Genomic DNA, 57,671 nt, shown 5'->3' with positions numbered 1-57,671 from the left:
AGTCTGAAAACGCCCAAGGACCTGACGCGCCACTGCTTGTTGCACGACGACCAGGACGGCAAGACCTGGACTGCATGGCTGACCCGCCACGCCGGCGATCAGCGCCCGGAGCGTCAGCTGTATTTCGCCCATGCCGGGTTGGCGCTGGAGGCCGCCGCGCAAGGGCAGGGCGTGGCGATGGGCGACAACCTCACCGCGCAGGAAGACTTGCAGAGTGGCCGACTGGTGCGTCCCTTCACATCGAGCATGACGGCTCTGGGCCAATACGCGCTGGTTTGCGAGCGCTTGCGGCTAGAGCGTCCGGCCGTGGCGCAGATGGTGGAATGGTTCAACGATCAACTGGCCGATTGATGAGTTGAATTCAACTGTTCCGAAATAATCATCGTTGGCGGGCCAACGCCCTGCGACCTTAGCCTGTGGTCATTCCCATCCCGAAGACGAGGTTTGACCATGGCACGTTTGCTCGACTCCACCCCCAAACACGACGGCTTCCGTCTGCCTGGCGAATTCGAAGCCAAGTCCGGCTGCTGGCTCGGCTGGCCGGAACGCACCGATGTCTGGCGCAACGGCGCCAAGCCTGCGCAGAAAGTCTGGGTGCAGATCGTCACCGCCATCTCCCACAGCGAACCGGTCACCGTGTGTGCCAGCGCCGCGCAATTCGCCACCGCCCGCCGCCAGTTGCCACCCCAGGTGCGCGTGGTCGAGATGACCTGCAACGACACCTGGTTCCGCGACAGTGGCCCGTGCTTTGTGGTCAATGATCAGAGCGGCGAAGTGCGTGGCGTCGATTTCGAATTCAATGCCTATGGCGGACTCGACGGCGGGCTGTATTACCCGTGGGACAAGGACGACCAGATCGCCAGCAAGATCCTTGAGATCGAGCGTTTCGACCGCTATCGCGCGCCGTTGATTGCCGAGCTCGGCGGGATTCAGAGCGACGGCCAGGGCAGCATCCTCACCACCGAACAGTGCCTGCTCAACCGCAATCGCAACCTGCATATGGGCAAGGACGAAGTCACCCGGCGCCTGACCGATTACCTCGGTGCCGAACAGGTGATCTGGCTGCCACGCGGATGCAAGTTCGATGAAACCGATGGCCATGTCGACGACCTCGCCTGTTTCGTTCGTCCCGGCGAAGTGGTCTTGCAGTGGACCGACAACCGTGATGATCCGCAGTGGGAAATCTACCAGGAAGCCTACGACATCCTGCGCAGCACCCGCGACAGTCGTGGCCGTGAGTTGATCGTGCACAAACTGCCGCAACCGGACGCGCTCGAATGGACCGCCGAAGAGGCCGAAGGTCTCGATCAGCAGGACAGTACCCACACCCGTCAGGCCGGCACGAAAATCTGTGCTTCGTACATCAACTATTACGCCGGCAATAGTTCGATCGTGGTGCCGCTGTTTGGTGATCGTCAGGACAAAGTCGCGCTGGCGACGCTGGCCCAATTGTTCCCGCAGCACAAGATCGTCGGCATCGAAAACTCCCGGGAAATCCTCCTCGGCGGCGGCAACGTCGCGTGCATCACCATGCCGCAATACGCCGGCCTGAAAAAAGGAGCCTGAGCATGGGCCTGCACAAACTGACTCAAGCGTTAATGCTGGTGCTTGCACCCCTGTGTGTGCAGGCCGCCGACACCGACAAACCGGTGGTCAATCTGTACATCTGGGGCGAATACCTGGCCCCGGATACGTTGAAGAATTTTGAGGCGAAAACCGGCATTCGTGTGGTGGCCGATCACTTTGATTCGCTGGAAACCGTCGAAACCAAACTGCTCACCGGGCGCAGCGGTTATGACCTGGTGCTGACCGCCGGCCAGCACTTGTCGCGGGCCATCCAGAGCGGCGCGATTCAACCGCTGGACAAGGCCCGCGTGCCGCATTTCGCCGGGGTGGGTGAGGAGTTTCGCCAGCACATGGCGGTGTTCGATCCGGGCAATCGTTATGCTGGGATCTACGCCTGGGGCACCACCGGTGTGGGTTATCAGCAAGAGGCGATCAAACAGCGTCTGCCCGATGCGCCAACAGACAGTTGGGCCATGCTGTTCGATCCTGCGGTGGTGTCGAAATTCGCCGATTGCGGGGTCAGTCTGCTCAACGATCCCAACGAAGTGTTCGCCGCCGTCATGAAGTACATGGGGCTGGACATCAACCGGCAGAATCTCGATGACTTGAAATTGGCCGAGCAGCAACTGGCGAAGATCCGCCCGTACATCCGCTACTTCGACAATGACCTGAACATCAGCGATCTGGCCAATGGCAACACCTGTGTGGCGATGTCATGGAACGGCAACGTCGCCATCGCCGCGGGGCAGGCGCAGGCAGCCAACAAGCCGTTCACGCTCAGCTACCGGATACCGAAACAGGGCACGCTGATCTGGTTCGACGCCATGGTCATTCCCAAGGATGCGCCGCATCCGCAGGCCGGGCTCGCGTTGATGGACTACCTGATGACCCCCGAGGTGATTGCGCCGATCACCGACACCATTCACTACGCCAATGCGATTACCGCGGCCGATGGGTTGGTCGATGCGGCGATTCGTCATGATCCGGGGACGTATCCCTCTGCACAGGTCAGGGCTTCGCTGTACAGCAAGAATGACAATGGCAAGGCGTTCAATCGGGCGTTGATTCGGGCATTCAGCCGGTTGAAGGCTGGCCTGTAAATGGGCGTTAAATCGACTGATGTCTTCGCGAGCAGGCTCGCACCCACAGGAAACTGCATTACAAATGTGGGAGCAGGCTTGCTCGCCAAGAACGATAACGCCGTCTACGACTTGGGCACCCGCCACAAATACCACGCGGCCACCGTCCGAAACGGACGCCAGTGCACCCCGATCTCAACCATCTGCTTGCGCGTCGGCTGCTCCTCCAGCCCCTTCAAACGCCGGTAGCCTTCACGCACGCCAAAGTCGTCCGCCGGCAAAATGTCCATCCGTTCCAGGCTGTAGATCAGTAGCATCTCCACCGTCCAGCGCCCGATTCCGCGCAGGCTGACGAGCCGCTCGATCAGCGCCTCATCATCCATCGCCAACGCCGTGGCGTAATCTGGCACCACGCCGTCCAGCGTGGCTTGGGCGATGCCCTGAATCGTCGCAATCTTGCCTGCGGAAAACCCGCAGCCACGGATGCGATCAACATCGGTCGCCAGCATCTGCTCCGGCCGAGGAAACGATTGCCCGGGAAACAACCCGACCAATCGCCCGACAATTGCATCCCCGGCCTTGGCATGCAGTTGCTGATAGGCAATCGAGCGCACCAGCGACTCGTAGGGATCCCGCGCTGGATAAGGTTGATGCAGGCAAGGGCCAACAGTGGCGACGAGCCGCTGCCAATCGGTATCGATTGAGGCCAAAAACGCACTGGCTGTGCGATAAACATTCGCCATGCTAATTCAGCAAGTCATCGATTTCAGGAGTGTTCATCGAGATTCCTTGTGCTGGCTGAGTCCAATCGTTAGAAAAGCCAAGGCTGCGTGAGTTGTCGCGCCGCGTTTTCGAGCCTCAGCAGAAAGGCCTTGCGTGGTTGTCCTCCACCATACCCGGTGAGCGAGCCATCCGCGCCGATCACCCGATGGCAAGGCACCACAATGGCCAGACGGTTGTGCCCGTTGGCCAGGCCGACAGCGCGACTGGCGCCGGGTTTGCCCAAACCGGCAGCAATCGCGCCGTAGGTGGTGGTGTGGCCGTAGGGGATTTGCAGCAGTGCCGACCAGACCTGGCGGGCGAACTCGCTGCCGGGCAGGTGCAACGGTACGCTGAACGTGCTGAGGTTGCCTGCAAAGTAGTCGGCCAGTTGTTGTTCGATTTGCTGTAGCGGCGCGTTGTGCCCCGGTGCGACCGCATAGCCATATCGGCTCTGCAACTCTTCGACTTCCCGTGTCAGCGCTGGCCGATCAAGAAACTCCAGCAACACCAGCCCACGGCGCTCAGCCATGGCAATCATCGGCCCCAGCGGTGTGGTCAGCCGGGTAAACAGCAGCGGTTCACTGTTGGCTGCGCGACCGGGCGTGATGTGGAACGACTTCTGAAACGCATCACGAAAACCGCTCAGCGATTCATAGCCGGAATCGAACGCCGCGTGGTCGATGGAGGTGCCTTGCTTGATTCCGCCCAGCGCCATACCGAGTCGGCGGGTGCGCAACCAGGCATGGAAGGTCATGCCGAAATGCTGCTTGAACCAGCGCCGCAATTTCAGCGGCTCGACGCCTTCGGCGAGCAGTTGCGCATCGCTCCAGCGCACCTCCGGATCGGCATCCACGGCTTTGAGCACGCTTTGTACCCAGTCCGGCGCAATGGCCGCCGCGTCCAGCGGTTTGCAGCGCAGACAGGCGCGATAACCGGCGGACATGCACTCGTCGGCATGGGCGAAGAATTCGACGTTCTCAGGTTTCGGCTTGCGCGCCGTGCAACTGGGGCGGCAGAAGATCCCGGTGGTTTTCACGGCCGTGAAGAACACGCCTTCATAAGCAGTGTCGCGTTCGAGCATGGCGCGAACCATCTCGGCGTGGGGCGGCAGGACAGTGGTTTGTATGTTCATGGCGTGAGAGTAAAACCAGTTTGTCGATGGCTCCACCGAAAAATCGACAGTGAATTTTTTTATATTTGCAGCACAATCACCGGGTCGCTGAATGTGAGGAATCAAACCCATGCACCCGTTCGTCATCCAACACATCGATCACATCGTCCTGCGCGTTGCGAACCTGCAACGCAGCATCGAGTTCTACGGCCAGGTGTTCGGCGCCGAAGTGGTCAAGCGTAACGAGCCGTTGGGGCTGGTGCACTTGCGTGCCGGCACCTCAATGATCGACCTCGTCGACCTGCAGGGCGAACTTGGCCGCAAGGGCGGCGGGGCGGCCGGGGCCGAGCGGCGCAACGTCGATCACTTCTGCCTGCGCATCGAACCGTTCAATGAGGACGCGCTGACTGCGCATTTGCAGTCTTTCGGGCTGACCGTGGGAAAAGCCGCCAACCGCTTCGGTGCCGAGGGCTACGGCCTGTCCCTGTACTGCTTTGATCCGGACGGCAATCAGGTCGAACTCAAAGGCCCGTGTGAGATTTAAGCGCGTTTCGCCTTCAACAGCGCCGAAGTCGCCCTCGACAACTGCCTGCGCAACAACGGTTACAGGGCCTGGCGAACTATTGGCCCATCGCCGTCGTGGTACCACGGGCAGGGGCGTTGGTCAGTCCGGTCGAACTTTCCGGATACCGAACCGCTCAGAAACAATCTGAGGCGTCCCTTTTGGCGAAAAAATTGATCCTTGCGGTCAGAAAAGGCGATTGGCGTGTAAGATTTCGCCCAATGTCTCTCCAAACCCCGCCTGGCCCCAAGTGGCCCCACCAAGAGCGATCTACATGCAAGCAAAGCCCCGTGAGGTTTATGTGCCACCGGTGTTGCAAGACCTACGAGCCGGGACTGCCGAGTTGCATATCGCGCTGGAAAAGCGTCTGCCTTTTTTCTCCGACGCCCTTGATGTGCCCGCCTTTAAGCGGCTGATCCAGGCCTATTACGGCTTTTATTTACCGCTGGAAAGCGCATTGCGGGACAGCGATGCGATTCCCGCCGATTTCGATCTGTCACCACGCCTCAAAGCCCAGACACTGCACAGCGACCTGAAAGCCCTGGGGGATTGCGGGGCGGCGATCGACAGCTTGCCGATGTGTCAGCGGTTGCCACTGATCGACTCAAGCGCCGCCATCCTTGGCGTGTTGTACGTGCTTGAAGGCGCGACCCTGGGCGGGCAGATTCTGCGCCGGGAAATCGCCAGCCGTTTGGGCCTTGAAGCGCAAAACGGTGCCGCGTTTCTTGATGTTTACGGCGCCGCCACCGGTCGCCGCTGGCGCGAGTTCATTGAATACCTGGGCAGTCGCCCAATGCCCACCGCCGAACGCGAAGCCGTTGTGCTGGCGGCGCAAAACACATTCAGCTGTTTCGAGCGCTGGCTCGATAGCCGGGAGGTACTGGCATGAGCCCGCAAGACAAAGAAGCTTTTGAAAAACTGTTGGACAACTGTGCCGACGAGCCGATTCGTTTCCCTGGCGCCATCCAGCCCCACGGTTTGTTGCTGACCCTGAGCGAGCCTGCGCTGAACATCATTCAGGTCAGCGCCAACGTCGACACCTTGCTGGCCCGCACACCAGAGGATCTGATCGGCCTGCCGCTTGAGCACCTGATTGGCGACGCGCCAGCCCAGACCGTGCGCCAAGCGTTGCTGCAATCGGCATTCTTCGATGCCCCGCCGCTGCATTTCCAGCTCAATGGCACTGCGTTCGAAGGTCTGCTGCACCGCCATCAGGGCGTGCTGATTCTGGAGCTGGAAATCCACGTCGAAAACTTCCAGCCGCGCAACGTGGCCGGCAGACAGACCCACCTGGGGCGGATGCTTCAGCGCTTGCAAGCCGCCACTACGCTGCAGGCGCTGTACGACATCAGCGTCAAGGAAATCCAGGCCATGACCGGTTACGACCGGGTGCTGATCTACCGTTTCGAGGAGGAAGGGCACGGCCAGGTGATCGCCGAAGCCTCATCGCCGTCGATGGAAGTGTTCAACGGCCTGTTCTTCCCGGCCTCCGACATTCCCGAGCAGGCTCGCGAGTTGTACCGCACCAATTGGCTGCGGATCATCCCTGACGCTGACTATCAGCCAGTGCCGCTGGTGCCGAAGCTGCGTCCCGATACGCACACCCCCCTGGACCTGAGCTTTGCCACGCTGCGCAGTGTGTCGCCGATCCACTGCCAGTACATGAAGAACATGGGCGTGCTGTCATCGATGAGCATCTCGTTGCTCAAAGGCGACAAACTGTGGGGCTTGATCAGTTGCGGCAACCGTCAGCCGCTGCACGTTCCACACGACCTGCGCATGGCTTGCCAGACTATCGGTCAGGTTCTGTCACTGCAGATCAGTGCGATGGAAGCGCTGGAACTCAGCCGCCAGCGTGAAGAAAAAGTCGACGCTTTGGCGTTGCTCAATCAGGCGATGATCGACTCGCCGCAAAATGTTTTCGACGGGTTGGCGAACCAGCCGCAAGTGCTCATGGCGCTGACCAACGCTGGTGGTATCGCCATCATTGAAGACAATCAGTTGCACCGTTACGGTCACTGCCCGGAACCGGAAGAAATCCGTGCGCTGCACAAATGGCTGCAAGGCACCGGTGAGCCGGTATTTGCCAGCCATCACCTGGCCAGCGTTTACCCGCCAGCCGCGCACTATCAACAGGTGGCCAGCGGCGTGCTTGCCATGAGCCTGCCAAAACCGGTGGATAACGGCGTGCTGTGGTTCCGTCCGGAGGTTAAAGAAAACATCAACTGGAGCGGCGACCCTCACAAGCCGCTGGATCTGGAAAACTCCGACGCTGGTTTGCGCCTGCGCCCGCGTACCTCGTTCGAAATCTGGAAAGTCGAGATGGCCGGTATCTCCACCAAGTGGAGCCACGGCGATCTGTTCGCCGCCAACGATCTGCGTCGTTCGGCGCTGGAAAATGACTTGGCCCGACAGGTATGCCGCGAACAGGAAGCGGTGCGCGCCCGCGATGAACTGGTCGCAGTGGTGTCGCACGATCTGCGCAATCCGATGACGGTTATCTCGATGCTCTGCGGCATGATGCAGAAGGCTTTCAGCTCCGACGGCCCGCACACTTCGCGCCGAATCTCCACGGCCATCGACACCATGCAACAGGCCGCCGGACGTATGAATACGTTGCTGGAAGACCTGCTCGATACCTCGAAAATCGACGCCGGGCGCTACGTCATCACGCCACAGAAACTCGATGTCGGGCAGATGTTCGAAGAAGCGCAAGCATTGCTCGCACCTTTGGCACTGGACAAGGACATCAGCATTTCCTTCGAGGCAGACCCCGATCTGCGCATCCACGCCGACCCCGAGCGATTGTTTCAAGTGCTGTCGAATCTGGTCGGCAATGCGATCAAGTTCACCCCGCGCTTGGGCACGGTCGGCGTCCATGCCAAATTGGTCGGCAATGAAATTGTCTTCACGGTGCGTGACAGCGGCGAGGGGATTCCCAGTGAAAACCTGCCCCATGTATTCGACCGTTACTGGACAGTGAAAGAGGGCAATCCGACGGGCTCAGGCCTGGGTTTGTACATCACCCAAGGCATCGTCGAGGCGCATGGCGGACGTATCGTTGCCGAGAGTGAGCCAGGGCAGGGCAGTGAGTTCCGCTTTACGGTGCCGCGTCTGGATTGATCGCAGGGGCATTTTCTTCAATACCGTGGTCAGGGCGCTGGTTACCGTGGACGCCTTGTTCCTTGGTTTGAAGCAGGTGTGCGATGAGTCTGATTGTTTCGATGGCGGCGTTTGCCCTGGCCGCGTCCATTACCCCCGGCCCGGTCAACATCGTGGCGCTGAGTTGCGGCGCGCAGTTCGGCTTTCGCGCCAGCCAACGGCATGTCGCCGGAGCTACGTTGGGCTTTGTCTTGTTGCTGGTGCTGATGGGCTTGGGGCTGCATGAAGTGCTCAAACTCTGGCCATTCATGACCCGCGTCGTGCAACTGGCCGGGGTGGCGTTTCTGCTGTTCATGGCCTGGAAGCTGGCGACCGACAACGGGCAGTTGAATGCCGGGGACTCGGGCCGCGCACCTTCGATGCTCTATGGCGCGGTCATGCAGTGGCTCAACCCGAAAGCCTGGCTGGCGTGCGTGGCCGGCATGGGCGCGTTTGTCGCCGATGGCGAGGCGCGGCTGGTCTGGCAGTTCGCGGCGGTGTATCTGGTGATCTGCTATCTGTCGGTGGGCTGCTGGGCGTATGCCGGGACGTTCTTGCGCGGCTACCTGGGCAACCCGGCGGGGATGCGCCTGTTCAACAGGCTGATGGCAGGGTTGTTGGCGGTGTGTGCGATTTATCTGTTGTTGCCTTGAAATCCTCACAGGGGATTGCTGTCAGCCCCGATACTGCCCCGGCGTCGCCGCCAGATGCTGTTTGAACGCCCGTTGAAAGTGCGCTTGATCGGCAAACCCCGCCTCAAGCGCCACATCGGCAATCAACCGTCCACTGCGCAACCGCTCGCGAGCGAACTGGATGCGCTGGTTGATCACAAACGCATGGGGCGTCATGCCGTAATGCTGCTTGAAGGCGCGGATCAGGTACGACGGCGACAACTGCGCCGCGCGGCAAATGTCATCGAGGCTCAGCAGATCGGTGCAGTGTTCGCGGATGTAATCGGCGGCGCGTTCAAGCTTGTAATTCGGCTCGCGCGATGGCTGTTCAGCCGGGTTCAGGCGCAATTGCAGATTCGTGAAAAACTCGACCGCAGCGCTCTGTTTTCGCAGCACATCCTGTTGCCCGTCGACGAGAATTTCGTATAACCCCTTGAGATCGCGGAACAGGCCGGCATCGTTGAGATGGGTGGTCGCAAACCGGCGAAACTCAAGCTCGGCACTGAAGCCCAGTTGATGTTGCAAATCGGTTAGCCATGGCGTTTCGACGTACAGCATCAGGTATGACCACGGCTGATCATTGATCGGATTGCAGGCGTGTACATCACCGGGGTTCATCAACACCACGGTGCCGGCGGCGACTTCGAACTGCGCCTGTTCATGCACATACGTGCTGCGCCCGGCAGTAATCGCCCCGATGGAAAAGTGCGCATGAGAATGCCGCGCGTAGCAAACCTCGCGACCATCAGCGATACCCCGCGCCTCGATAAAGGGCAGAGCCTCGTCGCGCCAGAAACGCGGGGCTTTTTCAGGGTTTTTCGCGGCAGCGTGTTTCATCGACGTCGTTCCCGGCAGGCCAGGGCCCGAGTGTATTAGCTCTGGCCGGCAAAGGCGCGTTCCAGTTGGGCAATGTCGAGTTTTTTCATGGTGAACATGGCCTGCATCGCCCGTTGGGACTTGCGGGTGTCCGCATCCAGCATCATGTGCATGAACGCCACCGGCACGATTTGCCACGACACGCCGAACTTGTCCTTGAGCCAGCCGCATTGCTGCGCTTCAACCGGCCCACCGGCGCCTACCTCTACGATGGCCGCATGCCGATCGCGCTGTTGGTAGTGATGTACGCCATGACCATCATTGGCCCAACCCTGCTGAAAGTGGGCTGTGTGATGCGCCTTTTGGCGCAATACCGCCTCAGTGGCCCGCCGCTGATCCAACAAGCACTGTAAAACCCTGTGGGAGCTGCGTGACTGAAACTAGCGCCGCTCAGCCACCATCAGCAATGACTGCGGCACAGGACTTTGCGGATGCTGCGGTTCTTGCAGTGCGGCCAACTGGAAACCTGCCATGTCGAGCGCATTGATCCAGCTCGACAGCGTGCGGAAATACCACGGCATCGGCTGCCACTGGCCTTCGAACCCGGCGAAGGTCTCTTGCCGCCAACCATCCTGATAATCGCCGGCCGCGACGGCCCATGGGTGCAGCGTCTGGATCACCAGCACACCGCCGGGCACCAGCAAGGCGTTCATCGCCGCGAGCAGCGGGATGATGTCCTGATGCAACAGAGAGAAATTGGCGCAGATCAGGTCGTAGTCCCGCCCGATGTCCACATTCGCTTCAACCAGCGCTTCATAACTGGCGACATACACTTGCGATGCACCGGCCAAACGCGCCGCTTCAACCAATGTCGCGTCGCCATCCACGCCCACTGCAGCAATGCCCCGATCCGCCAGTGCCCGCAATAACCAGCCTTCGCCGCAACCCAGGTCGAGCACGCGCGCAGGTTGCCGGCCCATGATTGCCAGCAGGATCGCCTGATCGGTGACCTGCTGACGGCTTTCAATCGCGCCGCTGCGGACCACTTCGATCCAGACGTGGGCGTTGTCGTGCCAGCTCTGCAAAAGAGTGGATTCAGGGGAGGGCATGTCGTTGTCCGGACCGTTGAGTGGAGGATGCCGTGCGCAAAGATCAGTATGGACGCCGCGTTCAAGATCGCCATGCAGGATGCACTGGCCCTGCATGGCGAACCGTGTGGTACCTACTGCGGCAGGCGCAGTTTATCCAGCAATCGGTTGACCAACAGCTCGTTCAACATGATCACCTGTTGCAGTGCCAGCAGCGGTTTTCGCTCCGGGCCGCCCACCGAGTCGGCGATGTTACCGGCCATGGCATGAGCGTATGACAGCGACTCACAGGCTTCGACGAGCAGGGTTTCTTCATCCAGCGTGGGATCGACGAGAAAGACGGGGCGAAACTTGGGCGAGCTTGGCGGGGCCGACAGTGCTTCGGGTCTGAGGTAGTAGTCGAGGGCGCGATCAGTTGCTTCTTTGACCTTTTGCGGGTCAAGGGCGGGGTCGTGTGGGACTGGATCGGTGTGCGGTGGGTTGGGTGTGATTTTGAACATGGATGAAACTCCTATTGCAGATTTCAAGGAACCATCACTTTCGCTACCAAACGAGGGTGGCGGCCATACGCGGGTTGGTAGACCGGCTGCAATAGGAACCCGGCGCTCGCAAAGGAGCCCCACGCATGACCACCATATGAAAGACTGCACAAGGTGTTGCCACACGACTATTACAGACGGGCTACCAAACCCGATCACTGTTTTGCAGTGACAGGGAAACGATACAACCCGCCCCACAGCCGTGTAAGCCGGCGGATTCTGGCGTACGCGTAGGTAACGGCGCAAGGTTTTGTAGCCTGTATGGCGTAACGCGGAGTGTCATTTAAACGCGCTCACGCAATGATGTTTACGCAGGGGGAATGTGGGTTAGCGAGAGTCTGCGACACCCTCACCATTCAGAGCACTCATGCATGACCGGTGGTCGCCGCATCTGGCCTAAAACGCAAATTGCGCTTAGCTCAATGGGATAAGCCCAAGCGTGCGCAGGTTTCGCGGCCGCAGCGACGCCCCTTCAGAACACCGTGAGTCTGAGGAAAATCCCCGATGCTGACCCTGAATATCAATGGCAAGGATCAGGAGCTCGATGTCCCCGCGGACATGCCGTTGCTCTGGGTTCTGCGCGATATCGCGCACCTGACCGGTACCAAATTCGGCTGCGGCATGGCCCAGTGCGGCGCCTGCACCGTGCATGTCGACGGTGCGCCGTTGCGCGCCTGTATCACCCCGGCCACCGCCGTCGCCCATGGGCAGAAAATCCTCACCATCGAAGGCCTGTCCACGGACGGCTCGCACCCGGTGCAGCAAGCCTGGGCAGAACTGGATGTGGTGCAGTGCGGTTATTGTCAGTCCGGGCAGATCATGTCCGCCGCAGCCCTATTGGCGAAAATCCCCAAACCCACCGACAGCGATATCGATCAGGCGCTCTCCGGCAATATCTGCCGTTGCGGCACTTATCCAAGAATTCGCGCCGCGGTCAAACGTGCGTCCGAAATCGGTTGAACCAGAAGGGGAGACAGACCATGAACAGTCCCGTATCGCGTCGGGGTTTTCTCAAAGGCAGTGCCATGTTGGGCGGCGGTCTGGTGGTGGCGTTTGTGGTGCCCGGCGCCCATCGTTTTGCGTTGGCGGCGGAGAATGAGGGCAAGGTCTTTGCGCCCAATGCGTTCCTGCGCATTGCACCGGACAACAGCGTCACCGTGCTGCTTGGGCATTCGGAGATGGGGCAGGGCATCTGGACCGGGCTGACCATGCTGATCGCCGAAGAGCTGGAGGCCGACTGGTCGAAGATTCGCGTCGAACACTCGCCAGCCTCGGCCGCCGATTACGGTCTACCCGGTTTTGGCGGCATGCAGATTACCGGCGGCTCGACCTCGACCTGGATGGAGTTCGACCGCTATCGGCTGGCGGGCGCTACGGCGCGGCAAATGCTGGTTGAGGCGGCGGCCAAGCGTTTTGACGTGGCGCCTTCGACGATTCGCACCGAGTCGGGCGTGGTGATCGCTGGCGATAAACGCGCCACTTACGGCGAGTTGGCGGACGCCGCCGGGCAATTGCCGGTGCCCGATCCGAAATCCATTACATTTAAAGAGGCCAAGGACTGGAAGGTCATCGGCAAACCCACGAAACGCCTCGATACCCCAGAGAAGATCACCGGCCGCGCCAGGTTCGGCATGGACGTGCAGTTTGAAGGGTTGATGACGGCGATGGTTGCCCGAGCGCCGGTATTCGGTGCCCGCGTCAAATCCTTCGAGGGCGCCGAAGCGCTGGCCGTGCCGGGCGTGCATAAAGTGGTGCAAGTGCCGACCGGGGTGGCCGTGATCGCCGAGCATTATTGGGCGGCGAAACTGGGCCGTGATGCGCTGAAAGTCGATTGGGACCTGGGGCCGCACGCAGACCTGAGCAGCGAGAACGTGCTGGAGCGCTTTCGCAAACTGGCCGCCACACCGGGCACGTCGGCCAGTCAGGCCGGGGATGCCATGGGCAACTTCGGTAAAGCGGCGAAAAAGATCGACGTTGAGTACAGCGTGCCATACCTGGCTCACGCGCCGATGGAGCCGCTCAATTGCACGGTGAAGATCAGCGCCCAGAAGTGTGAAATCTGGACCGGTACGCAATTTCAGACGCTGGACCAAATGATTGCCGGCAAGATCACCGGACTTAAACCCGAGCAGGTCGAAATCCACACCGAATTCCTTGGCGGCGGTTTTGGTCGTCGGGCCAATCCAACCTCCGATTTTGTGGCCGAAGCGGTGGAGGTGGCGAAAGCGGCGGGCATGCCGGTGAAAACCGTATGGTCGCGGGAGGATGACATTCGCGGCGGTTATTACCGTTCGATGTTCCTGCATCAGGCGCGTATAGGGCTGGGAGCCGATGGCATGCCGTTGAGCTGGCAGCATGTGCTGGTCGGGCAATCGATCATGACCGGTACGCTGATGGAGGCGACCATGGTCAAGAACGGCATTGACCCGACGTCGGTTGAGGGCGTGGCCGACAGCCCTTACGTCAAAGGTCTGGCCCATCATCAGGTTGAACTGCATTCGCCGCAGACCGGGATCAATGTGCTGTGGTTACGCTCAGTGGGGCACAGCCACACCGGGTTTGTCATGGAGTCGTTGATCGACGAAATGGCCGCTTCGGCAGGCAAGGATCCGGTCGACTACCGCCGCACGTTGCTCAAGGCGCATCCACGGCATCTTGGCGTGCTGAATCTGGCGGTGGAGAAGGCCAACTGGTCGGCGCCGCTGCCGGACGGGCATGCCTTGGGCGTGGCGGTGCACGAATCGTTTGGCAGCTATGTGGCGCAAGTGGCCGAGGTTTCTCAGGACAATCTGGCCATTCGTGTGCATCGCGTAGTGTGCGCGGTGGATTGCGGGATCGCGGTCAATCCGCAGAGCATCGCGGCGCAGATGGAGTCGTGCATTACCTTCGGTCTGGGCATGGCGCTGCACAGCAAACTCACGCTCAAGGACGGCATGGTCACGCAGTCCAACTATCACGACTATCAGGTGCTGCGGCTCAACGAAATGCCGGTGGTTGAGGTGCATATCGTGCCCAGCCACGATAAACCCGGCGGCATCGGCGAGGCGGGTGTGCCGCCGACCGCACCGGCGGTGGCCAACGCCGTGTTTGCTTTGACCGGGCAGCGACTGCGCCAATTGCCGCTGCAATTGTCGGGGGTGTGAGATGAAACGACATCTGCTGTTGGGCGCACTGGTTCTGATGGGTGCAGGTGGATACACCTCGCAACTGTTCGCCGATGATCAGCAAGCCTTGAAGGCGTTCGACACCATTCAGAAAGTATTCCAGAGCCCGCGTTGCCAGAACTGCCACATTCCCGGGGATTCACCCTTGCAATTCGATGCCGGCACGCCCCACGCGATGAACGTGGTGCGGGGCATGGACGGCAAGGGCGCCGCCGGTTTGCCGTGCGCAACGTGTCACGCCCAAAGCAATCCGCCCGCCAGTTACGGCCCCCATGCGCCTCCCGGTGCGCCGCACTGGAGCCTCCCGCCGGCGGCGCACAAAATGGCCTGGATTGGCCTGCCAGCGGACAAACTCTGCGCGATGATCAAGGACCGTTCGAGCAACGGTGATCGCGATTTTGCCGCGCTGATCAAACACGTCAGCGAGGACAAACTGGTGCTATGGGGCTGGAACCCCGGGGCAGGGCGTGCGCCGGTGCCGGTGCCCCACGACCTATTCGTGAACCAGTTCAAGCTCTGGGCCGATGCCGGCGGGCCGTGTCCGGTGGCGGGGGGATGAGAATCTGAGCCGTTGCTGAATTAGCGCTACGCTGAAGTGTATGGATGCCAATGGAGTGTGCGAATGCTGGTCCCAGGAAAAACCGCCAATGAAGACGCGCGCATTCAAGCGCTGCACGGACTCAACCTTCTCGATTCTGCTCCGGAGGAGCGTTTCGATCGACTGACGCGACTGGCCAGGCGCCTGTTCAATGTGCCGATTGCCCTGGTGACACTGGTCGACAAGGATCGGCAGTGGTTCAAGTCTTGTGTCGGGCTGGACGTCACGCAAACACCCAGGGACGTCTCATTCTGCGGTCATGTGATTCTCAAGGACGATTTGTTGCTGGTGCCCGACGCCCGCCAGGACGAGCGTTTCCATGACAACCCACTGGTCACCGGCGAACCGAACGTTCGCTTCTACGCCGGCTACCCGTTGACCGTGCCCAATGGCAACAAGATGGGCACGCTTTGCCTGATCGACACCAAACCCCGTGAACTCGATGACGAAGAACGTGCGCTACTGCGTGACCTGGCTGGTATGGCCGAGCAGGAGTTGATGGCGGTACAGATCGCGAGCATGGACGAGTTGACGCTGTTGTCCAATCGCCGTGGGTTCATGCAGTTGGCCCAGCACGCGCTGGATGCTTGCGCACGGCTGAACAGGCCGGCGACGCTGCTTTTCTTCGACCTCAATGACTTCAAGCAGATCAACGATCTCTATGGTCATGCCGAGGGTGACAGTGCGCTCAAGACCTTTGCCGACGTGCTGCGCATTGCCTTTCGTGAGAGCGACGTGGTCGGGCGATTGGGCGGCGATGAATTTGTCGCCTTGCTGACAGGCTCCAGTCACGTCGAAACCACGGCGATCATGGCGCGACTCAACGAGATTCTCCAGGAGCGCAACGCCATGTTGCAGCGTGGTTATGCGATTCGCTTCAGCGTCGGCCAGATCGAGTACGACGCCAAGCGCCATGACACTGTGGATCGGCTGCTGGCGGATGCGGATGGCGCGATGTATGCGCATAAGCAGGCGTTGAAGCGTGTCTGATTCAGATTAGTCATGCATTTGGGAATGGATTGTGTCGTCAATGTTCGGCGCAATGGTTTCGTTTACTCCGATGACTAATATATGATCCGTATACATTTCGTATCGGATTTTGCCATGGGCATCGTAAAGATTTCAGAAGACATGCACGAGAATCTGCGCATCTCCAGTAACGCCCTCAGCCGCTCGATCAACGCGCAGGCCGAGCACTGGATGCGCATCGGCATGCTCGCCGAGTTGCACCCCAACCTCGATCACAGCGCCATTTGCCGCTTGCTCATCCGCGCCGAGCAGAACGGTGGGCTGGATTTGCAAACACTGACTCAGGAAGCCGTCACCGCATGAGAAACCAGATCAAGATCAATACCCGGGCCGAGATCGCTCAATCGCGCGTCGCCGGCAAGCTCGCCGCCGAAGTGCTGGCGATGCTGGTGCCGCACGTCAAGGCTGGCGTGACCACGGATGAACTGGATCGGCTGTGCAATGACTACATCGTCAACGTACAGAAAGCGGTTCCGGCCAATGTCGGTTATCACGGCTTTCCAAAAACGGTCTGCGCCTCGGTCAACGACGCGGTGTGCCACGGCATTCCATCGGGCACACCGTTGAAGGATGGCGACATCGTCAACCTCGACATCGCGGTGATCAAGGACGGTTGGTTCGGCGATACCAGCCGCATGTATGTGGTGGGTGAAGCGACGCCGCAGGCGCAGCACTTGATCAAGACCACTTACGACGCCATGTGCGCCGGCATTCGCACGGTGCGTCCGGGTGCGACCCTGGGTGATATCGGCCATGCGATCCAGAGCCTGGCGGAGAAGGAAGGCTTCAGTGTGGTGCGCGAGTATTGCGGGCACGGAATCGGCAAGGTCTACCACGATGAGCCGCAGATCCTGCATTACGGTTTTCCCAATCAAGGCATGAAGCTCAAGGCCGGGATGATTTTCACCATCGAACCGATGCTGAACGCGGGTAAACGTCATGTGAAGAACATGCCGGACGGCTGGACTGTGCTGACCAAGGACGGTTCGTTATCCGCGCAATGGGAGCACATGGTGGCGGTGACGGAAAGCGGGTTTGAAGTGTTGACGCCGTGGCCGGATCAGATTGAGGGTTTTGCCGCGATTAACTGAGGGCCACAAAACCTGTGGCGGCGAGCAAGCCCGCTCCCACAGATTTGATCGGTGATGGACGATTTTTTGGATTCGCCCCACAGGGGGATTTGTAGTGTGTTGATGCGTTTAGTGAGCGCCGGCGGCTTTGTTCAGGTCGCTTTCGCTCCATTCGGTGTAGACGCAGGCATCGGCGGTGGCCCAGCGTACGCGTACCGGATCCCCCGCCTTGAGTGGCATGCCCGCCGCCGACAGCGCTTTGACGGTCATCGACGTCCCGCCCGAGGTCACCACGCTGCAGGTCTGGCTCTCGCCGAGAAACAGCACTTCAACCACCGTCGCTGACACCTCATTCCACCCCCCCATCAACGGCTCATCGCTCGCTTGCTGCACGCTCAGCGCCAAGGCTTTTTCCGGGCGTACCATCAGCAGCACATCTTGATCAGCGTGCAGGCCTGCGGTCAGTCGGATCGACAGCGGCTGCCCTTCAAAACTCGCGGCCGCATTGCCCTGCGCCTTGAGTTTGAGGAAGTTCGAGTTGCCGAGGAACGAGGCGACAAACGCGTTCGGCGGATTCTGATACAGGTCATACCCGCTGCCCAAACCAACGATCTTGCCGTGACTGAAAATCGCAATGCGTTGGGACAACCGCATGGCTTCTTCCTGATCGTGGGTCACGTAAACGATGGTGATGCCCAACCGACGATGCAGTTGGCGCAGTTCGTCTTGCAGGTCTTCGCGCAGTTTTTTGTCCAGCGCACCCAGCGGTTCGTCCATCAGCAGAATGCGTGGCTCATAGACCAGCGCCCGGGCGATGGCGACACGCTGTTGCTGGCCGCCGGACAGTTGCGAAGGGCGGCGATGAGCGAACTGTTCAAGTTGCACCAGTTTGAGCATCGCATCGACACGCTTGTCGCGTTCGGCCGCAGCGAGTTTGCGGATCGCCAGCGGGAAGGCGATGTTGTCGCGCACCGACAGGTGCGGGAACAGCGAGTAACGCTGAAACACCATGCCGATGTCGCGCTTGTGCGGCGGCACATTGACCAGCGACTGGCCGTTGACGAGGATCTCGCCGCTGCTCGGGGTTTCGAAACCGGCGAGCATCGACAGCGTCGTACTTTTTCCGGAACCGCTGGAGCCGAGGAAGGTGAGGAACTCACCGTCCTTGATGTCCAGGGAGATGTTGTCCACGGCGGCAAAGTCGCCGTACTGCTTGTTCAGGTTGCGCAGGCTGACCAGGGGGTTGTCGTTCTGCTGGGATGCGTCTTTGATCACGGCACTCATGTCGTACTCCTGGGCGCTCAGGCGCTGATGTTGTTGCGCCGGCGCAGGGCGGCGGCGATCACCATGACCAATACCGACAGGCCGATCAGCAGCGTCGAAGCGACGGCGATCACCGGTGTCAGGTCCTGACGCAGGGTGGTCCACATTTTCACGGGAAGGGTTTGCAGGGTCGGGCTGGCCATCATCACGCTGAGCACCACTTCATCCCACGAAACGAGGAAGGCGAAGAGGGCGCCGGCGACCATGCCCGGACGTATTGCCGGGAACGTCACCTTGAGCACCGCTTGCAGGCGTGAGACGCCGCAGATCACTGCCGCGTCTTCGATCGACTGATCGAACAGCTTCAGCGAGTTGATGATCGAGATGATGGTGAACGGCAACGCGACGATCACATGGCTGACCACAAAGGCAAACATCGTCCCGGTGTAACCGAGTTTGAGGAACAGCGCGTACACCGCCACGGCGATGATCACCAGCGGCACGATCATCGGCAGAGTGAACAGGCCATAGAGCAGTTCCCGGCCGGGAAAGCGCCCACGTACCAAGGCAAACGCTGTCGGCAGACCGAGGATCACGGCGCAGACGGTCGTCAACACCGCCACCTTGAGGCTGGCGAGTGCCGCATTCATCCAGTCGGGGTTGGAGAAGAACTGGCCGTACCATTTCAGTGTCCACCCCGGTGGCGGGAACACCAGCCATTGGGACGAGCCGAACGACAGCAGGACAATGAACACGATCGGCAACAGCAGAAACAAACCGATCAGCCCGGTGGTGGTGTAGAGCCCGAAACGCATCCGGCGGCTCATGGCATTGGGAGTCAGGAGCATCTCGGCTTACCTCGCGTTACTGGCGCCAACCGGGGATTCCGGCTGAAGCTTCAGGTAGAAGTAAAACAGCACCAGGGTGATGGCGATCAGCAACGCGGCGCCGGCACTGGCCAGGCCCCAGTTGAGGAACGATTGCACCTGCTGAATGATGAACTCCGGCAGCATCATGTTCTGCGCTCCGCCCAGCAGCGCCGGGGTGACGTAGTAACCGAGCGACATCACAAACACCATCAACCCACCGGACGCCAGCCCGGGCCTGCACAGGGGCAGGAACACCCGTAAGAAGTTGGTCCATGGGCTGGCCCCGCAAATCGAGCCGGCCTGCAGGATCATCGGGTCGATGGCCTGCATGGTCGCCTGCAATGGCAGCACGATGAACGGAATCATGATGTAGCTCATGCCGATCACCACGCCGGTCAGGTTATGCACCATTTCCAGCGGCTGATCGATGATGCCCAGCGCCATCAAAGCCTTGTTGATCACCCCTGAGGCTTGCAGCAGCACCAGCCACGAATAGGTGCGGGCGAGGAGGCTGGTCCACATCGACAGCAACACGATGTTGAGGATCCAGCGACCCCAGCCGCGCGGCACCAAGGTGATCGCCCAAGCCAGCGGGAAGCCCAGCAACAGACTGAACAGCGTCACCAGCCCGGCCACTGAAAAGGTGTTGAGCAGCACGCGGGCATACGCCGAGTTGGCGAACAGTTGTTCATAGTTGCCAAGGCCCGGGGTGGGTTCGAGCACACCGCGCAACAGCAAACCAATCAACGGCGCCAGAAAGAACAGGCCGAGGAACAGCAGCGCCGGGACGAGGTTGCCGGCGCCGCGCCAGCGTTGTCTGAGGGAGGGGACTTGCGGCATCGCAATCGCCTTTTGTCCTGCGGCCGAGCCGGCAGCGCTTGCGGTGCTCCCGGTGGCAGTGGAGGGACGGGACGCAGTGGCCGCCATTTTCATTTGACCAGCCATTCGTTCCACCGTGTCGCGATGGCCTGGCCGTTTTTGGCCCAGTACGCGAAGTCGAGAGTGATCTGATCCTTAGCGTAGGCAGTCGGCAGGTTCGGGGCCAGCACCGAATCCAGGCGCGCCACGCTGTCGACGTTGACCGGGGCGTAAGCGGTCAGGTTGGAGAAGTCGGCCTGGCCTTTGGCACTGCTGGCGTTGGCCAGGAACTTCATCGCCGCGTCCTTGTTTTTCGAGCCTTTTGGAATCACCAGAATGTCAGCCATGACCAGATTCTGCTTCCAGCTCACACCCACCGGCGCGCCATCTTCTTGCAGGGCGTGAATGCGGCCGTTCCAGAACTGACCCATGCTGACTTCACCCGAGGCCAACAGTTGCTGCGACTGCGCGCCGCCGCCCCACCAGACGATGTCTTTCTTGATGGTGTCGAGTTTCTTGAAGGCGCGATCCAGGTCCAGCGGGTAGAGCTTGTCGGCGGGTACGCCATCGGCCAGCAGCGCCAGTTCGAGCACGCCGGGGCTTGGCCATTTGTACAGGGCGCGTTTGCCGGGGTAGGTCTTGGTGTCGAACAGCGCCGTCCAGTCTTGCGGCTTGGCAGCGCCGAGCTTGCCTTCGTTGTAGCCGAGGACGAAGGAGAAGAAGAACGAGCCGACGCCGTAATCGCTGACAAAGCGTGGGTCGATCTTGTCGCGCTGGATGACGTTGAAATCGAGGGGTTCGAGCAGCCCTTCAGCGGCGGCGCGCAGGGCGAAATCGGCTTCGACATCGACCACGTCCCATTGCACGTTGCCGCTTTCGACCATGGCTTTGAGTTTGCCGTAGTCGGTCGGACCGTCCTGCACGACAGTGATGCCGCTGGCCCTGCTGAACGGGTCAGCCCAGGCCTGTTTCTGCGCATCCTGGGTGCTTCCGCCCCAACTGACAAAATTCACGCTCTCGGCGGCCATGGCGGCCTGGCCGGTGACGCTCAGCAGTCCGGCAAAAAGGATTGCGGTTGCAGCTTTGTTCAACACCATTTTTACGCCCTCATTGTTGTGTTTTTGAGCGGGCTTGCGTTGTTGCCCGCCTATCGGGGAGCAGTAGATGGACGTTCTTTGGAATGTCCGGTCTATGGAATATCATATTATGGTATTCCAAACTTTGTGCAAGCACTTTGCCTTACCGGTTATCTGGCGAATGTCCTTTTTGGGGCCGTGAGATGACGATCGGGAAATGCAAAACCCTTGTGGGAAGGGGCTTGCTCCCGAACGCGGTCGGTCATTGAACATTGATGTCGACTGATACATCGCCTTCGGGAGCAAGCCCCCTCCCACAGTTGGAATTGTGTTTGGCGTGGATTATTCGGTGAACGGGATGCTCTCGACCACCTCCAGGTCATACCCGGTCAGGCCTGCATATTTCAGTGGCGGGCCGAGATGGCGCAGCTTGCCCACCCCAAGGTTCTGCAGAATCTGAGCCCCGGTTCCCACTTCCGAATAAATCCGCGATTGCGACCGGCTGAACTGTCGGGGCGGTTGAGTCAGTTGCGGTACACGCTCCAGCAAAGCCTGGGACGACTCATGATTGGCCAACACCACGACAACGCCGTGGCCCTCGGCCGCGACCCGCTGCAGCGCCGCCCATAATGTCCAGTTGCTCGGCCCGCTGTACTCGGCGCCGACCAGATCGCGTAGCGGATCGATCACATGCACGCGCACCAGCGTCGGCGCTTCGCGGCGCAAATCGCCCATGACCATCGCCATGTGCACGCCGCCTTCGATACGGTCTTCAAACGTGATCAATCGGAACGTGCCATGGACCGTCGGCAATTCGCGCTCGCCGATGCGTTCGATGGTGTGCTCGGTGCTCAGGCGATAGTGGATCAGGTCGGCGATGGTGCCGATCTTGATCCCGTGCTTGCGCGCGAACACTTCCAGGTCCGGGCGACGGGCCATGGTGCCGTCATCATTCATCACTTCGACGATCACCGAGGCGGGGGTGAACCCGGCCAGGCGCGCCAGGTCGCAACCGGCCTCAGTGTGACCGGCGCGGGTCAGCACGCCTCCTTCCTTGGCGCGCAGCGGGAAGATATGCCCGGGCTGCACAAGGTCTTCGGCGCGAGCATTTTGCGCCACAGCTGCAGCAACGGTGCAGGCGCGATCGGCGGCGGAAATGCCGGTGGTCACGCCGACCGCCGCTTCGATGGAAACCGTGAACGCGGTGCTGAACACGCTGCCGTTGCTCGGCACCATCTGTTCAAGCCCCAGGCGTTGGCAGTGATCGTCGGTCAATGTCAGGCAAATCAGCCCCCGGGCCTCACGGGCCATGAAGCTGATCGCTTCGGGCGTGCAACGGTCGGCGGCCAGCAACAGGTCGCCTTCGTTTTCCCGGTCTTCGTCATCGACCAGCAGGACCATTTTGCCGAGGCGATAATCTTCGATGATTTCTTCGATGCTGTTGAAGGCCATGCTGGACTCTCGATGTGGATGTAATTCGTGGTATACCATAATACAAATTCAACCAAGAGGTCACTATGAAGGCGTACTGGATTGCTCACGTGGACATCACCGATCCCGATCACTACAGCCAATACACCCAACGCGCCCCGAAAGCGTTCGCCGAGTTTGGCGCGAAATTTCTGGCGCGAGGCGGGCGCAGCGAGGCGATGGAAGGACGCAAGACGCCACAGCGCAGTGTGGTGATCGAATTCGATAGCTACGAGCAAGCACTGGCGTGCTACCACTCGGCGGCGTATCAGGAGGCGAAGCGCTACCGCGAGGAATGGGCGAGGGCAGAAATCATCATCGTCGAGGGCGTGGCGCCACTTTGAGAATCACCACAAATCCCCTGTGGGGGCGACGGTGATCGTCAGCGGATGAAATGAATCTTGCCGCTGTCGTCGTTGCCCATGTAGATCCCATACACCCCGGCCTGGCGTTCCTCGATGTAACGCTCGAGGATCTGCCGGATCGCCGGGTAGTAGATCTGCTCCCACGGGATGTCTTCGGGGGCGAAGAACTTGTAGTCCAGGGTCTCGGGGCCGAACTGGCCGGTGATCTCCAGCGCGAGGGCGCGGAAGATGATGTACACCTCGCTGATCTTCGGCACGCTGAAGATCGAATAGGGCGAGACGATTTCCGCGCGCACGCCGCTTTCTTCCCAGACTTCGCGCAGCGCCGCCTCCTCGGTGGTCTCGCCGCTTTCCATGAAGCCCGCTGGCAACGTCCAGGTGCCCGGACGCGGTGGTATCGCTCGTTGGCACAAGAGGTATTTGCCGTCCTGCTCGATGATGCAGCCGGCAATGATCTTCGGATTGACGTAGTGGATGTAGCCGCAGCCGCGGCACATCAGGCGCTCGTGCGTATCACCCGGCGGCATCTGCTGACCGAGGTCAGGGCCACCGCATTTCGGGCAAAAGCTCGGGCTGGACATGTCAGTGACCTATGCGCGGTTCTTTCAGCGCGATGGGCAGGGTGATCGCGGGAGTTGCGCCGGTCTCTTCCTGTTTGCGCTTGAGGTAATCGAGGGCGACCGTCGCGGCAGCGCGGACGTGATCAACGCAGGCCTGATGCGCCAGCAGCGGGTCGCCGCTCTTGATTGCCGCGACCATTTTTTCCATTTCCTGATTACTGGCGCCACGACGGTTTTCCTGGGACACCGACGTCGCCCGCAGGTAGCTGATGCGTGCCTGCAACTGGCGCAATTGCGTGGCCGCAACGTGGTTGCCGGAGCCTTCGAGCAGGACGTCGTAGAAGCCTTGTACCGAGTCGATCACCTGTTGCAGCTCGCCGTCCTTGAGCGCCTTGCGGTTCTCTTCGAGGGCTTTTTCCAGGGCTTTGATGTCCTTGGCTTTGGCGCGCAGGGTGAACAGTTGAACGATCAGGCCTTCCAGCACGCAACGCAGTTCGTAGATATCGACGGCGTCGGCCAGGGTGATGATGGCGACACGCGGGCCCTTGGCGTCAGCGAATTCCACCAGGCCTTCGGATTCAAGGTGACGCAAGGCTTCGCGCACCGACGTGCGGCTCACGCCCAGGCGATCGCACAGATCGCGTTCAACCAGACGATCGCCTGGCATGAGCTGGAAATTCATGATCGCGCTACGCAGTTTATCCAGCACGATTTCGCGCAGGGTAACGGGGTTGCGATTGACCTTGAAGCTGTCGTCGAGTGGCTGGCGTTTCATGGGGTCCGCTCTTTAAGTTGGCTGTCCATGCCAGACGGGCATCTAAACAGCCGAGGGGTTAACTGGAGGCCTCGGCGTCGGCTTCGGCGAAGGCTTCACGGGCGAGCCGGAAACTGTCCACGGCCGCCGGGACGCCGCAATAAATGCCGACCTGAAGCAGAATTTCGCGTATTTGCTCACGACTCAGGCCGTTACGCAAGGCGCCACGTACATGCAGCTTGAGTTCATGCGGGCGGTTAAGCGCCGAGATCATCGCCAGGTTGATCATGCTGCGTTCTTTGAGCGACAGACCTTCGCGACCCCAGACATGACCCCAGCAGTATTCGGTGACCATTTCCTGCAGCGGACGGGTGAAGTCGTCGGCGTTCTCTATTGAGCGTTGCACATAGGCTTCGCCCAAAACCTGAGTGCGGATCTTCAGGCCTTTTTCGTACTTTTCGTGACTCATCATTCCTCCAATCACCCTGTTTCTCCCTGTGGGAGCGGGCTTGCTCGCGAATGCGGTGGATCATTCGACATTGATGTCGGCTGACACGATGCCTTCGCGAGCAAGCCCGCTTCCACATTGGGAACAATGTGTATCCGTCAGGCCAAGGTGGGCAGGGCGCCCAGCTTGCCCTTGTGATAAATCATCGGCGCTACCGGTTGCGCTGGCAGGATCAGATTTTTCACTGCGCCAACGATGATCGCGTGGTCGCCACCGTCGTATTCACGCCACAATTCACACTCGATGATTGCGGTGGCTTTGGCGAGAATCGGATTCCCGAGTTCGCTCAAGTGCCACTCGATGCCTTTGGCTTTGTCCTTGCCTTTACCGGCGAAGGCGTAGGCTTCAGCGGTCTGCTCGGCGGACAGCAAATGGATTGCGAATTTCTTGCTGTCACGCAGCACGGGGTAGGTGTCGCAAGCGTAATTGGGGCAGAACAGCACCAGCGCCGGATCAATCGACAGCGCACTGAAGGCGCTGGCGGTGATGCCGACGATGGCGCCATCCGGATCGAGGGTGGTGACCACCGTGACGCCGGACGGAAACGAGCTCATGACGTCTTTGTAAATGCCGGGTTCGATCATGTCGCAGGACTCCTAGCGCATCACAAACGGATCAGGCATTGGCGCCTGAGAGAGGTTGATCCACACCGTTTTCAGTTCGGTGTAGGCCAGCACCGAGTCGATGCCGCTTTCGCGTCCATAGCCACTGTTCTTGAAGCCGCCGATGGGCGCCATTGCCGACACCGCGCGGTAGGTGTTGACCCAGATAATTCCAGAGCGCACGTCGCGCGCCAGGCGATGGGCGCGGCCCAGATCGCGCGTCCAGATGCCGGCGGCGAGGCCGAATTGCGAGTCGTTGGCGATCGCCAGCGCTTGGGCCTCATCCTTGAAACGGATGACCGACGCCACTGGGCCAAAGACTTCTTCCTGCATGATCTTCATCGAATTGCGGTCGCACTCGAACAGCGTCGGCTCGTAGAACCAACCTTCACCGAGACCGCTCGGACGTTTGCCGCCGGTGCGCAAGCGCGCGCCTTCTGCGATGGCGTCGGCGACCAGCCCTTCGACCACTGCCAGTTGCTGCGCGGTGGCCATTGGGCCCATTTCGCTGCTGTCTTCCTGCGGGTTGCCGATGCGGATGCGTTTGGCCCGTTCGACCAGACGACTGACAAACTCGTCGTAAATCTCGTCCTGCACCAACAATCGCGAACCGGACACACAGCTCTGGCCCGAGGCCGCATAGATCCCGGCAATCGCGCCGTTGATCGCGCTGTCGAGATCGGCGTCGGCAAAAATGATGTTCGGCGACTTGCCGCCCAGTTCCAGCGACAGCTTGGCGAAGTTCTCGGCGCTGCTGCGCACCACATGCCGGGCCGTGGCCGCGCCGCCGGTGAAGGCGATCTTGCGGATCAGCGGATGGCGGGTAAGGGCGGCGCCGGTGCTCGGGCCGTAACCGGTCACAACGTTGACCACGCCTGGCGGAATCCCGGCTTCGAGGGCCAGACGCGCCAGTTCAAGGATGGTCGCCGACGCGTGCTCTGACGGCTTGATTACGATGGTGTTACCGGCGGCGAGCGCCGGCGCCAGTTTGATCGCGGTCAGGTACAGCGGGCTGTTCCAGGGAATGATCGCCGCGACCACGCCCATGGCTTCGTGAACCGTGTAGGCGAACAGGTCGGGCTTGTCCAGCGGCAAGGTGCCGCCTTCGAGCTTGTCAGCCAAACCGGCGGTGTAGTGGAAGAATTCCGGCAGATAACCCACCTGACCCCGGGTTTCACGAATCAGTTTGCCGTTGTCGCGGCTTTCCAGCTGCGCCAGTTGCTCTTTGTTCTCGGCGATCAAGTCACCGAGGCGGCGCAGCAGTTTGCCGCGCGCGGTGGCGGTCAGACCGCGCCAGGCAGGGCTGTCGAACGCGCTTTGCGCTGATTGCACAGCGCGTTCGACGTCGGCCTCATCTGCGTCAGGCAGTTCAGCCCAAGGTTCGGCCAGGGCTGGATTGAGGCTTTGGAAAGTCTTGCCGCTGAGGGCATCGACCCATTCTGCGCCGATGCACATCTGGAAGCGTGCGAGTGTCATGCAACGATCCCCTTTATATGGTTTTGTCGGGAGTGTGCGAATTCGAGAAATTCCAACAGCGTCTGGTTGACCAGACGCGGCGACTCTACGGGCATCATATGCCGTTGTTCCGCCAGCACGGCAACCTTCGCGCCGGGGATGCGGCGGGCCAGTTGCTCGGCCATTTCCGGGGTCGAACCGGGGTCGAGCTCGCCCGTGGCGATCAGCGTCGGCGCCTGAATGCTGCTCAGGTCGTCGGCGCGGTACATGTCCTGCGTTGCGAACAGTTCGTAGGTGGTCAGGTAACCCTGTGGGTCATTGCCGGCCAGGGTCTGGCGGATCGCGGCGATCTGCGCCGGGTTGGCGGCCTGATATTCGCGGCTGAACCAGCGCGACAGCGCGGCTTCGGCATTGGCGTCCGGACCGTGTTCGGCGGCTTGAGCGGTGCGCGCAATGACGCCGGCGCGCTGCTCTTCGCTGCGATTGAACACGCTGTTGAGCACGACCAGGCTTTGCAGGCGCTGCGGGTAATGCAGCGCAAAGGCCCGCGCCACCAGACCGCCCATCGAGAAGCCGATCACCGCTGCTTGCGGCAGGTTGAGGTGATCGAGCAGCTCCAGCAACTGATCGGCGTAACCGAGCAGGTCGGTACCGCTGGCCGGTCGCGGGCTGGCGCCATGGCCAAGCATGTCGTAAGCGACCACCCGATATTGCGTGGCGAGGCCGACGATCTGGCCGCCCCACATTTCTTTGTTCAGGCCCACGCCGTGGATCAAGACCACGGGCTGGCCTTCGCCGGTCGCCAGATAACTGGTGCCAGCCGGGGTGAGTTCAGCGGTGAGCCGAATCATGGAGCGCTCCTGCAATGCCTTTTTATTGTGATTACTGGGCTTTTTCGGCGGCCAGTTCTTCCAGATCGATGTAACGGTTGCCGATGCGCGGGTGCAGGCGGCCACCGTCGGCGCAACCCAGCACCACGACGATTTCGTCGGCGCGCGGTGCGTCTTCGATCTGCATTTCCAGGGTGATGTAGTGCGAACGCAGGCCTTCGTCGTCCTTGTGCATCATCGGAATCTGAATCGAAGTGCCCGGGCCGCCGCGCTTGTTGGTGAAGCTCAGGTAGCTCTTGGCTTTGACCGCTTCGCGGTAGTGGTTGCCGAAGCGCAGGGTGTGGATCACGGCGGAGGCGTGTTCGATTTCGCCGTCAGCACCCACCACGGCAGCCTTGCCGTAGGCCTCGATCTTTTCTGCGCCGCCAATGAGGCCGACCAGACGCTCGACCATCATGGCGCCGAGGTCGGAGCAGTTGGCGCGGATCTGCGGTTTCAGGTCTTCGACAAAGCCGTTACCCACCCAAGGGTTTTTCATCACAACAGCGAGGCCGACCATGGTCACCGGCGTGTCGGTGGCTTTGCCGCCTTCGATGAAGGTTTCTTCGACATAGCTGACGATCTTGCGAATTTCGAAACTCATGAGCTGCTCCGTAGGGGGATTGAGAGTGTCTGTGCGTCTGATGGTATACCATAATACCAATCGTGCAAGTCCCCTCGGTAACTTTTGCCGCATCCATCCGGCGAATGGCCATGCATTCACCTACAGCCACAAATCCCCAAAACACCACTAACCCTGTGCGAGGGAGCTTGCTCGCGAAATCGGCGCATCCACATCGCCTTCGGGAGCAAGCCCCCTCCCACAATGCAAATCACTGGCGACAGGAGCCTGTATCTGGTTAACAAAAGATAACGTGGCGCCGATTGTCAGACGTTTCGAAAGCCCGATAGGATGAGCCAGCTTCCGAAGGGGCTCTGGATGGCGGGTTTCAGGACTATGCTTCTGACCAGTCATCACCGGAGCACCCTTGCGGCGCCCTTGAAGGCCAAACGGCCTAACAATAATAAATAGGGGAAGGTCTATGAGTCGTTGCCGCCCGCCGGCGTTTCGCAACACCGCGTTGCTGGTCACAGCACTCTCCATGCTGGGCTTCGCCAGCGTGTCGGCACCCGTGATCGCCGCCGAGGCGCCAGCCGACGTGGTGTATGCCCTCGAATCAGCCAAAGCCGCAAAAAGCCTGATGCTTGACGTCGTCCATGCCGGCGCCCGATTGGTGGCCGTCGGGGATCGTGGGCACATTCTCTATTCCGATGACCAGGGCAAGTCCTGGACCCAGGCCAAGGTGCCGAGCCGGCAACTGCTGACCGCTGTGTACTTTGTCGACGACAAACATGGCTGGGCCGTCGGCCACGATGCGCAGATTCTCGCCAGCGAGGACGGCGGTCTGACCTGGACCAAACAATTCGAAGACCTCAAACGCGAATCGCCGCTGCTCGACGTCTGGTTCAAGGACGTCAACAGCGGCATCGCCGTAGGTGCCTACGGCGCGCTGCTGGAAACCACCGACGGCGGCAAGCATTGGGAAGACATCAGCGACCGCCTCGACAACGAAGACCAGTTTCACCTCAACGCCATCGCGGCGGTGAAAGACGCCGGGCTGTTCATTGTCGGCGAGTCGGGCAGCATGTTCCGCTCCGCTGATGGGGGGCAGACCTGGGAAAAACTTGAAGGCCCTTATGAAGGCTCGCTGTTCGGCGTGATCGGCACGGCTTCGCCGCAGACGCTGCTCGCTTACGGCTTGCGCGGCAACCTCTACCGCTCCACGGATTTCGGCAGCACCTGGGAACAGGTCGAGCTGAAAGCTGCGCGAGGCTCGCTGGAATTCGGTCTGTCCGGCGCTACGTTGCTCGAGGACGGCTCGATCGTGATCGTCGGCAACGGTGGCTCGGTGATCAGCAGCAGCGACGACGGTGAGACCTTCAGCGTGTTCAATCGCCCGGATCGCATTTCGCTGTCGTCGGTCACCGCCGCCGGCAACGGCAACCTGATTCTGACCGGGCAGGGCGGTGTTCACACCACGCTGCCAAACGGTGCCGAGATCAATAATAAGAAGGCGGGGCTATGACTTCCTTGAGCAATCATCATCAGGACAAGGCGACGTTCCTTGAACGTCTGATTTTCAACAACCGCCCGGTAGTGATCCTGATCTGCCTGGTGGTGAGCATTTTTCTGTTCTGGCAGGCCACGCTGATCCGGCCGTCCACCAGCTTCGAGAAAATGATCCCGCTCAAGCATCCGTTCATCGAGAAGATGATGGAGCACCGCAACGACCTGGCGAACCTGGGCAATACCGTGCGTATTTCGGTGGAAGCCACCGACGGCGACATCTTCTCCAAGGAATACATGGAGACCCTGCGCCAGATCAACGACGAGGTGTTCTACATCTCCGGCGTTGACCGGTCCGGTCTCAAGTCGCTGTGGAGTCCGAGCGTGCGCTGGACCGAAGTGACCGAAGAAGGTTTTGCCGGCGGTGAAGTGATCCCGCAGAGCTACAACGGCTCGCAAGACAGCCTCGATCTGCTGCGCAACAACGTGCTCAAGTCCGGTCAGGTCGGGCGTCTGGTGGCCAACGACTTCAAGTCGAGCATCGTCGACATTCCGCTCTTGGAGTCGTACCCGGACCCGCAGGATCAGGGCAAGTTGCTGGCGCTGGATTACCGCAAGTTCTCCCATGAACTGGAAGAAAAGATCCGCGACAAGTTCGAAGCGCAAAACCCCAACGTCAAAATCCACATCGTCGGTTTCGCCAAGAAAGTGGGCGACCTGATCGACGGTCTGGTGATGGTGGTGCTGTTCTTCGGCATCGCGTTCGTCATCACCCTGATCCTGTTGCTGTGGTTCACCAACTGCGTGCGCAGCACCATTGCCGTGTTGAGCACCACGCTGGTGGCGGTGGTCTGGCAACTGGGGTTGATGCACTTCTTTGGCTTTGGGCTTGATCCGTATTCGATGCTGGTGCCGTTCCTGATCTTCGCCATCGGCATCTCCCACGGTGTGCAGAAGATCAACGGGATCGCCCTGCAATCGAGCGAGGCAGAAAACGCCCTGACCGCCGCACGGCGAACGTTCCGGCAACTGTTCCTGCCGGGGATGATCGCGATTCTCGCGGACGCGGTCGGCTTCATCACGCTGCTGATCATCGACATCGGTGTGATCCGCGAACTGGCTTTCGGCGCGTCCATCGGCGTGGCCGTCATCGTGTTCACCAACCTGATTCTGCTGCCGGTCGCGATCTCTTATGTCGGCATCAGTAAACGCGCCATTGCCAGAAGCAAGAAGGACGCAAACCGCGAACATCCGTTCTGGCGCCTGCTGTCGAACTTCGCCAGCCCGAAAGTCGCACCGGTCTCCGTTGCTCTGGCGCTGATCGCCTTCGGTGGCGGCCTCTGGTACAGCCAGAACCTGAAAATCGGCGACCTCGACCAAGGTGCGCCGGAGTTGCGTCCGGACTCACGCTACAACAAGGACAACAACTTCATCATCAACAACTACTCGACCAGCTCCGACGTGCTGGTGGTGATGGTCAAGACCAAGAAAGAAGGTTGTTCGCGTTACGAAGCCATGGCACCGATCGATGAGCTGATGTGGAAGATGCAGAACACCGAGGGCGTGCAGTCGGCGATCTCGCTGGTGACCGTGTCCAAGCAGATGATCAAGGGCATGAACGAGGGCAACCTGAAATGGGAAACCCTGTCGCGCAACCCAGACGTGCTGAACAGCTCGATTGCACGGGCCGATGGCCTGTACAACAACAGTTGCTCAGTAGCGCCGGTGCTGGTGTTCCTCAACGATCACAAGGCTGAAACCCTTGATCGGGCGGTGCATGCGGTGCAGGAATTTGCCAGGGAGAACAATAAGGAAGGTCTGGAGTTCATCCTGGCGGCGGGTAACGCCGGGATCGAAGCCGCCACCAACGAGGTCATCAAGCAGGCTGAATTGACCATCCTGATTCTGGTGTACATCTGTGTGGCAGTCATGTGCATGATCACCTTCCGCTCGTGGGCGGCGACCTTGTGCATCGTGCTGCCACTGGTGCTGACGTCGGTACTCGGCAACGCACTGATGGCGTTCATGGGCATCGGCGTGAAAGTCGCGACCTTGCCGGTGGTGGCGTTGGGTGTGGGGATCGGCGTGGACTACGGCATCTACATCTACAGCCGTCTGGAGAGTTTCCTGCGTGCCGGTCTGCCGTTGCAGGAAGCCTATTACCAGACCCTGAAATCCACCGGTAAAGCGGTGCTGTTCACCGGCCTGTGCCTGGCCATCGGCGTGTGCACCTGGATCTTCTCGGCGATCAAGTTCCAGGCCGACATGGGCCTGATGCTGACCTTCATGCTGTTGTGGAACATGTTCGGTGCGCTGTGGCTGCTGCCGGCACTGGCCAAGTTCCTGATCAAACCGGAGAAGCTGGCGGGGCAGAAAGGCAATTCGTTGTTTGCCCACTGACCTGAGCGCCTGAAACGACAAAGCCGCAACCTTCGGGTTGCGGCTTTTTTTATATCTCGATATTCACACTAACCCCCTGTGGGAGCGGGCGATCTTCAGTGTTCAGGAGCGTTCGGTACCAAGCACTACGCTCAGCGCACTGCGTGCATCATCCAGTTGCACCAACGTCGCATGCCTTGCACCCAAGGCATCACGGTTCTCGATCGCGGTGAGAATCGCCTTGTGCCGTGGCAACGCCAATTCATGCAGGTTCGGCCGTTGATTCGAATGCTTCAACGCCTCGGCAATCGCCACCGAGAGCATGTTGCACAGATTTGCCAGCAAATCATTGTGAGTCGCATCGGCAATCCGGCTGTGGAAATCCAGGTCCGGTTGCAGCAGGGCTTGCGGTGTCGACGCAGCCTCCATGCGCTGGTAAGCCTCGCCGATGGCGGTGATCTCAGCATCGGTCGCATGCTGGGCGGCGAGGGCGGCGGCGGCCGGTTCGATGATGCTGCGCACGCTGGTCAGGATATTGAAAAATTCATTCTGCGGGCTGCTTTGCATCAGCCAGTGCAGTACGTCCGGGTCGAGCATGTGCCATTCGCGGCGCGCCTTGACCACCGTGCCCACGCGCGGTTTGGAGTACACCAGACCTTTTGCCACCAACACCCGCGTGGCTTCGCGCAACACCGGTCGACTGACCGCGTACTCCTCGCAAAGCAAGGCTTCGGCGGGCAGTTTGTCGTCGGGCAGGAAGCGTCCGGAGACGATCTGCATGCCCAATTCCTGGACGATGCGCGAGTGCATGCTTTTGCGGTCGGAAGGTTTGCGGTAATCCATGGGGAGTGGCGCGATCCTGAGCGATTAAGATGCCGCGCATCATAGCAGGCACGACACAAACGTGAGGCAGACAGACAATCAAATGTGGGAGCGGGCTTGCTCAAGAAAGCCCGCTCTCACAGGGGGATGCATTCCAATGCAGGCGCTGGCGAAGGCTGCGGTTGTTTGTTTTTAATGGGAATGGCGCGGCACTTCAGCTCCACGGCAGCCGACCAGGAAGTCGAAATCGCAGCCCTGATCCGCCTGCAGCACATGGTCGATGTACAACTGACGATAACCGCCCACCAATAATTGCTGCGGCGGTTGCAGGTCAGCCATGCGCGCGGCCAGTTCGGCGTCCGGAATGTCCAGGTGCAGACGCCCGGTGGCGCAGTCGAGTTCGATCCAGTCGCCTTCTTTCACTGTGGCCAGGGGCCCGCCGGCGGCGGCTTCCGGGGCAACGTGCAAAACCACCGTGCCGTAAGCGGTGCCGCTCATCCGTGCGTCAGAGATGCGCACCATGTCCGTCACACCCTCGGCCAGCAGCTTGGCCGGCAGGCCCATGTTGCCGACTTCAGCCATGCCCGGATAACCCTTCGGCCCGCAGTTTTTCATCACCAGAATCGAGTTGGCATCAACATCCAGTTCTGGGTCGTTGATCCGCGCCTTGTACATGTCGAAGTTCTCGAACACCACGGCACGGCCGCGATGCTGCATCAACGCTGGCGTGGCGGCGGACGGTTTGAGCACGGCACCAAGAGGGGCCAGATTGCCGCGCAGTACGCAGATGCCGCCGTCAGCACGGATCGGATTGTCGAGGGTGCGAATGACCTCGTCTTCGCCGTAGATCGGCGCGTCTTTGGTGTTCTCGCCAATGGACTTGCCGTTGACTGTCAGCGCGTTCGGATGGGGGATCAGATTGGCCTCACCGAGACGGCGCAGCACCGCTGGCAATCCCCCGGCGTAATAGAACTCTTCCATCAGAAAACGCCCGGAAGGTTGCAGGTCGACGATGGTCGGCATGCCGCGACCGATGCGCGTCCAGTCGTCCAGTTCCAGTTCGACGCCGATGCGTCCGGCGATGGCTTTCAAATGGATCACGGCGTTGGTCGAACCGCCGATGGCGGCGTTGACGCGAATCGCGTTTTCGAAGGCTTCCTTGGTCAGGATCTTCGACAGTTTCAAATCTTCACGCACCATTTCCACAGCGCGCATGCCGGACATGTGCGCCAACACGTACCGCCGCGCATCTACCGCCGGGATGGCCGCGTTGTGCGGTAAGGAAGTGCCCAGTGCTTCAGCCATGCAAGCCATGGTCGATGCGGTGCCCATGGTGTTGCAGGTGCCCGCCGAACGCGACATGCCGCCCTCGGCTGCGAGGAAGTCGTCCAGGGTGATGGTGCCGGCCTTGACTTGCTCACTGAGCTGCCAGACCACGGTGCCCGAGCCGATGTCCTTGCCTTTGTGTTTGCCGTTGAGCATCGGCCCGCCGGTGACAACGATGGCCGGCACATCGCAACTGGCCGCGCCCATCAGCAGCGCCGGAGTGGTTTTGTCGCAACCGGTCAGCAACACCACGCCGTCAATCGGGTTGCCACGAATGGCTTCTTCGACGTCCATGCTCGCCAGGTTGCGCGTCAGCATGGCGGTGGGACGCAAGTTCGATTCGCCGTTGGAGAACACCGGGAATTCCACCGGGAATCCACCGGCCTCGATCACCCCGCGTTTGACGTGCTCCGCGATCTGGCGGAAATGCGCGTTGCACGGGGTCAGTTCCGACCAGGTATTGCAGATGCCGATGATCGGCTTGCCATGAAACTGGTGGTCGGCGATGCCCTGATTCTTCATCCAGCTGCGGTACATGAAGCCGTTCTTGTCGGCCGTGCCAAACCATTGGGCCGAGCGCAGGGTGGGTTTCTTATCAGACATGATCGATTCTCTTATTGTATGACTATAGTGTTCGAGCTGAGGCTTAACATAAGCGCAATTTAGGCGCTTTGGAAGTGGTTGTTGGGTAATTAGTATTACTATATAGTCGTTTTCGACGGAGGGATGGTCCTGGCGGTTTTCCGTGAGAGGCGTCCCCCGAGGTTCTATAAAAACAACAATCGGAGACCGATCCCATGAGCCAGGAACTGCGGCTTATTCGCCGCATCACGCTGAAACTGATCCCCTTCCTGATCCTGCTGTACCTGATTGCCTATGTGGATCGCTCCGCCGTCGGCTTCGCCAAACTGCACATGGGAGCCGACATCGGCATCGGTGATGCGGCTTATGGCCTCGGTGCTGGGCTGTTCTTCATCGGCTACTTTCTGCTGGAAATCCCCAGCAACCTGATGCTTGAACGTTTCGGCGCGCGGCGCTGGTTCGCGCGGATCATGATCACCTGGGGCGCCATCACTATCGGCATGGCGTTCGTCCAGGGCCCGCACAGTTTCTATGTCATGCGCTTTCTGCTCGGTGCGGCAGAAGCGGGGTTCTTTCCCGGCGTTCTGTACTACATCACCCAATGGTTCCCGGTGCGCCATCGCGGCAAGATTCTTGGCCTGTTCATTCTTTCGCAGCCCATCGCGATGCTGATCACCGGCCCCGTCTCCGGCGGCCTGCTGGGGATGGACGGCGTCCTCGGGCTGCACGGCTGGCAGTGGCTGTTCATCGTCATCGGCACCCCGGCGATCCTGCTGACCTGGCCGGTGCTGCGCTGGTTGCCGGATGGCCCGGAGCAAGTGAAGTGGATGGATCAGGCCGAGAAGGACTGGCTGACCCGTGAGCTGAAAAAAGATCTGGAGGAATACGGCCAGACCCGTCACGGCAATCCGCTGCATGCGCTCAAAGACAAACGCGTCTTGCTGCTGGCGCTGTTCTATCTGCCGGTGACCTTGAGCATTTATGGCCTCGGCTTGTGGCTGCCGACGCTGATCAAACAATTTGGCGGCACTGATCTGGTGACCGGTTTCGTGTCATCGGTGCCGTACATTTTCGGGATCATCGGTTTGCTGATCGTGCCGCGCAGTTCAGACCGTTTGAATGATCGCTACGGCCATCTGGCAGTGCTTTATGTGCTGGGCGCGATAGGTCTTTTTCTCAGTGCCTGGCTGTCGATGCCAGTGGCGCAGTTGGCCGCGCTGTGTCTGGTGGCGTTTGCGCTGTTTTCCTGCACGGCGGTGTTCTGGACCTTGCCGGGGCGCTTCTTTGCCGGCGCGAGTGCAGCGGCAGGGATCGCGTTGATCAACTCGGTGGGCAATCTTGGCGGTTACATCGGGCCGTTCGTGATCGGCGCGTTGAAGGAATACACCGGGAATCTGGCGTCGGGCCTGTATTTCCTCTCGGGGGTGATGATGTTCGGGTTGGTCCTGACCGGTGTTGTGTATCGAGTGCTTGAGCGCAAACACGTACTGCCCGTTGACCAGTTCGCCGCCAGCGCACGCGGCGCTACCCGAACCTGAATCTAAAGAACAGCACAGAACCCATGTGGGAGCGAGCAAGCCCGCTCTCACAGTGGTTCGGCGTGGTTTTCAATATTTGTGCTCTAAAAGGAGAAGAACATGCATCTGGTGCAATTCGAATTGAGTAACGGCGAGCGCCGCGTCGGTGTCGTCGACAAAGGCGTGGTGCGCGAAGTGCAGGATACCCGCACCGTGCGCGATCTGGCGCTGGCGGCCATCGAAGCCGGCGGCACGCTGGAGCAGCAAGTGCAAACCCTTGGCCTGGGTATCAGTCATGACTATGCGCAGTTGCTCAACGAGCTGCGCATCCTGCCGCCACTCGATCACCCGGATCCGGCCCACATGCTGGTCAGCGGCACCGGCCTGACACATCTGGGCAGCGCTTCGGCCCGCGACAAGATGCATCAACAGGCGGGTGACGAAGCCGCCATGACCGACACCATGCGTATCTTCAAATGGGGCGTTGAGGGCGGCAAGCCGGCGGCAGGGCAGGCCGGTGTACAGCCGGAATGGTTTTACAAAGGTGACGGCAGTATCGTCGTGCGCCCGGGCCAGCCATTCCCGTTGCCGCCGTTTGCCGAGGATGCCGGTGAGGAACCGGAAATGGCCGGTCTGTACATCATCGGTCCTGACGGCAAACCCTATCGCCTCGGTTTCGCGGTGGGCAACGAGTTCTCCGACCACGTCATGGAACGCAAGAATTACTTGTATCTGGCGCACTCGAAATTACGCAGTTGCAGTTATGGTCCGGAACTTCGCGTCGGTGAACTACCCCAACACTTGGCAGGCACCACTTGCATCCTGCGTGACGGCGAAGTGTTGTGGCAAAACGAATTCCTCAGCGGCGAGGCCAACATGTGCCACAGCCTGGCCAACCTCGAATACCACCACTTCAAATACAGCCAGTTCTTGCGTCCGGGCGACGTACACATTCACTTCTTCGGCACCGCGACCCTGTCGTTCGCCGATGGCATTCGCACGCAGCCGGGCGACGTGTTCGAGATCAGTCAGGCCGAATTCGGCGCACCGCTGATCAACGGCATCACATCGGTCGCAGCAGCATTTGAACCGGACAGCATCGGCACCCTTTAAGGAGATCCCATGACTCAGATTCTCGGTCACAACTACATCGGCGGTCAGCGTAGCGCGGCCGGTAACGTCAAACTGCACAGCGTTGACGCCAGCAGTGGCGAACAACTGCCCCACGATTTCATTCAGGCCACCGAGCAGGAAGTCGACGCCGCCGCCAAAGCCGCCGCTGCCGCGTACCCTGCTTATCGCAGCCTCAGCGCTGAACGCCGGGCGCAGTTTCTCGATGCCATTGCCGATGAACTCGACGCCCTCGGTGATGATTTCGTCGCCGTGGTTTGCCGCGAAACCGCTTTGCCGGCCGGGCGGATTCAAGGTGAGCGCGCACGCACCAGCGGGCAGATGCGCCTGTTCGCCAAAGTGCTGCGCCGTGGCGATTTCTATGGGGCGCGGATCGACCTGCCGCTGCCGGAGCGCCAGCCAATGCCGCGCCCGGATCTGCGTCAATATCGCATTGGCCTCGGCCCGGTGGCGGTGTTCGGTGCGAGCAATTTTCCGTTGGCGTTTTCCACGGCCGGCGGCGACACCGCTTCGGCTCTGGCCGCCGGTTGCCCCGTGGTGTTCAAGGCCCACAGCGGCCACATGGCCACCGCTGAGCGGGTGGCCGACGCGCTGATTCGCGCGGCGGAAAAAACCGCCATGCCGGCCGGCGTGTTCAACATGATCTACGGGGGTGGCGTTGGCGAATGGCTGGTCAAGCATCCGGCGATTCAGGCAGTGGGATTCACCGGTTCGCTCAAGGGCGGTCGTGCGCTGTGCGACATGGCCGCCGCACGCCCGCAGCCGATCCCTGTGTTCGCCGAGATGTCGAGCATCAACCCGGTGATCGTCTTGCCGCAGGCACTGGCGGCACGCTCGGAGAGCGTGGCGCGTGACCTCACCGCGTCGGTGGTGCAGGGCTGCGGTCAGTTCTGCACCAACCCGGGTCTGGTGATCGGTATTCGCTCGGCGCCATTCACTGCCTTTGTGCAGCAGGTCGCGGGGCTGATCGGCGATCAACCGGCGCAAACCATGCTCAACGCAGGCACCCTTGGCAGCTATGGCAAAGGCTTGCACAAGCTCTTGGCACATCCTGGCATCGAGCATCTGGCCGGTAATCCACAGCAGGGCACTCAAGCGCAGCCGCAATTGTTCAAGGCTGATGCCAGCCTGTTGATCAACGGCGACGAAGTGTTGCAGGAAGAAGTGTTCGGCCCGACCACGGTGATTGTTGAAGTGGCCGATCAAGCGCAGCTCGGCTTTGCGTTGAACGGTCTTCACGGGCAACTCACGGCGACGATCATTGGTGAACCTGCTGACTTCGAGCACTTCCCCGAACTGACGCCGCTACTGGAACAGAAGGTCGGGCGAATCCTGCTCAATGGGTATCCGACCGGTGTCGAGGTGTGTGATTCGATGGTGCACGGCGGGCCGTATCCGGCGACGTCCGATGCGCGTGGCACCTCGGTCGGCACGCTCGCGATTGATCGCTTCCTGCGCCCGGTGTGCTTCCAGAATTATCCGGACAGCTTGCTGCCCGAGCCGCTGAAAAACGCCAATCCGCTGCGTATCCAGCGCCTGGTTGACGGTAAGCCATCGCGCGACGCCCTCTAAACCCACCCCCAATCCCCTGTGAGAGCAGGCTTGCTCGCGAATGCGGTCTATCAGAAACATATGTGTAGACTGACACGCCGCGTTCGCGAGCAAGCCCGCTCCCACAAGGTTCTGCTGCGACAATCAGATATCATTGGCGCTTTCCCCCCTAGAAAGACTGTTTGCCATGACTGCCCAAACCCTTCTCAACGCCCTCGAACACTGCGATATGGTCGAAATCGACGGCTTGCATGCCTTCGAATTCGCCCTCGATGAAGACGATAACCTGCACATCGAGTGCATCGATGGCCGAGCGGCCAAGCATTGGGAATTCACGCCGGCGCAGGTTGAAGCGGCAACGTTTGACGAAGACCTGCAGAGCTGGCTGATCATTGGTTTTGCCAGCGACACCAAGACAACCGGCGAACATCGCCTGGTCTGCCTCGGCGACGTCATCAGCAGCAGCGACGACGAGGATGAAACTGATGAAAATGCGTAAGTTCTGGCCTCTGTTGATGGCTGGCAGTGTCGGTGCCATGGGCCTTTCCACGGCCTCTGCCGAAAGCTTCCAGTTGCTGGTCGGTTCCTACACGGCGGGCTCCAGCCAAGGCATCTATCGAATGAATTTCGACAGCGCCACAGGCCAGATCGATGCCAGGCCGCTGCAAGTGATCAACAGCGAAAACCCTTCGTGGCTGACCGTTTCCAAAGACCAGAAACGTCTGTTCGTGGTCAACGAAAACGGCCCAGGCCAGAAGGATTCAATCGGCCGCGTCAGCAGCTACGCGATTGATCCAAAGACCCAAGCGCTGAGCCTGATCAATCAGGTGCAAAGTCTGGGCAACGAGCCCACCCATTCGAGCCTCAGCGGTGACGCCAGCCACCTGTTTGTCAGCAACTATTCGGTGGTCGAAGATCCGGGCGGCACACTGGCGGTGTTGCCCGTCGACAGCGACGGCAAGCTCAAACCAGTGGTGCAGATGAGCGGCCACCCGGCGAGCCGGGTCAATCCCGAGCGTCAGGCGTCCAACCACGTGCATTCGACGGTGTCCTCGCCGGACGGTCGCTATGTGTTCTCCAATGACCTGGGCGCGGACAAAATCTTCATTTACCAATTCGACCCGAAAGGCAATCCGGAGCTGCCGCTGACTGCGGCGAAAACCGCTTCGGTATCGTTGCCGGCCGGCAGCGGCCCGCGTCACCTGTTGTTCAGTGCTGACGGCAAGCATGCCTGGCTGACCATGGAAATGAGCGCGCAGGTTGCGGTCTTCGACTACAACGACGGTGTGCTGACCCAGACGCAAATGATCGACCTGGCGGCCGGGCAGCCGATTTCCGACAAGGCCGCCGCCGCGCTGCACGCGTCCGCTGACGGCAGATTCCTCTATGTCAGCAACCGTGGCACCGCCAATCAGTTGCTGGTGTTCGCTATCGACCCGGCTAGCGGCCAGCTCAAAGAGTTGCAGCGACGCTCGGTGGAAGGCGATCACCCGCGCGAGTTCAGCCTCGACCCAACGGGCAAATTCCTGCTGATTGCCAACCAGAAGAGCAACGAGATTGTGGTCGTCGAGCGCGATGGCAAGACCGGTTTGCTTGGCAAAACCGTGCAGAAACTGCCAATGGACGCCCCGAGCGACCTGAAGTTTCTGACGCGACAATAAGCCACAGGCCCCGGTTTACGGGGCCTGTCTCTTTGTATCAATCGCGCTGATAACAGCTAATGCTACAAAGCATTTCAAGCAAGCAACCGTCGAGCGTTAAGTTTGCTTCACAGCCCAGCCGGGCAAGCAAGCCAACCGAATACGAGGGTTACCGCCATGAACTTCAATCTCTTCTCTGTCATCGCCGCTTCCGCCATCTCTGCCACTGTTGCATTGCCTGCCAGCGCCCACGCTGACGTCAGCAGCAAAAAATCCCACACCCAGAGCTACACCCAGAAGTACCTGCAACAAAGCGCCAATTTCTACGCCGCCCTGGATCACAAAGCCCAACACTGAAAGTCTGCACGCCCAAGGGCTGCCGAAGGCTGCGATTTCTTGATTTTGCTTTTGAAAAACAAGATCAAGAAATCGCAGCCTTCGGCAGCTTCTGTGCGTGTGTGTTTTGCAACACGATAGGTTTTATTCAACGTCGAGATAGACGGGCTAAATGATCAATGAAGCTGATGGTTACTATGGGAAACCCTGAGTGGTGACTGCAGCTTTTTTGATTGATTCTGTTGGCACTGAAACATGCCAACGGAGAACACCATGGCCAGCGCAATCATCACTTCTGCCAAACGCGGCGCCTACCTGGCCATCGGTCTTTACCTGGCCGTGGTGCTGGTTGTCAGCGTCACATCGCAAATGGAACACCGCTTCGACGCACCGATTCAAGTTGCCCATCCCGGCATTCAGTTCGAACTTCGCTCGCAAAACGTGACGGTCGATCAGGCCGAACTCGCAGGAGTGGGCGGAGCATGAAAGGCTACCGACTCTGGGTCATCGCCGGTCTGGCGTTCCTGATCAATGGTGCTTCATTACTGGGGATTGGTCAGGGCTCGGTTGGCGCGCTGGCCCGGGCCATAGAGGCCAATCACAACATCGCGCACAACATTGAGCGCGCCAATACGCTGGGGCTGATGGCAGGCAATCCGCCGATCAAAGTCTCGGCCGATTTTCTCGGCCCCTTTGAAGTGGATTGCTCGGCACTCGGGATGTGCCAGGCTCTGGCCTGAACCCGGGTGCTTTATTTCCTCATGATCGAGGTAAAGAGGTCAGATTCGAGAAAGCGCTGCAACCACACTTGCAGCCGCACGTAAGGCGTCTGCGCGAACCACTCGCGATCAACATGGGCGAATTGGCGAACGAATGGAAACAGCGCCACATCCGCCAGGCTTGGATGATCCGCCAGCAAGTAATCACGATCCTTGAGCAACTCATCAAGCGTGTGCAAGAACAGCATCCCTTCAGCCCGATACGCCTCCATCGGCTGTTCGGGATAACGCTCGGCGTACTTGTAGCGATTCAAGTGAACCTTGAATACCTGATCATTGGCTTCGATCAGCTCGGCAATTCTCGAATCACCCTCCAGCCGCCAATCCTGCGGATCATTGTGCGCCAGTGCCCAGCGCATGATCTCCAGGCTTTCATCGATCACCCGGCCATTCGCATCCAGCACCGGCACCGTGCCCTTGGGCGAGAGCACCAGCATCTCGGCCGGTTTGGCCTTGAGGCTGACTTCAACGATCTCCACCGGCACGCCCGAATAGTGCAGTGCCATCCGCGCCCGCATCGCATACGGGCAACGGCGGAAGGAATAGAGCGTGTTCATTTCACCTCCAGCGTGCTCAAACCGTTCCCTTGGCGCAGTACCTGAATCTGCACCGGGATTCGCTCATGCATTTCCTGTACGTGGGAAATGACTGCGACTTTACGGCCCTGCGCCTGCAAGCCGTCGAGGGCGTCCATCGCCAGTTGCAGGGATTGCGGATCGAGACTGCCGAAGCCTTCGTCGATAAACAGCGATTCGATCTTCAAGGTGCTCGATGCCATTGACGCCAGCCCCAACGCCAGCGCCAACGAAACGAGGAACGTCTCACCGCCGGACAACGAATGTACCGAGCGCAGTTCGTCGCCCATTTCCGTGTCCATCACCAACAGGCCTAGCATGCTGCCGCCGCGTTTGAGGCGATAGCGTTTGACCAGTTGCCGCAATTGCACGTTGGCGTGGTGCACCAACAGGTCGAGGTTGTACGCCTGAGCGATCTTGCGGAAAGTGTCGCCAGTGGCCGAGCCGATCAACGCACTCAGACGCGCCCAGCGCTGGTATTCGGCATAGGCGTCGGCGATCTGCTGCGCCAAGGCCTGATTGGCGTTCTGCCGGCGCTGGTCTTCCGCCTGTTCGGCACGCAATTCGGCGCATTGCTGCTCGCTGACGTTGAACTGGTTTTGCAGGTCGGCGAGGGCGCTGGCCAATTGTTCGGCATCGAGATGGGCGTTGTGCTGGGCCTGATGATCGAGCAAACGTTGATTGCGCTCCTGCAACAGCACGTTGGCCTGTTCGATGGCTTTTTCATTGATTTGCAAGCGTTGGCGCAGCTCAGAAAGTTGCGCATCGTCGACGCGCAGCAGGTCTTCGAGCCCGCCGTCATCCAGTTCGGGGTGACGGGCGCGCCAGTCGGCAATCTTGCTGGCCAGATCCTGATGTTCACTGTTCAGCGCCTGCAAGCGTTCTTGCTGCGCGTTGAGTTCGGCAGCGGTCTGCACCAGTTGTGTGCGAACGTCTTGTAGTTCCCGGGCCGTGCCGGTTTCGGCGTTGCGCGCCTGCTCCACGGCCTGTTCCAGTTGCTGTTGCCACTGTTCGGCGCTGGGGTGTTCGCCGAGCAATTGCGCGAGTTTTTGCTGGCAGGTTTGTTGCTGCTCGGCCAGCGCAGTGAACTGCTGTTCGGCGGTTTGCAATTGCTGGGCGCGCAGTTGCTGACGATCCTGTTCTTTTTCCAGCGTCTGCTGGCGTTGTTGTTGTTCGCCCAGCTCTTCCTTTTGCTGATCGATTTGCGCCAGGCGTTCGGCAATTCGTCGGTCGAGTTGCATGAACGTCGCCGCCGGCTCAAGGCGCAAGGCTTCAAGGGTGTCTGCCGGCAACAAATGGCTGAACGCCGACAACTCTTCGTCAAGGCGCTGACGGTCGCTGCCCAGTTCTCGCTGCTGGTTACTCAGCAACTGTGCGGCCTGCTGGTGCGCGGCTTCGGCCTGACGCAACTGCTGAGTCAGGCGCGCGGCGTCCTGTTGCAGGGCGAGCAGGGCGCTTTGGCGTTGTTCGTCCTGCGCGATGCTTTGGTTCAACTGCTCGTTTTGCCGGTTGAGCCAGGCGTCGCGTTTGTCGGCGTCTTGGTTCATCAACTGCGCCGCTTGCGGATGAGCGTCGAGGCTCGGCGCGAGGGCATGTTGCTGGTCGGCCAGTTGTTCCTGTTGCTGCAGCAGTTCCTTTTGCTGAGCAATGACTCCGCCGACTTCGGCGCGCAACTCCGTCAGTTTTTCCTTGAGCTGATCGACCACCTGCTGTGCGTTGGCCTGTTCGCTTTCATCGTGTTTGCCGAGGCTTTGCAGCAACGCTTCGGGCTGGTGATACGGATGCTCGTTGCTGCCGCACACCGGGCACGGCTGATCGTCCTGCAACTGCGCGCGCAGCTCTTCGACACTGGCGCTACGGGCCAGACGCTGGCGTTCGAGCAGTTCGCGGGTGACGTTGAGGGTTTGCTCGGCGACAGTCAGTTCAGCTTTGGTCTTGACCCCGTCCTGGGTCAGGCGCTCGCGTTCCTGTTGGGCCTTGAGCTGGCGCTGTTGCAGCTCGGCGCCGCGCTTGTCCAGATCCTGGCGGGTGGCCCACAGGCGCGACAGGTCTTCAATGGCACGCAGTTGTTTGCGGTTGTCCTGTAACAGATTACCGAGGATACCGATCTGCTCGGCGACGGCATCGGGTTCGGCGCCGGCCTCTTTGAACAGCACTTCCAGTTGCTGCTTCTGCGACGTCAGTTCTTCGGCGCTGCGGCTGGCGGTTTGTTCGAGGCTGGCCAGTTCAGACTGGCCCTTGTTCAAGCGGTTGCCGATCAGCATCAACTGTTGCAGGCGATCGCGGTAGGCATTCCACGCATCACTCAACGGCGCCAGCTCGGCGCTCTGTTCCAGCTCGGCGGCGATTTTCTGCAGGCGTTCAGCGACTTCGGCCTGTTTCGCCTGCAACGCTTGAATGGCGCTCTGGCCTTGTGTGCACGCCTGTTCGGCAGACTGTCGGGCCTCTGCGCTGAGGGCGGTGTCCTTGGCGAGGCGAGCAAGGGTGCTTTGCTCTTCGAAAGCCTGACGCAACAACGGCGCACTTTCGCTGTGTCGCTGCTGCGCTTCGCTCAGGGCGACTTTCGCCGTATCGAGCGATTGTTCCAGTTGCGTCTGGCGTTCGCCGAGTTCGCCTTGTTGCTGGGTGTGCGCGGCAATCTGGGCCGCCAGCGGCGTCAGTTGCGCGTCGAGTTCAGACTTGCGCGCGAACTGGTGACGTTGCGGCGCGAGTTGTTCCAGGCGCGTCAGCTTCAGGCGTTCGCTGGCCAGAGCTTCCCACTGTTGCTGTGCACTCTGCAATTGCTCGGCAGCCGCTTGTTGCTTGTCCTGAAATTGGCGCAATTCCTTGAGCCAACTGTGCTGCTGCTCCAGTTGCTTGAGCTGCGCTTGCTGCAACTTCAATTGCTGCTGGGCGGCGTTGAAACGCTCATCCAGTTCAGCCCGGGCTTCGGGCGGCAGCGGCGTGACGCCGGTGGCCTGATCCTGCAGCAGCTTGTGCGCTTCGCGGGCCTCTTTGGTCTTGTCGAACGCGCGGCGGCCGAGTCGGGTGTAGAGCGCGGTGTCGGTGAGTTTTTCCAGCAGTTCGCTGCGGTCGTTGTCGTCAGCCTTGAGGAACGCACTGAACTCGCTCTGCGCCAACAGCACGGCGCGGGTGAACTGTTCGAAGTTCAGGCCCAGCGCGGCTTCCAGTTGAGTCTTGTATTCGCCTTTCTGGCTGGCGAGCAGTTGATCCTGATCGATATCGCGCAGGCTCTGCCGACTGGCCTGCAACTTGCCGCCAGCCTTTTCCCGCGCGCGATTGGCTTCCCAGCGCGCGCGGTAACGACGGCCATCGACACCGACGAAATCCACCTCGGCGTAACCTTCGCCGGTGCCACGGCGCAGCAGAGTGCGCGGGTCACCGGTGGCAATTTCGCCGTCGGCGTCCGGGACTTTGGCGTCACGGCCGGTGTTGTTCAAGCGCGGCACGGCGCCGAACAGCGCCAGGCACAAGGCATCGAGCAGGGTACTTTTGCCGGCGCCGGTCGGCCCGGTGATTGCGAACAGACCGGCACTGGCCAGGGGTTCAGCGGTGAAGTCGATCTCGAAGGGGCCGGCCAGCGAGGCCAGGTTCTTCAAGCGAATGGCGAGAATCTTCATGGCTGCTCGCCCTCCATTTGCACGTCTTGCAGCAGTTCGGCGAAGTCCTTGAGCGTCTGCTCATCGACCTCGTTGCCGTAGTTGTCGAACCAGGCGCGGCTGAACAATTCCTGCGGGGTAAGTTGATCGAGTTCGATCAGCGCCGTGCCTTCTTCCGCGCCGTCAGCGCCACGGTTGCCGGCGTACTCGGCGGCGATCCGCACCAGGCGCACGGCTTTGCCTTGCAGGGCGCTTTCCACTTGGTGGCGCAGGTCTGGCTGCGGCTCGTCGAGAGTCACGCGGACTTCAAGCCACGGCTGACGCTGGGTTTCGGCGAGCAGATCGATGTTCGGCAGGTCCGCCAGTTGCAGCAGAATCTCTGCCAGCGGCGCCGGGCCGATGCGTTGCAGGTTGACCGCGCGCGGGATCAGTTTCGGCTCGACGCTGACCAGGGTTTCGCCGTCGAGGGTGATGTCGAGAATCTGGTGCTGATAGCCGATCTCCGAGAACGACAACGGAATCGGCGAGCCGCTGTAGCGGATGCGTTCCTCACCGTTGACCTTCTGCGGCTTGTGCAAATGGCCGAGGGCGACATAGCTGATACTCGGCCCGAACAGGCTGGCGGGCAGGGCTTCGGCATTACCGATGATCAGGCTGCGCTCGGAATCTTCCGACACCGAACCGCCGGCCATGTGCGCATGGCTGATTGCGACCAGCGCCTGACCCGGCTTGCGCTTGGCATTGGCGGCTTCGATCAGCCATTCGTGAACCTGGCCGATACCGCGTAGGTAGTTGTCACCCAGATGCGCGCCAGTCACCTCGGCCGGACGCAGGAACGGCAGCGCCAGGCACCACGCGGCGATTTCGCCTTGGGCATTGGGCAGTGGCAGCAGCAGACGTTCGGCATCGAGCTGGCCGTCATCCAGCCACAACACCCGACCCAGCGCATGGGTACGCAAACGCCGCATCAACGGTGCCGGCAGTTCGATCCGCGAGCCGGAATCGTGATTGCCGGCAATCATCACGATGGTCAGCAACGGCTGCTGCTCGTGGGCGCTGACGATGAAATCGTAGAGGCGTTCCTGGGCTTTGACCGGCGGATTGACCGTGTCAAAGATGTCCCCGGCAATCAACAGCACATCCGGCTGCGCCAGTTTCAGTTGGCGCAGCAGCCATTCGAGAAAGCACGCATGCTCGAAATCGCGCTCCTGGCCGTGCAGGTTTTGCCCAAGGTGCCAGTCGGAGGTGTGAAACAAACGCAAGGTGGACTCCGCTACAGATAAAGAGGTGATGGCCGCGGGTGAAAGATGGGCGGCTAAAGAGGGGGGAGTTTACAGATTATTGCGGTGGGAGGGCTTGTTGTGCAGCGGGTTGCCTGCTGGGTAAGCGTCCGCTTAGCCGGCGCCATTCATCGTAACAGCTTGTCGGCGCATCTATTAATTGACGCCAAAATAGTGGCTATCTAATATCGCGCTGCCAATATGATGGCGCTTGGCCAGCAATTCTTCTTTGCACACTATTTACTGTGATCGGCACAGAGGTGTGTGCCTGTTGGAGAGTACTGCGCCTGTTGTCGATCCCGTATTCCTGCCTGCTGTAATGAGACTTCAAACATGGACGTTCGCCAATACGCCTTTTTTGCTCGCCAGCCTTCTGCTGCCGTAAAAACTCGTGAATCGTTCCTGGGTATGCCCAAGCGCGGTCTGGCGTTTCTGTTGGCCAACGTGATGTTCTGGCAACCGATCTGGGCGCAGGCCGACGGCATCGTTGTGGCTAACCCGAACACCTCGCTGGATCGCGCTGGCAACGGTGTACCGATCATCAACATCGCCACGCCCAACGGCAGCGGGCTGTCGCACAACCAGTTTCACGACTACAACGTCGGCGCGCAGGGGCTGATCCTCAACAACGGATCCACGCAGACTTCCGCCACGCAATTGGGCGGGCACATCATCGGTAACCCGAACCTGAAGAACAGCGGTTCGGCGCAGGCGATTCTCAACGAAGTCATCAGTGGCAACCCGAGCCAGTTGCGCGGGTACACCGAAGTGGCGGGGCAGTCGGCGCGGGTGATTGTCGCCAACCCCTACGGCATCACTTGCAACGGCTGCGGTTTTATCAATTCGCCGCGTGTGACGCTGACCACCGGCAAACCGGTGCTCGACAACGGTCGGCTGGATCGTTTTCAGGTTGATCAGGGTTCGGTGGCCATCGAAGGTGCAGGCCTCAACGCGACCAACGTTGACCGTTTCGAAATCATTACCCGCAGCGCGAAGATCAACGCCGAGATTCAGGCGCAGAACCTGACCATCGTCGCCGGGCGCAACGACGTCAACGCGCAAACCTTGAATACCACGGCCCGTGCCGATGATGGCAGCGCCAAGCCGCAGTTGGCGATCGACTCCTCGGCGCTGGGCGGCATGTACGCCGGGGCGATCAAACTGGTCGGCACCGAGGCTGGGGTCGGGGTGAAACTCGACGGCAAACTGATCGCCAGCGGTGGTGATATTCAGCTCGATGCCAATGGTCATCTGAGTCTGGTTGATACCTCGGCGACCGGGGCAGTCAACGTCAAGGCTGCCAGCCTCGATGCACGCGGACCGGTCTACGCCGGCACCAGCGCGAACGTGCAGACCCAAGGTAACCTGACTAACCGCCAGACCCTCGCCGCACGCGACAGCATCAACCTCAGCGCCGGCGGGCAACTGAGCAACGCCGGTGCCATCGTAGCGGGCGTCAATGCCGATGGCAGCCGCAACGCCAGCGGTGATCTGAGCCTGAGCGCGCAGAACCTCGACAACACCGGCAAAAGCCTGATCGCCAGCCGCAACCTGATGGTCAACACCTCGCAAACCCTGAGCAACCAGGGTGGCACCCTTAGCGGGCAAACCACCGCGATCACTGCCGCAACGCTGGATAACCGCAATGCAGGCAAGGTCCTGAGCAATACCACGCTGAGCCTGAATGCCACTCAGGTGCTGAACAACAACGGTGTGATCAACAGCAACGCAAAGATTACGGCGAACGTCGGCCGACTCATCAACAGCAACGGTGAGCTGAGCAGTCAGAGCGACATTGTTCTGACCGTCACGTCGCTGGATAACGTCGCTGGCCTGATGACCGCCGGCCGTTTGCTCGACATCACAGCCCTCGGCGCGATCAACAACAGCACCGGCAGGATCGGCGCAAAGCAGAATCTGACCGTGCGAGCGCAACAACTCGACAACAACCAGCAAGGCCAGTTGACCAGTGAAGGCACGTTGACCACCCGCGTCAGTGATCGCTTGAATAACCAGAACAAGGGCCTGATCCAGGCCAACGGCACGATGGACGTGCAGGCCACGCGTCTGGATAACCGCACCGGGAAAATTTCCAGCCTCAATACCCTGGCCGTCAGCAGCAACAACACCGACAACCGCGGCGGTACGATTCGTGCCGATCAGGCGGCGAAGTTGTTGATCAACGAACTGGACAACCGCAATGGTGGCCTGCTGACGTCGACGGGACTGATGAGCCTCAAAGCCAAGGAAGTGACCAACGATAGCGGACGGATTTCCGCCAAGGGTGATATCGACGCCAACATCGAGACCCTCAATCAACAACACGGCGAACTGGTCGCCGAAGGCAATCTGAAACTCACCGGTAAAACGCTTAATAGTCGTCAGGACAGCCTCGTTGGCTCGCTCAAAACCCTGACGGTCAACGTCGATCAGATCGATAACCGCGCCAGCACACTGTCCAGCCAGTTGGACCTGACCATCAACGGCGCACGCCTGGACAACAGAGACGGCGGCAAGGTGCTGTCTGACACGACCCTGGGCCTGAAAGTCGCGCGGATCATCAACGCCACCAACGGCCTGATCTTCAGCAAGGGCGCGAGCACCCTCAGCGGTATCGGCCTGAGCAACGTCGGCGGGCGCATCGTCAGCCAGAACACGCTGGGCCTGACCTTCGACGAGGCCATGGGCAACCAGCAAGGCCTGATCAGCAGTGAAGGGCAGATGACCCTCAATGGCGGCAGCCTCGACAATCGTCTGGGCAAGTTGTCGAGCATCGAGGCAATGGCGCTCACCACCAAAGGCGCTGTATTGAGTCAGGGTGGCCTGATCGCCTCGCAAAAAGGTCTAACGTTCACCAGCGCCAGCCTCGACAACAGTGACAACGGCGTAATCAGCGCCAAGGCAGATTCGACGCTGACCACCGGCGAGTTCATCAACCGTCAGGGCGGCAGTCTGGCCACCGACGGCACGCTGTTGCTCACCGCCGCTCACCTGGACAACTCGGGCGGGACCATCGGCAGTCAAGAGAAACTGGACGTCTCGGTCACCTCGCTGGAGCAGGACGGCGGCGAGTTGTTCAGCAACGCCGACCTGACCCTGGACATGCACAACGGTCTGCTCAACAACCAGCGCGGCAACATTCATGCGCCGGGTCAGTTGCTGTTCAAGAACCTCAATGAGGTGAACAACAATGCAGGCGAAATGTCCGGCGCCAAGGCCTGGAGCCTCAATGCTCAAAGCCTGAACAACGACGGCGGCAAACTGCTGAGCAACGAAAAGCTCACGCTGATTGTTGACCGTGCCCTGAGCAACATTAAAGGCGTGATCGCCTCAGCGGGCATCGAAGCGCGCAGCGCCAGCCTGGACAATACCCATGGCGAAATCCGTGGTCGCGGCGACGTTGACTTCAGCGTCACCGGTCTGTTCGATAATCAGGACGGCGTGGTCATTGCCGACAACGGCCTGACGCTCAAAGCGGCGTCTCTGGATAATCGTCAGGAAGGTCTGGTGGGCGCGACAAAAGCGCTGAACCTCACCGTCGACCGCGTCGACAACCGCAGCGGCGAACTGTCGAGCAAGGCTGATGTGAGCCTCATCGGCGCCTGGCTCGACAACAGCGACAGCGGCTACATGCTCGCCGGCGGCAATCTGGCGCTGACTGTTAATGAAGTCATCAACCGCAACAAGGGGCTGCTGTCCGGTGACAGCGGCCTGACCCTGACGGGCAAGACCCTGGAAAACAGCGGACGTCTGACCGGCCAGAAAGATCTCGCAATCAACCTCTCTGCGGACCTGAACAACGTGCAGGGCAGTGTCGTCAGCGAAGGGGCTCTGGCGATCAACGCCGATAGCCTCAACAACAATGGCGGCACCGTCTCCAGCGCCAAAGCGCTCACCGTCGATACTCGCGGCGCCATTCGCAACCGCGGCGGCAAACTGCTCACTGACTCCGATCTGACGATCAACAGCAGTGCGCTGGATAACCAGCAACAAGGCACGATCAGCAGTAAAACAAAACTGACCCTCACCACCGGTGACCTCAACAACAGTCAGGCAACGATCTACGCCGGCGACCAACTGCAAGTGACAGCCGGGCAGGTGACCAATACCAACGGCAGCATCGGTGCGGGCAACGCACTGATTGCCAATGTTCGTGGCCTCGATCAACAGGGCGGCAAGCTGTTCAGCAGTAATGCTGATGTCAGCGTCGATCTGAACGGCGGCGTTTTGAACAACCAAGGCGGCGTCATCAGTGCGCCGGGTCAGTTGCTGTTGAAGAATCTGGCTGACGTGAACAACCGTGGCGGCGAGATTTCCAGCGAGCAGGCTTTCGAGCTGCTCGCCAAGTCGCTGGATAACAGCGGCGGACAACTGCTGAGCAATCAGAAACTCACCCTGCAGATCGACAACGCGCTGACGTCGATCAAAGGCAAGATCGCGGCGGCGGCGCTGCAGGTTCGCGCGGCGAGTCTGGATAACAGCGGCGAAGGTGTTTTGCTCAGTGACAGCGATATCGACGTCAAGGTCGATGGCCTGCTGAACAACCAGAACAAGGGCAGCATCAAGGCCGCGCAACAACTGACCCTCAACAGCACCGGCCTGAATAATCAGGGCGGCACGCTGGTGGGTGTTGCGGGCGTCGCGATCGATCTGGGCGCCACCGCACAGGATCTGAATAACCAGGGCGGCCTGATCAGCAGCAAGGGTTTACTGAGCATTGCCCACCTGCGTGACCTGAATAACCAGAACGGCGAGATTTCCAGCGTCAACAGCTTCAGTCTGAAAGGCAGCAGCCTGGACAACCGTGGCGGCAACCTGATCAGCAACGATCAACTGACCATTACTGCGGCGGATCTGAAAAACCAGAGCGGTCTGCTCTCCGGCTGGAATGGCGTGAGCATCACTGGCGGCAATCTCGACAACAGTCAGCAAGGCAGTGTTTCCAGCCTGCTCGGCAACACCAGCATCGACCTCAGTGGTGCGCTGACCAACCACAGCAACGGTGGCGTGGGCGCGAAGGGTGAAGTGAGCATCAAGGCCGCGAGCCTCGATAACAGCAACGGCACCGTCAGCAGTGGCGGCAAGCAGACGCTGACCCTGACCGGCGGCGCGCTCAGCAATGCTTCCGGCGGCTTGATCGAGAGCGGTGACACGCTGGACGTCCGCGCTGCAACGCTAGACAACAGCGGCGGCAGAATCACCGCGAAAAAAGCCCTGACCTTCACCGGCACACAACTGAACAACAGCCATGGCAGCCTCGTTAGCGATGACAGCGTCAGCCTCGATCTGCTTGGTGCCCTGACCAACGTCAATGGTGCGCTTGGTAGCAACGGCCCACTGCTGATTAAACGCTCCGCCAGCGTCGACAACCGCGGCGGACAATTGATCAGCCGAACCCTGCTGAGCCTGCTCACCAGCGGTGATCTGAACAACAGCCAAAGCGGCACCGTGTCGGCCAAAGACCAACTGGATCTCACCGCTGGCGGCACGCTGTACAACAATACCGATGGCCTGATCTCCAGCCGCGATGCCGGGGTGAACCTCACCGCTGCCGCGCTGAATAACGGCAAAGGTGCCGTGCAAAGCATGACTGCACTGACCGTGAATGCGGGCAGCGGCGCCATCGACAACCAGGGCGGCAAGATCATCGCCCAGAACGGCGATCTGACCCTCACCGCCGCCAGCCTCGAAAGCCGTGGCGGTGTGCTGTCGAGCCTCAAGGGTTTGCTGCAGACCCGCCTGACCGGCGTGTTGCGCAACGGCCAGGGCGGCAAGATCGAAGGCAGCCGCCTCGACCTGCGCGCACTCGGTGGTATCTACAGCGACGGCGGGCGTATCGCCGCCAACAGCGGCAACATTCTGCTGAATGCCGGCGGCAATGCACTTGATAACAGCGGCGGCGGGATCTATGCCAAAGGCTTGGTGAAAGTCGACGCCGGTTCGATGAACAACAATGCCGGACAGGTCAGCGGCAGCGCCATCGAGTTGGGCGTTAACGGCAACCTTACAAACCGTAGCGGCCTGATCGAAAGCGCAAGCACTCTGGGGATTCGTGCCGCTAATCTCGATAACCAGAGCGGCAAACTGCGTGCCTTGGGCACCAGCGGCAAAACCAGTTTCCAGATCGGCAGCCAGTTCGATAACCGCAACGGTCTGGTGGAAACCGCCAACACCGATTTCACCCTCGCCGCACCAAGCTTCCTCAATGCCGGCGGTACGGTGACGCATGTCGGCCTAGGTGAGTTCGGCATCTCGACGGTCAACGTCATGAACGCCGGCGGCTCACTGGTGACCCGTGGCGGCTTGACGCTTAACGCCGACAGTTGGACCAACAGCAGCGTGATTCAGGCCGGGCGCCTGACGGTCAACGTCGGTAATTTCGTCCAGACCGCGAGCGGGCAATTGCTCGCTTCGAATCAGTTGCTGGCGCGCGGCGGTAACTGGACAAACGATGGTTTGATCGCCAGTGATGGCAGCATGGACTTCCAGATCGGTGGCGCATACGGCGGCAATGGCCGAGTGAGCAGCCTGGGTGACATGCAACTGGATGCTTCCACCCTCAACATTGGCAGCGCCGGGAGTATCGCGGCTGGCGGCAACACGGCCGTTGGCGCGCGGGGTGGTTTGGCGGTCGTGAGCAATTATGGCCGGCTTACTGCGGCCAATAACCTCGCTATGAATGCAGGTACTGTTAATAACTACGGCACGCTTGCCGGTGGAGCGTCGTTGACACTGACTGCTGCTTCGCTGCTGAACGATCAGGGTGGGTTTTTGTTCAGTGGGGCGGATATGAAGTTGCGAGTAGGTGGTTTTACTAATCGCAAGTCTGATGTTTATAGCTTGGGTAATATTGATGTTGCGCTCAATGAACTAGGTGAGCGATCGGGGTTGGTTGAAAATGATTCCGGAAGCATGGGGAGTGGGCGGGATTTCTCCATAAATGCGGATTCGATTATTAATAAGCGTGGGGGGTTTAAGACCGATGCTGAGTTGTACTCTTCGGCGATAGGGTTTGGGTGCTATAGCTGTGATTCGCTTCCTACTTATGTCAACGACCGGCAGCCCGCCTCGTATTACGTATATGAAAAGAAGTATCGAGTGTCGGTCTCGGGAGATAGCGCTTCAAATGCTGCTTCGTTGAGCTCATCTGGGAACTTGACTGTTAAAGGCGGCTCGTTTCTAAACTCAAATTCAACAGTTGCTGCAGCGGGTAATATAGATATTTCTGTGGGCGGTTTTGAAAATTCGGGCTCTGCTTTAGGTGATTATGTTAGTAGGGAGTATTTTTCATACGATAGACCTACTTATAGCAATATGGCTGAGCTTGTAAAATACAATATATACAATGATGTCGCTTATAATGGAGGTATGCATTTTTGGAATGCTTCAGGCGTCGAGTCGACTACCTATACACAAGTAGGTCGGGATGGTGCTAAGCCCTTTGAAACCGAATATTATCAACGGTTCGGTCCTGTAGTAATAAAACTTGGCATGCTGACGGAAAGGGTCCGTACAGAAATAAAGTTTACAGACTCTCAATATTCGACCGGCACTCGGATGGAGTTGCCTGGTTTCATAAAAGGCTCTACCCCGTTCGATCAAATAGTTGTCTCATCTACCTCGTCTGACAACTTGGTGCCCGCGATCATCCAGGCCGGCGGCAACATATCCATTTCGGCAACAAATAAAATCACCAACGGCGTGGAGCGCCCATTCTCCACAGGCCTATCAACAACGCCGCGAAGTGCCTCGACTAGCGCTAGCGGAGTGGGAAAACCTGTAATTATCAGCCTTAACAGCCAGTTACCACCCGACCTGGCCCAACAACAGGTCAACCCGCTGACATTACCCGGCTTCAGTCTGCCGGTGGGTGACAACGGCATGTTCCGACTCAGCGGAAAAGGTGGTAGCGAACAAGTCACTGCGCCAGCCCCGACATGGACCGTCGGCTCCATTTCCGGCACCACCGCCCAACGTTCGGACGGCATGCCGGTCCGTCAGGCGGCCGACTTCCAGTTCGACGCCAATGACCCGGTCTCGGTGAAAAAGCGCGATCTGGCGCTTGCCAGTGGCGCATCGGTGAACCTCAACGACAAAACCGCCCAATTCAACGTCGGCACCACTGCCACTGACGGGCCAGTCGGCGTGCAACTGCCCAATCGTGGCAACGTTTCTTTCAATGTGCCTCGAGTACAGGGCCTGCCCGATACCAGCGTGCGCTCCAATCCGCACAAATACCTGATCGAAACCAACCCGGTACTCACCGACCTGAAGAAGTTCGAGAGCTCGGATTATCTGTTGCAAAAGCTCGGCTATGACCCGGACATCAGCGCCAAGCGCTTGGGTGACGGTTTCTTCGAACAGCGGATGATCCAGCAAGCGGTCGTCGAGCGTACGGGACAGCGGTTCATCGACGGCCAGACCTCCGACGAAGCGATGTTCAAGTACCTGATGAACAACGCCATCGCCAGCAAGGATCAGCTCAACCTGTCGATGGGCGTCACGCTGACTGCACAACAAGTGGCGGCACTGACCCATGACATCGTCTGGCTCGAAGAGCACGAAGTGAACGGCGAAAAAGTGCTGGTGCCGGTGCTGTATCTGGCGCAGGCGAATAACCGGTTGGCGCCAAACGGGGCGTTGATTCAGGGCGGCGACGTCACTCTGATCGCCGGCGGCAACCTCGATAACGCCGGTACGCTGCGAGCCTCGAACAACCTGTCGGCCGAAGCCGGTAACAACCTCACCAACACCGGACTGATCGAAGCTGGCGAACGCCTGACGCTCAAGGCCGGCAACGACATCATCAACAAATCTGGCGGCATCATTTCCGGTAAGGACGTCAGCCTGACGGCCACCAACGGCAGCGTGATCAACCAGCGTGATGTGACCAGTGTCGATTACGGCCGGTTCGGTAATACAAGCCACCGCGACTATCTCGATAACGCTGCGCGGATCGAGGCGGCCAATGATCTGACAATCGAGTCCGGCCAAGACATCAACAACATCGGCGGCGTGCTGCAAAGCGGCCGGGACATGACGCTCGATGCTGATCGCGATGTGAACATCACCTCGGTGCAGAATCGCAGCACCGATGCGCGGGGCGGCAGTTACCTCAATCAGACGATTACCCAGCACGGCGCTGAAGTGACGTCCGGGCGGGATCTGACGATCAGTGCTGATCGTGACGTGGCGATTGTTGCCAGTCGACTGGATGCCAAGCGCGATCTCAGCGTCGATTCAGGCCATGACATTGTCATTACTTCGGCCGCCGACGAGAGTGACTACGTCTCGCGCAGCAAGAAGCGCGCGAACGAAACCCACAGCATCACGCAGCAGTCGTCGGTATTGAACGCCGGACGCGATATCGCGCTGAATGCGGGTAACGATCTGGGCATCATCGCCAGTCGGATCAAGGCTACGGAAGATGTCAGCCTCGATGCGGCTCAGGACATCACCGTTGCCTCGGCCAAAGACGAAAGTTCTTCTTATTACTACAAGAAGAAAAAGGGCTCGTTCGGGCGCAGCAAAACCACCACGACAGAAAGTTATGAGAGCGAGAACGTAGCTTCCGTGATCGAGGCTGGACGTGACTTGACCGTCAACTCGTCCAAGGACGAAGACGGCGCCGTGAGTCTGGATGGCGGGCGCAATGTCACCATCATCGGTAGTCAATTGAACGCCGGCAAAGACCTCGTCGTCGGTGCGACCAACGATGTGGCTGTTCTTTCCGCTACAGAAGAATCCGGCTCTTACACCAAGAAAACCAAGACAGGTACTTTCGGCCTGTCGAAAAGTGGCAGCAGCCACTTACAGACTGCTGTTACTCAAGTCGGTAGCCAGTTGAACGCCGGGCATGATGCCGTGGTCCTGGCAGGACGCGATGTTCGTCTGAACGCCAGTGAAGTCAACGCTGACAATGATGCTGAACTGCATGCGGGTCTCGTGGACAAGGAGGGTGATATCACCCTGTCGTCTGCGGATGACCAAGCGTACAGCCGAGCCGAGGAATACAAGAAAAAACTGGGTATGTCGCTTAAGGACACCATTGGCGTCTTTGCCGGTACTCCGGGGCTGGGAGCCGATATTACCGTCGGTGCCTCGCACAATGGCGGACGTGAAGTCGTCAGTTCCAACAGCATTGGCAGCCAGGTCAATGCCGGGCACGATGCGATTCTCAATGCATCTCGGGACATCAACGTCATTGGCAGTGGAATCAGTGCCGATAACAGCGTTTCGCT

General features: G+C 60.0%; 48 protein-coding genes and 1 pseudogene (1 of these 49 running past the window's edge). 26 read left to right on the top strand and 23 right to left on the bottom strand.

Features of this window, described 5'->3' with window-relative positions; translation table 11 throughout:
- The 3 genes from ACIOWA_RS05645 to ACIOWA_RS05635 form a co-directional block, all read left to right on the top strand.
- Positions 1-351 carry the 3' end of a LysR substrate-binding domain-containing protein gene (locus ACIOWA_RS05645; RefSeq protein ID WP_401158673.1) on the top strand. 534 nt of this gene lie to the left of the window's left edge, so the window shows 351 of its 885 coding nt (coding positions 535-885); its start codon lies beyond the left edge, outside the window; its stop codon occupies positions 349-351.
- A gap of 99 nt (positions 352-450) precedes the next feature.
- Entirely contained in the window at positions 451-1,566 is a 1,116-nt protein-coding gene (gene aguA, locus ACIOWA_RS05640) for an agmatine deiminase (RefSeq protein ID WP_401158671.1), read from the top strand.
- A 2-nt stretch (positions 1,567-1,568) separates the two neighbouring features.
- Positions 1,569-2,666, top strand: a complete 1,098-nt coding sequence (locus ACIOWA_RS05635; protein ID WP_401158669.1) for an extracellular solute-binding protein — start codon at positions 1,569-1,571, stop codon at positions 2,664-2,666.
- 104 nt (positions 2,667-2,770) lie between these two features.
- Here ACIOWA_RS05635 and ACIOWA_RS05630 read toward each other — a convergent pair whose 3' ends face one another.
- A complete protein-coding gene (locus tag ACIOWA_RS05630) occupies positions 2,771-3,388 on the bottom strand; it encodes a DNA-3-methyladenine glycosylase (protein WP_339466118.1) in 618 nt (205 codons plus the stop codon).
- A gap of 68 nt (positions 3,389-3,456) precedes the next feature.
- Positions 3,457-4,539 (bottom strand): bifunctional transcriptional activator/DNA repair enzyme AdaA, encoded by a 1,083-nt coding sequence (locus ACIOWA_RS05625; protein WP_401158667.1) that lies wholly within the window; start codon positions 4,537-4,539, stop codon positions 3,457-3,459.
- 109 nt (positions 4,540-4,648) lie between these two features.
- Here ACIOWA_RS05625 and ACIOWA_RS05620 point away from each other — a divergent pair, with 109 nt between their 5' ends.
- From ACIOWA_RS05620 to ACIOWA_RS05605, 4 genes are all read left to right on the top strand, one after another.
- Positions 4,649-5,062, top strand: coding sequence for a VOC family protein (locus ACIOWA_RS05620; RefSeq protein WP_339494702.1), 414 nt, complete (start codon positions 4,649-4,651; stop codon positions 5,060-5,062).
- A 292-nt stretch (positions 5,063-5,354) separates the two neighbouring features.
- Complete coding sequence (locus tag ACIOWA_RS05615) at positions 5,355-5,969, top strand: biliverdin-producing heme oxygenase (RefSeq protein WP_401158665.1); 615 nt, start codon at positions 5,355-5,357, stop codon at positions 5,967-5,969.
- Positions 5,966-8,203: an ATP-binding protein gene (locus tag ACIOWA_RS05610; protein WP_339538749.1), complete on the top strand. Its 2,238-nt coding sequence runs from the start codon at positions 5,966-5,968 to the stop codon at positions 8,201-8,203. The genes ACIOWA_RS05615 and ACIOWA_RS05610 overlap by 4 nt, the downstream gene beginning before the upstream one ends.
- An 83-nt stretch (positions 8,204-8,286) precedes the next feature.
- A complete protein-coding gene (locus ACIOWA_RS05605; RefSeq protein ID WP_339494697.1) occupies positions 8,287-8,874 on the top strand; it encodes a LysE family translocator in 588 nt (195 codons plus the stop codon).
- 21 nt (positions 8,875-8,895) lie between these two features.
- Here ACIOWA_RS05605 and ACIOWA_RS05600 read toward each other — a convergent pair whose 3' ends face one another.
- Both ACIOWA_RS05600 and ACIOWA_RS05595 read right to left on the bottom strand, forming a co-directional pair.
- On the bottom strand, positions 8,896-9,729 hold the full coding sequence (locus ACIOWA_RS05600; protein ID WP_401158662.1) for a helix-turn-helix domain-containing protein: 834 nt from the start codon (positions 9,727-9,729) through the stop codon (positions 8,896-8,898).
- 35 nt (positions 9,730-9,764) lie between these two features.
- A pseudogene (locus ACIOWA_RS05595) lies at positions 9,765-9,971 on the bottom strand (VOC family protein); the annotation flags it as partial.
- On the opposite strand from ACIOWA_RS05595, the gene ACIOWA_RS05590 reads away from it, so the two are divergent.
- Positions 9,939-10,121, top strand: a complete 183-nt coding sequence (locus ACIOWA_RS05590) for a hypothetical protein (protein ID WP_401158761.1) — start codon at positions 9,939-9,941, stop codon at positions 10,119-10,121. The pseudogene ACIOWA_RS05595 and the gene ACIOWA_RS05590 overlap by 33 nt on opposite strands.
- Positions 10,122-10,148: 27 nt before the next feature.
- On the opposite strand, the gene ACIOWA_RS05585 is transcribed toward ACIOWA_RS05590, so the two are convergent.
- Both ACIOWA_RS05585 and ACIOWA_RS05580 read right to left on the bottom strand, forming a co-directional pair.
- Positions 10,149-10,817: a class I SAM-dependent methyltransferase gene (locus ACIOWA_RS05585; protein WP_339433214.1), complete on the bottom strand. Its 669-nt coding sequence runs from the start codon at positions 10,815-10,817 to the stop codon at positions 10,149-10,151.
- 113 nt (positions 10,818-10,930) lie between these two features.
- On the bottom strand, positions 10,931-11,296 hold the full coding sequence (locus tag ACIOWA_RS05580; protein ID WP_339433213.1) for a DUF6124 family protein: 366 nt from the start codon (positions 11,294-11,296) through the stop codon (positions 10,931-10,933).
- A 543-nt stretch (positions 11,297-11,839) separates the two neighbouring features.
- On the opposite strand from ACIOWA_RS05580, the gene ACIOWA_RS05575 reads away from it, so the two are divergent.
- From ACIOWA_RS05575 to map, 6 genes are all read left to right on the top strand, one after another.
- The gene (locus ACIOWA_RS05575) at positions 11,840-12,295 is read left to right on the top strand and encodes a (2Fe-2S)-binding protein (RefSeq protein WP_339433212.1); all 456 of its coding nucleotides are present in this window, start codon (positions 11,840-11,842) and stop codon (positions 12,293-12,295) included.
- Positions 12,296-12,315: 20 nt separating this feature from the next.
- The gene (locus ACIOWA_RS05570; protein ID WP_401158657.1) at positions 12,316-14,478 is read left to right on the top strand and encodes a molybdopterin cofactor-binding domain-containing protein; all 2,163 of its coding nucleotides are present in this window, start codon (positions 12,316-12,318) and stop codon (positions 14,476-14,478) included.
- A gap of 1 nt (position 14,479) precedes the next feature.
- Entirely contained in the window at positions 14,480-15,058 is a 579-nt protein-coding gene (locus tag ACIOWA_RS05565; protein ID WP_339433210.1) for a hypothetical protein, read from the top strand.
- 63 nt (positions 15,059-15,121) lie between these two features.
- Positions 15,122-16,087 (top strand): sensor domain-containing diguanylate cyclase, encoded by a 966-nt coding sequence (locus ACIOWA_RS05560; RefSeq protein ID WP_339494691.1) that lies wholly within the window; start codon positions 15,122-15,124, stop codon positions 16,085-16,087.
- A gap of 114 nt (positions 16,088-16,201) precedes the next feature.
- Positions 16,202-16,429 carry a ParD-like family protein gene (locus ACIOWA_RS05555; protein WP_221734137.1) on the top strand — a complete coding sequence of 76 codons (228 nt, stop codon included), beginning with the start codon at positions 16,202-16,204 and terminating at the stop codon, positions 16,427-16,429.
- Positions 16,426-17,217, top strand: a complete 792-nt coding sequence (gene map / locus ACIOWA_RS05550; RefSeq protein ID WP_339433208.1) for a type I methionyl aminopeptidase — start codon at positions 16,426-16,428, stop codon at positions 17,215-17,217. Before ACIOWA_RS05555 ends, map begins: the two co-directional genes overlap by 4 nt.
- A gap of 108 nt (positions 17,218-17,325) precedes the next feature.
- On the opposite strand, the gene ACIOWA_RS05545 is transcribed toward map, so the two are convergent.
- From ACIOWA_RS05545 to ribBA, 5 genes are all read right to left on the bottom strand, one after another.
- Positions 17,326-18,480 carry an ABC transporter ATP-binding protein gene (locus ACIOWA_RS05545; protein WP_401158653.1) on the bottom strand — a complete coding sequence of 385 codons (1,155 nt, stop codon included), beginning with the start codon at positions 18,478-18,480 and terminating at the stop codon, positions 17,326-17,328.
- Between the two features lie 17 nt (positions 18,481-18,497).
- Positions 18,498-19,307 (bottom strand): ABC transporter permease, encoded by an 810-nt coding sequence (locus ACIOWA_RS05540; RefSeq protein ID WP_401158651.1) that lies wholly within the window; start codon positions 19,305-19,307, stop codon positions 18,498-18,500.
- A 6-nt stretch (positions 19,308-19,313) separates the two neighbouring features.
- A complete protein-coding gene (locus ACIOWA_RS05535) occupies positions 19,314-20,261 on the bottom strand; it encodes an ABC transporter permease (RefSeq protein WP_401158759.1) in 948 nt (315 codons plus the stop codon).
- Positions 20,258-21,283 (bottom strand): ABC transporter substrate-binding protein, encoded by a 1,026-nt coding sequence (locus ACIOWA_RS05530; protein WP_339433205.1) that lies wholly within the window; start codon positions 21,281-21,283, stop codon positions 20,258-20,260. Before ACIOWA_RS05530 ends, ACIOWA_RS05535 begins: the two co-directional genes overlap by 4 nt.
- 321 nt (positions 21,284-21,604) lie before the next feature.
- On the bottom strand, positions 21,605-22,714 hold the full coding sequence (ribBA, locus tag ACIOWA_RS05525) for a bifunctional 3,4-dihydroxy-2-butanone-4-phosphate synthase/GTP cyclohydrolase II (RefSeq protein ID WP_401158649.1): 1,110 nt from the start codon (positions 22,712-22,714) through the stop codon (positions 21,605-21,607).
- Positions 22,715-22,779: 65 nt separating this feature from the next.
- On the opposite strand from ribBA, the gene ACIOWA_RS05520 reads away from it, so the two are divergent.
- Positions 22,780-23,076 (top strand): DUF1330 domain-containing protein, encoded by a 297-nt coding sequence (locus ACIOWA_RS05520; RefSeq protein ID WP_339494690.1) that lies wholly within the window; start codon positions 22,780-22,782, stop codon positions 23,074-23,076.
- A gap of 38 nt (positions 23,077-23,114) precedes the next feature.
- Here ACIOWA_RS05520 and ACIOWA_RS05515 read toward each other — a convergent pair whose 3' ends face one another.
- The 7 genes from ACIOWA_RS05515 to ACIOWA_RS05485 all read right to left on the bottom strand — a co-directional run bounded on the left by ACIOWA_RS05515 (position 23,115) and on the right by ACIOWA_RS05485 (position 28,449).
- Positions 23,115-23,678 carry an NUDIX hydrolase gene (locus ACIOWA_RS05515; RefSeq protein ID WP_339494688.1) on the bottom strand — a complete coding sequence of 188 codons (564 nt, stop codon included), beginning with the start codon at positions 23,676-23,678 and terminating at the stop codon, positions 23,115-23,117.
- A 1-nt stretch (position 23,679) separates the two neighbouring features.
- A complete protein-coding gene (locus tag ACIOWA_RS05510) occupies positions 23,680-24,432 on the bottom strand; it encodes a GntR family transcriptional regulator (RefSeq protein WP_339433201.1) in 753 nt (250 codons plus the stop codon).
- A 58-nt stretch (positions 24,433-24,490) separates the two neighbouring features.
- Positions 24,491-24,880: a carboxymuconolactone decarboxylase family protein gene (locus ACIOWA_RS05505; protein WP_339433200.1), complete on the bottom strand. Its 390-nt coding sequence runs from the start codon at positions 24,878-24,880 to the stop codon at positions 24,491-24,493.
- A 137-nt stretch (positions 24,881-25,017) separates the two neighbouring features.
- A complete protein-coding gene (locus ACIOWA_RS05500; protein ID WP_339433199.1) occupies positions 25,018-25,503 on the bottom strand; it encodes a flavin reductase family protein in 486 nt (161 codons plus the stop codon).
- Positions 25,504-25,515: 12 nt separating this feature from the next.
- Positions 25,516-26,997 (bottom strand): aldehyde dehydrogenase, encoded by a 1,482-nt coding sequence (locus tag ACIOWA_RS05495; protein ID WP_339494684.1) that lies wholly within the window; start codon positions 26,995-26,997, stop codon positions 25,516-25,518.
- Positions 26,994-27,827 carry an alpha/beta fold hydrolase gene (locus tag ACIOWA_RS05490; RefSeq protein ID WP_339433197.1) on the bottom strand — a complete coding sequence of 278 codons (834 nt, stop codon included), beginning with the start codon at positions 27,825-27,827 and terminating at the stop codon, positions 26,994-26,996. The genes ACIOWA_RS05495 and ACIOWA_RS05490 overlap by 4 nt, the downstream gene beginning before the upstream one ends.
- Positions 27,828-27,858: 31 nt before the next feature.
- On the bottom strand, positions 27,859-28,449 hold the full coding sequence (locus ACIOWA_RS05485; protein WP_339433196.1) for an amino acid synthesis family protein: 591 nt from the start codon (positions 28,447-28,449) through the stop codon (positions 27,859-27,861).
- 439 nt (positions 28,450-28,888) lie between these two features.
- Here ACIOWA_RS05485 and ACIOWA_RS05480 point away from each other — a divergent pair, with 439 nt between their 5' ends.
- Together ACIOWA_RS05480 and ACIOWA_RS05475 are read left to right on the top strand one after the other, a co-directional pair.
- Positions 28,889-29,932, top strand: a complete 1,044-nt coding sequence (locus tag ACIOWA_RS05480) for a WD40/YVTN/BNR-like repeat-containing protein (protein ID WP_401158645.1) — start codon at positions 28,889-28,891, stop codon at positions 29,930-29,932.
- Entirely contained in the window at positions 29,929-32,313 is a 2,385-nt protein-coding gene (locus ACIOWA_RS05475; protein WP_401158643.1) for an RND family transporter, read from the top strand. The genes ACIOWA_RS05480 and ACIOWA_RS05475 overlap by 4 nt, the downstream gene beginning before the upstream one ends.
- A gap of 102 nt (positions 32,314-32,415) precedes the next feature.
- Here the strand turns inward: ACIOWA_RS05475 and ACIOWA_RS05470 are convergent, their stop codons facing one another.
- Positions 32,416-33,135 (bottom strand): FadR/GntR family transcriptional regulator, encoded by a 720-nt coding sequence (locus ACIOWA_RS05470; RefSeq protein ID WP_401158641.1) that lies wholly within the window; start codon positions 33,133-33,135, stop codon positions 32,416-32,418.
- Positions 33,136-33,306: 171 nt separating this feature from the next.
- A complete protein-coding gene (locus ACIOWA_RS05465) occupies positions 33,307-35,043 on the bottom strand; it encodes an IlvD/Edd family dehydratase (protein WP_339433192.1) in 1,737 nt (578 codons plus the stop codon).
- Positions 35,044-35,237: 194 nt separating this feature from the next.
- On the opposite strand from ACIOWA_RS05465, the gene ACIOWA_RS05460 reads away from it, so the two are divergent.
- The 8 genes from ACIOWA_RS05460 (at position 35,238) to ACIOWA_RS05425 (ending at position 41,937) form a co-directional block, all read left to right on the top strand.
- Complete coding sequence (locus tag ACIOWA_RS05460) at positions 35,238-36,560, top strand: MFS transporter (RefSeq protein ID WP_339466132.1); 1,323 nt, start codon at positions 35,238-35,240, stop codon at positions 36,558-36,560.
- A gap of 99 nt (positions 36,561-36,659) precedes the next feature.
- Positions 36,660-37,652, top strand: coding sequence for an AraD1 family protein (araD1, locus tag ACIOWA_RS05455; RefSeq protein WP_401158638.1), 993 nt, complete (start codon positions 36,660-36,662; stop codon positions 37,650-37,652).
- A 9-nt stretch (positions 37,653-37,661) separates the two neighbouring features.
- Entirely contained in the window at positions 37,662-39,242 is a 1,581-nt protein-coding gene (locus tag ACIOWA_RS05450; RefSeq protein ID WP_401158636.1) for an aldehyde dehydrogenase (NADP(+)), read from the top strand.
- A gap of 166 nt (positions 39,243-39,408) precedes the next feature.
- Complete coding sequence (locus ACIOWA_RS05445) at positions 39,409-39,720, top strand: DUF5629 family protein (RefSeq protein ID WP_339433188.1); 312 nt, start codon at positions 39,409-39,411, stop codon at positions 39,718-39,720.
- Positions 39,707-40,882: a lactonase family protein gene (locus ACIOWA_RS05440; RefSeq protein ID WP_401158634.1), complete on the top strand. Its 1,176-nt coding sequence runs from the start codon at positions 39,707-39,709 to the stop codon at positions 40,880-40,882. Before ACIOWA_RS05445 ends, ACIOWA_RS05440 begins: the two co-directional genes overlap by 14 nt.
- Before the next feature lie 156 nt (positions 40,883-41,038).
- Complete coding sequence (locus ACIOWA_RS05435) at positions 41,039-41,218, top strand: hypothetical protein (RefSeq protein ID WP_339433186.1); 180 nt, start codon at positions 41,039-41,041, stop codon at positions 41,216-41,218.
- Between the two features lie 252 nt (positions 41,219-41,470).
- A complete protein-coding gene (locus ACIOWA_RS05430) occupies positions 41,471-41,683 on the top strand; it encodes a hypothetical protein (protein ID WP_401158632.1) in 213 nt (70 codons plus the stop codon).
- Positions 41,680-41,937 (top strand): hypothetical protein, encoded by a 258-nt coding sequence (locus tag ACIOWA_RS05425; protein WP_339433184.1) that lies wholly within the window; start codon positions 41,680-41,682, stop codon positions 41,935-41,937. The genes ACIOWA_RS05430 and ACIOWA_RS05425 overlap by 4 nt, the downstream gene beginning before the upstream one ends.
- 11 nt (positions 41,938-41,948) lie before the next feature.
- Here ACIOWA_RS05425 and ACIOWA_RS05420 read toward each other — a convergent pair whose 3' ends face one another.
- From ACIOWA_RS05420 to ACIOWA_RS05410, 3 genes are read right to left on the bottom strand one after another with little or no spacing between them, the layout of a single operon-like run.
- Positions 41,949-42,533 (bottom strand): glutathione S-transferase, encoded by a 585-nt coding sequence (locus ACIOWA_RS05420; RefSeq protein ID WP_401158630.1) that lies wholly within the window; start codon positions 42,531-42,533, stop codon positions 41,949-41,951.
- Positions 42,530-46,171: an AAA family ATPase gene (locus ACIOWA_RS05415; RefSeq protein WP_401158628.1), complete on the bottom strand. Its 3,642-nt coding sequence runs from the start codon at positions 46,169-46,171 to the stop codon at positions 42,530-42,532. The genes ACIOWA_RS05420 and ACIOWA_RS05415 overlap by 4 nt, the downstream gene beginning before the upstream one ends.
- Positions 46,168-47,412: an exonuclease SbcCD subunit D C-terminal domain-containing protein gene (locus tag ACIOWA_RS05410; RefSeq protein WP_401158626.1), complete on the bottom strand. Its 1,245-nt coding sequence runs from the start codon at positions 47,410-47,412 to the stop codon at positions 46,168-46,170. Before ACIOWA_RS05410 ends, ACIOWA_RS05415 begins: the two co-directional genes overlap by 4 nt.
- A gap of 351 nt (positions 47,413-47,763) precedes the next feature.
- Here ACIOWA_RS05410 and ACIOWA_RS05405 point away from each other — a divergent pair.
- Positions 47,764-57,671, top strand: a 9,908-nt coding sequence (locus tag ACIOWA_RS05405) for a hemagglutinin repeat-containing protein (RefSeq protein ID WP_401158624.1), incomplete at its 3' end; no start/stop codon positions are given.

Source organism: Pseudomonas sp. NPDC087614, from assembly GCF_044743485.1.
Classification (GTDB): domain Bacteria; phylum Pseudomonadota; class Gammaproteobacteria; order Pseudomonadales; family Pseudomonadaceae; genus Aquipseudomonas; species Aquipseudomonas baetica_A.
The sequence above is the reverse complement of the archived record's forward strand: the minus strand, read 5'-3'. Positions and strand labels throughout refer to the sequence as shown.

Bases quoted from the DNA above. Each gene is read 5' to 3' on its own strand.
- aguA (WP_401158671.1), top strand. From the start codon at position 451: ATGGCACGTTTGCTCGACTCCACCCCCAAACACGACGGCTTCCGTCTG.
- ACIOWA_RS05635 (WP_401158669.1), top strand. From the start codon at position 1,569: ATGGGCCTGCACAAACTGACTCAAGCGTTAATGCTGGTGCTTGCACCC.
- ACIOWA_RS05630 (WP_339466118.1), bottom strand. From the start codon at position 3,388: ATGGCGAATGTTTATCGCACAGCCAGTGCGTTTTTGGCCTCAATCGAT.
- ACIOWA_RS05625 (WP_401158667.1), bottom strand. From the start codon at position 4,539: ATGAACATACAAACCACTGTCCTGCCGCCCCACGCCGAGATGGTTCGC.
- ACIOWA_RS05620 (WP_339494702.1), top strand. From the start codon at position 4,649: ATGCACCCGTTCGTCATCCAACACATCGATCACATCGTCCTGCGCGTT.
- ACIOWA_RS05615 (WP_401158665.1), top strand. From the start codon at position 5,355: ATGCAAGCAAAGCCCCGTGAGGTTTATGTGCCACCGGTGTTGCAAGAC.
- ACIOWA_RS05610 (WP_339538749.1), top strand. From the start codon at position 5,966: ATGAGCCCGCAAGACAAAGAAGCTTTTGAAAAACTGTTGGACAACTGT.
- ACIOWA_RS05605 (WP_339494697.1), top strand. From the start codon at position 8,287: ATGAGTCTGATTGTTTCGATGGCGGCGTTTGCCCTGGCCGCGTCCATT.
- ACIOWA_RS05600 (WP_401158662.1), bottom strand. From the start codon at position 9,729: ATGAAACACGCTGCCGCGAAAAACCCTGAAAAAGCCCCGCGTTTCTGG.
- ACIOWA_RS05585 (WP_339433214.1), bottom strand. From the start codon at position 10,817: ATGCCCTCCCCTGAATCCACTCTTTTGCAGAGCTGGCACGACAACGCC.
- ACIOWA_RS05580 (WP_339433213.1), bottom strand. From the start codon at position 11,296: ATGTTCAAAATCACACCCAACCCACCGCACACCGATCCAGTCCCACAC.
- ACIOWA_RS05575 (WP_339433212.1), top strand. From the start codon at position 11,840: ATGCTGACCCTGAATATCAATGGCAAGGATCAGGAGCTCGATGTCCCC.
- ACIOWA_RS05570 (WP_401158657.1), top strand. From the start codon at position 12,316: ATGAACAGTCCCGTATCGCGTCGGGGTTTTCTCAAAGGCAGTGCCATG.
- ACIOWA_RS05565 (WP_339433210.1), top strand. From the start codon at position 14,480: ATGAAACGACATCTGCTGTTGGGCGCACTGGTTCTGATGGGTGCAGGT.
- ACIOWA_RS05560 (WP_339494691.1), top strand. From the start codon at position 15,122: ATGCTGGTCCCAGGAAAAACCGCCAATGAAGACGCGCGCATTCAAGCG.
- ACIOWA_RS05555 (WP_221734137.1), top strand. From the start codon at position 16,202: ATGGGCATCGTAAAGATTTCAGAAGACATGCACGAGAATCTGCGCATC.
- map (WP_339433208.1), top strand. From the start codon at position 16,426: ATGAGAAACCAGATCAAGATCAATACCCGGGCCGAGATCGCTCAATCG.
- ACIOWA_RS05545 (WP_401158653.1), bottom strand. From the start codon at position 18,480: ATGAGTGCCGTGATCAAAGACGCATCCCAGCAGAACGACAACCCCCTG.
- ACIOWA_RS05540 (WP_401158651.1), bottom strand. From the start codon at position 19,307: ATGCTCCTGACTCCCAATGCCATGAGCCGCCGGATGCGTTTCGGGCTC.
- ACIOWA_RS05535 (WP_401158759.1), bottom strand. From the start codon at position 20,261: ATGAAAATGGCGGCCACTGCGTCCCGTCCCTCCACTGCCACCGGGAGC.
- ACIOWA_RS05530 (WP_339433205.1), bottom strand. From the start codon at position 21,283: ATGGTGTTGAACAAAGCTGCAACCGCAATCCTTTTTGCCGGACTGCTG.
- ribBA (WP_401158649.1), bottom strand. From the start codon at position 22,714: ATGGCCTTCAACAGCATCGAAGAAATCATCGAAGATTATCGCCTCGGC.
- ACIOWA_RS05520 (WP_339494690.1), top strand. From the start codon at position 22,780: ATGAAGGCGTACTGGATTGCTCACGTGGACATCACCGATCCCGATCAC.
- ACIOWA_RS05515 (WP_339494688.1), bottom strand. From the start codon at position 23,678: ATGTCCAGCCCGAGCTTTTGCCCGAAATGCGGTGGCCCTGACCTCGGT.
- ACIOWA_RS05510 (WP_339433201.1), bottom strand. From the start codon at position 24,432: ATGAAACGCCAGCCACTCGACGACAGCTTCAAGGTCAATCGCAACCCC.
- ACIOWA_RS05505 (WP_339433200.1), bottom strand. From the start codon at position 24,880: ATGAGTCACGAAAAGTACGAAAAAGGCCTGAAGATCCGCACTCAGGTT.
- ACIOWA_RS05500 (WP_339433199.1), bottom strand. From the start codon at position 25,503: ATGATCGAACCCGGCATTTACAAAGACGTCATGAGCTCGTTTCCGTCC.
- ACIOWA_RS05495 (WP_339494684.1), bottom strand. From the start codon at position 26,997: ATGACACTCGCACGCTTCCAGATGTGCATCGGCGCAGAATGGGTCGAT.
- ACIOWA_RS05490 (WP_339433197.1), bottom strand. From the start codon at position 27,827: ATGATTCGGCTCACCGCTGAACTCACCCCGGCTGGCACCAGTTATCTG.
- ACIOWA_RS05485 (WP_339433196.1), bottom strand. From the start codon at position 28,449: ATGAGTTTCGAAATTCGCAAGATCGTCAGCTATGTCGAAGAAACCTTC.
- ACIOWA_RS05480 (WP_401158645.1), top strand. From the start codon at position 28,889: ATGAGTCGTTGCCGCCCGCCGGCGTTTCGCAACACCGCGTTGCTGGTC.
- ACIOWA_RS05475 (WP_401158643.1), top strand. From the start codon at position 29,929: ATGACTTCCTTGAGCAATCATCATCAGGACAAGGCGACGTTCCTTGAA.
- ACIOWA_RS05470 (WP_401158641.1), bottom strand. From the start codon at position 33,135: ATGGATTACCGCAAACCTTCCGACCGCAAAAGCATGCACTCGCGCATC.
- ACIOWA_RS05465 (WP_339433192.1), bottom strand. From the start codon at position 35,043: ATGTCTGATAAGAAACCCACCCTGCGCTCGGCCCAATGGTTTGGCACG.
- ACIOWA_RS05460 (WP_339466132.1), top strand. From the start codon at position 35,238: ATGAGCCAGGAACTGCGGCTTATTCGCCGCATCACGCTGAAACTGATC.
- araD1 (WP_401158638.1), top strand. From the start codon at position 36,660: ATGCATCTGGTGCAATTCGAATTGAGTAACGGCGAGCGCCGCGTCGGT.
- ACIOWA_RS05450 (WP_401158636.1), top strand. From the start codon at position 37,662: ATGACTCAGATTCTCGGTCACAACTACATCGGCGGTCAGCGTAGCGCG.
- ACIOWA_RS05445 (WP_339433188.1), top strand. From the start codon at position 39,409: ATGACTGCCCAAACCCTTCTCAACGCCCTCGAACACTGCGATATGGTC.
- ACIOWA_RS05440 (WP_401158634.1), top strand. From the start codon at position 39,707: ATGAAAATGCGTAAGTTCTGGCCTCTGTTGATGGCTGGCAGTGTCGGT.
- ACIOWA_RS05435 (WP_339433186.1), top strand. From the start codon at position 41,039: ATGAACTTCAATCTCTTCTCTGTCATCGCCGCTTCCGCCATCTCTGCC.
- ACIOWA_RS05430 (WP_401158632.1), top strand. From the start codon at position 41,471: ATGGCCAGCGCAATCATCACTTCTGCCAAACGCGGCGCCTACCTGGCC.
- ACIOWA_RS05425 (WP_339433184.1), top strand. From the start codon at position 41,680: ATGAAAGGCTACCGACTCTGGGTCATCGCCGGTCTGGCGTTCCTGATC.
- ACIOWA_RS05420 (WP_401158630.1), bottom strand. From the start codon at position 42,533: ATGAACACGCTCTATTCCTTCCGCCGTTGCCCGTATGCGATGCGGGCG.
- ACIOWA_RS05415 (WP_401158628.1), bottom strand. From the start codon at position 46,171: ATGAAGATTCTCGCCATTCGCTTGAAGAACCTGGCCTCGCTGGCCGGC.